The organism is Nocardia sp. NPDC058499 (assembly GCF_042719915.1).
Classification (GTDB): Bacteria; Actinomycetota; Actinomycetes; order Mycobacteriales; family Mycobacteriaceae; genus Nocardia.
Genome location: NZ_JBHXMZ010000002.1, coordinates 937,711 through 992,733, shown reverse-complemented (window position 1 = coordinate 992,733; position 55,023 = coordinate 937,711). Strand labels below are relative to the sequence as shown.

Here is a 55,023-nt window from a genome sequence, read left to right as displayed (position 1 = left end):
ACACGACGAGGCCGCGGCACTGCCGGTGCTGCGCGATCTTCCGGTGCTGGTACTCGGCGGTATCCGCGATCTGGTGATCCCGTTCCGCAATTCCCGTGCGCTGGCCCGGGAATTGGCCGATTGCGAACTCGTCCGGCTGCCGGAGTGCGCGCATATGCCGCAGCTGCAGTATCCGGACGAGACGAACGCCGCCCTGGACCGGCTGCTGTTACGCGCCGGGGTGGTCGGCGAGGACGATCTGAGCGAGGCCGCCGGTGGCTGATCACAGCGAGCGGCAGCCCACCGCATCCGCGCAGCGCTGCGAACGCGAACTGCCGACCGTCGCCGATACCGAGGCGCTCGGCCGCGAACTCGCGCGCGGACTGCGCGCGGGTGATCTGGTGGTGCTCGACGGTCCGCTCGGGGCCGGTAAGACCGCGCTCACCCGCGGTATCGCCGCCGGTCTGGGAGTCGGAGGCCGGGTCAGTTCACCGACCTTCGTGATCGCCCGCCGCCACCCCGCGGGCCCGCGCGCGGACGGTCCGCCGGTGCCGCTGGTTCATGTCGACGCGTATCGGCTCGGCGGCAGCCTGGACGAACTCGATGCCCTCGATCTCGATACCGAACTCGACGATGCGGTCGTCGTGGTGGAGTGGGGCAGCGGTGTGGTGGAACGGCTGACAGGCCGCCATCTGCTGGTGCGGATGGCCCGCGAACCGGAATCCGAAGTGCGGACGGCTACTTGGGAGTGGGTGGCCATCGGCCCCGGCGAGTAGCCGTGCGCCACCACCGTGTGCGGTCGGTCACCCGGTATCGTGGACCAAATCATGCTTGCACTTGCTGTCGACACCGCGACGCCTGCCGTCACGGCGGGACTGGTCGAGCTGGAGCAGGCGGCGGCCGGTGCGAACAGCCCGGACACCGCCCGCCCGCGGACCCTCGCCGTCCGGACGCTCGTCGATGCCCGCGCCCACGCCGAAGCACTCACCCCGCAGATTTTGGAATGCATCTCCGAAGCGGGTATCGCCCGCACGGATATCGCGGCAGTAGTGGCCGGTATCGGTCCCGGACCGTTCACTGGGCTGCGCGTCGGGATGGCCACCGCCGCCGCGTTCGGTGATGCGCTGGGTATTCCGGTGCACGGAGTGTGCAGCCTGGATGCCCTCGCCGCCGACTGTGCCGGTGAACTCGGACCGGACGACGAACTGCTCGTCGTCACCGACGCCCGCCGCCGCGAGGTGTACTCCGCGCGCTACCGCGGCCGCCGCATCGCCGGCCCCGAGGTCGGCAAACCCGCCGACCTGGATATCGCGGGCGCCACCAAGGTCGCCGGGTCCGCGGCACATACCGCATTGTTCGACCTGCCCGTGCTGTCCGCGCAGACCCCGTCGCCCGCCGGTCTGGTGCGGGTGGCGGCGCCCGCGTTGCTTTCGGGCGTGACCCCGGAGCCGCTGGTTCCGATGTACCTGCGGCGACCCGACGCGGTCGAAAAAAGCTACCGCACCCTCGACCGGATGGGAGCGTGACGATGGGGATCCGGATAGAACCCATGGCACCGGCCGATATCGCCGGCTGCGTGGAATTGGAGCAGCTGCTGTTCCCGGAGGACGATCCGTGGCAGGCCGTATCGTTCCACTCGGAGCTTTCGGCCCGCTACAACCGCTACATCACCGCGCGTGACGAGTCCGGGAGAATGGTCGGCTACGCGGGGATCGCGCTGCTCGGTGATGCCGAGCATCCGGAAGCCGAGGTGCACACCATCGGGGTCGATCCGGCCTGCCATCGCGCCGGTATCGGCACGATTCTGCTCGAGGCGCTGCTGGCCGAGGCCGGGCGCCGCGGCGGGCCGGTGTTCCTGGAGGTGCGCACCGATAACGCGCCGGCGATCGCGCTGTACGCCAAACACGGTTTCCACATCATCGGCCTGCGTAAGAACTACTACCACCCCAGTGGCGCCGACGCGTACACGATGCGCCGCCCCGCGCTGGAAGATGTTCCGGCGGGTGTCGTCCCGCGTACTCCGGACGGGGTGCTGTCGTGATCGTCATGGGGATCGAGAGTTCCTGTGACGAGACCGGCGTCGGAATCGTACGGCGCCATCCCGACGGCAGCTGCGAACTTCTCGCCGACGAGGTGGCCTCGAGCGTCGCCGAACATGCCCGCTTCGGTGGGGTGGTTCCCGAGATCGCGTCGCGCGCCCATCTCGAGGCGATCGTGCCGGCCATGCGCCGTGCCCTGTCCACCGCCGGGATCGTCGCCCCCGACGCCCTCGCGGTAACCATCGGACCCGGTCTCGCGGGTGCGCTGCTGGTGGGGGTGGCGGCCGCCAAAGCCTATGCCGCGGCCTGGGATATCCCGTTCTACGCGTTGAACCATCTCGGCGGTCACGTCGCCGTGGATACGCTCGAGCACGGCCCGATGCCGCCGTGTGTGGCGCTGCTGGTTTCCGGTGGGCATACGCATCTGCTGCATGTCGAGGATCTGTCGCGGCCACTGATCGAATTGGGTAGCACGGTCGACGACGCCGCCGGCGAGGCATTCGACAAGGTGGCCCGCCTGCTCGGCCTCGGATACCCCGGCGGCCCCGCGCTCGACGCGGCCGCGGTCACCGGCGACCCGACGGCGATCGCCTTCCCCCGCGGAATGACCGGTCCGCGCGACGCCCGCCACGACTTTTCCTTCTCCGGGCTGAAAACCGCAGTCGCCCGGTACGTGGAGGCACAGCACCGCCAGGGTATCGACGAGTTGCCGATACCCGATATCGCGGCGTCGTTCCAGGAAGCGGTCGCGGATGTGCTGACCATGAAGGCGGTCCGCGCGGCCCAGGATGTGGGCGTGGACACGCTGGTGCTCGGCGGTGGCGCCACCGCGAACACCCGTATCCGTTCCATGGCCGAAGAACGATGCGCCGCAGCAGGTTTGACGTTGCGGATACCGAAACCGCGGCTGTGCACCGATAACGGCGTGATGATCGCCGCGCTGGGAGCACACGTGATCGGCGGCGGCGCCGAACCCTCGCCGCTGTCGGTGGCCAGCGATCCGGGCCTGCCGGTATCGGTCAGCCAGGTGAGCTGAGGTGGTGGGGTGCGGAGCCGTTCGCTCAGCCCCCGGACAGCGGTAGCCGTCCGGCGGAACCGCTCATCAGCGCGAACAGCTTGGAGTCCGCATGTCATTGCCACCTGCACATCTCGTCGTGCGCCCCGCGCTCCGTGCGGACATTACGGCCCTGCAAGAGATTGCACGCCGCACGATCGACGCGAGCTATCGCTCGTTCCTGGGCGATGAGGGGGTTGATCGTTTCATCGACTCAGGCGCATCGGATGAGCACGTCGAGAGCCACGTCCGGCAGGGGCACGTTTACTGCCTGGATGTGCACGGAGACCCCGCGGGTTTGATGATTCTCGACGGGCCGACCGTCGACCTGATGATGATCGACATCCGTAATCATCGGCGCGGGCTGGGCAAACTGTTGCTCTCACGAGCTGAGGAGATCCTGTTCGCCCGGTACAGCGAAATCCGTCTCGAAACCTTTGCGGGTAACGCGGCGGCGATCGCGTTCTATCGAGCGTGCGGCTGGTCGGCGGTAGATCGCCCCGATTCGGATACCGAATCGGCCGTGACGAAGATCGAGTTCGTGAAGTCGGGTGGCCGCCTGTCCCACTAACCCGCGGAACCGGTGCCGGGAAGCCTGGGTACCGGTGGTGGAGGCGTGACCTGGAACGTTGTTTCGGTGCTCTGGGTGCCGTTCTCGGACGGGGTATCCGAGGTGGACGGCGAGTCCGGAGCCGGTTGTTCCTCGGCGGGTGGTGGTGGGGCGAGAGCGCCCGGACCGAGGCCTTCCGGGAACGGGATCGGCGGCAGGTTCGGGTCCGGGCGCAGGGTCGGCTGCGAGGACGGCGGGGCGGGCGACGTGGGCGAAGTGGTGCCCGTGATCGTCGTCGGCGGCTCGGTGGGCGAGGTCGGTTCGGCGCTGGTGGAGGGTGCTGTGCCGGTATCCGGTTCGGTCGTCACCGGCGGTTCGTATGTGGGCTCGTAGGTCGGTATGTAAGGGGTGCCGGTTTCGGCGGGTTCCTCGATCGGCTGCGGTGCCGCCTCGGTGGTGGTGGGGGCAACAGAGGTGGTGGGGGCAGCCGTGGTGGTGGGCGGGACCTGCGCGCTGCTGGTCGTTCCCGCGGGGGAGACCTCGTCGTCGGAAGACGGTGTGCCGGTGTTCACTCCGTACCCGACGATCAGCCCGACCACCACGATCGCGCCGGCGACCGTACCGAACGCCTTGAGCAGGGTGTTCCCGGACTTGTCGGGAGTGAGCGCGCCGATCGGCGTGGCGGAGCTGGCGGTATCGGCCAGCAGCGCGGCGCCCTTGGCGATCACGGCGTCCGGGTCCGGCACCGTCACGACGGGCAGATCCAGTTCGCTGCGCAGGGTTCCCAGTACGGCCGGGATATTCGCCCCGCCGCCGATCACCACCACCGCTTCCGGTGTCCGGTCGGCCAGCCCGAAGGTCATCGAGGTGAACCGCGCCAGTTCTCGCAGCAGGCGGGCGGCGAGGAGTTCGAAATCGGTACGGGTGAGTTTGAGCGGCCGGCCGGCGATATGGTCGATGGTGACGGCCTGGGTGACCGACAGATGCTCTTTGGCGGTGCGCGCCCGGTTGATCAGCACACTCCGGTTGGGCCGGGTGCCGCGCCGGGCATAGTGCTGATCGACCAGATGCCGGTACAGCAGATCATCGATCGCGCGCCCGCTGACCGTCGTGGTGCGGGCGGTGTGCAGGACCGTACCGTCGGCCGGGTCGGCCACCGAGACCGTGCAGCCGGAAGCGCCGAGGTCGATCACCGCGACCGTGCCGTATCGATCCAGCAGGCCGGTATCGCGCAGGAAGGTGAGCGCCGCGGTGGTTTCCGGAACCAGTTGCGGTTCGCGGTGTTTGCCGGTGGCCATCCGGATCGCCTGGGCCTGTTCCTTACCGCGGTAGGCCACGGCGACGCCCGTGGGCGGGCGTTCGGCGACGACGTCGAGACCGGAGGTCCGGGGGGCGGGAACATGCGGTCCGAAAACGGCTTCGTGCTGATGGCTCCCGGGCAGCTGGGTGGTCATCAGCTCGATCGAGGACGCGACGAGATCGCCGAGGTCGGAATGTTCCTCCGCCGAGACGACCCGGTAGTCGAACTTCCGCGCACCGTTGGCCGCGGTGGTGACCAGTGCGGAGCACACCACCTCGTTCCCGGCGGAGATGCCGAGCGACGTACGCATATTCTCTTCACCTCCTTTCGAGCGGAACCTCGTCGTTCGCGCCGGCCTGTCCGGACATGGGGCGAGGCTGTTCACGAGACCACCGCCGTCTGCGGGAAGCGGTGGGCTCGCGAACAACCATCACCCATGGTGCCACGATCTGTTATCCGAACGTTACAGAGTCGGAGAATCATTGGGAAGCCCTGTTTCTCTGGGTTACCCGCCGTAGTCCGCCCCAACCCGGCGACCAGCGGCCGCGTTCTGTGGCGTGTTGGTGACAGCAAGATCATTTCGCCGGGAATACCGCCGATCGGCGGGTTGGCACCGCCTGCCCTTGAGCGCTGGCACTCTCATGTATAGAGTGCTAGCTGGCACCGATTGTTGCCCGGTGCCAGGCTTGACTACTGAGCAGGCGGTCCCGGCACCCGCGACGACGGGGCTATGCGCAGGGTCAGCATCGTGACCGAATCGATGGTCCGGGACAACAGTTCCGGACGACCGTTATCCCCTGAAAGTGGAGGGCTCAACGTGGCGAGCGTGAACATCAAGCCGCTCGAGGACAAGATCCTCGTCCAGGCCAACGAGGCCGAGACGACGACCGCCTCCGGCCTGGTCATCCCTGATACGGCCAAGGAGAAGCCGCAGGAAGGCACCGTTGTCGCCGTCGGCCCCGGCCGGTGGGACGACGAAGGTGAAAAGCGCATCCCGCTGGATGTCGCAGAGGGCGACACCGTCATCTACAGCAAGTACGGCGGTACCGAGATCAAGTACCAGGGTGAGGAATACCTGATCCTGTCCGCGCGCGACGTGCTGGCTGTCGTCGGCAAGTAATCCGACTGCCGCGCATGCATTCCGCCCCGGTGTCGAACGCTGACCCGGGGCGGAGTGCGTTGTGCCACACAACTCGAAGCGCACCAGATACAGGAGCGAAGACATATGGCAAAGCAGATCCAGTTCGACGAGCACGCTCGGCGGGCCCTGGAGCGCGGTGTCGACAAGCTCGCCGATGCGGTCAAGGTCACTCTCGGCCCGCGCGGCCGGCACGTGGTGCTGGCCAAATCGTTCGGCGGCCCCACCGTCACCAACGACGGTGTCACCATCGCGCGTGATATCGATCTCGAGGATCCGTTCGAGAACCTCGGCGCCCAGCTGGTCAAGAGCGTCGCCACCAAGACCAACGACGTGGCAGGTGACGGCACCACCACCGCCACCGTGCTCGCCCAGGCGATGGTGCGCGGCGGTCTGAAGAACATCGCGGCCGGTGCCAACCCGATCGCCATCGGCGCGGGCCTGGCCCAGGCCGCCGACGCGGTTTCCGAGGCCCTGCTGGCCGCGGCCACCCCGGTCAGCGGCGAACAGGCCATCGCCCAGGTCGCCACCGTCTCCTCGCGGGACGCGGAGATCGGCGAGATGGTCGGCAAGGCGCTGACCACGGTCGGCAAGGACGGTGTGGTCACCGTCGAGGAGTCCTCCACCCTGCAGACCGAACTGGTGGTCACCGAGGGTGTCCAGTTCGACAAGGGCTACCTCTCGCCGTACTTCATCACCGACGGCGACAGCCAGGAAGCCGTGCTGGAGGATGCGCAGATCCTCCTGCACCGCGAGAAGATCAGCTCCCTGCCGGACTTGCTGCCGTTGCTGGAGAAGATCGCCGAATCCGGTAAGCCGGTCCTGATCATCGCCGAGGACGTCGAGGGCGAGGCGCTGTCCACCCTGGTGGTCAACTCCATCCGCAAAACCCTCAAGGCCGTCGCGGTCAAGGCGCCGTTCTTCGGTGACCGCCGCAAGGCGTTCCTCGACGATCTGGCCGTCGTCACCGCCGGTACCGTGGTCAACCCCGACCTGGGTATCAACCTGCGCGAGTCGGGCCTCGAGGTACTCGGTTCGGCGCGCCGCGTAGTGGTCACCAAGGACACCACCACGATCGTCGACGGCGCCGGCACCCAGGACGATATCGCCGCCCGCAGCGCGCAGCTGCGCCGCGAGATCGAGGCCACCGATTCCGATTGGGACCGGGAGAAGCTCGAGGAGCGGCTGGCCAAACTGGCCGGCGGTGTCGCGGTGATCCGGGTCGGCGCGGCCACCGAGACCGCGCTCAAGGAGCGTAAGTACCGGGTCGAGGATGCGGTCAGCGCGGCCAAGGCGGCCGTCGAGGAGGGCATCGTGCCCGGCGGCGGTACCGCGCTCGTACAGGCCGGTACCAAGCTCGACAGCCTGATCGCCGGCCTGTCCGGTGACGAGGCCGTCGGCGCCGAGGTGCTGCGCGGCGCGCTGCGGGCGCCGCTGTACTGGATCGCCAGCAACGCCGGCCTCGACGGTGCCGTTGTCGTGAGCAAGGTCGGTGAGGGCAAGGAGGGCTTCAATGCCGCCACCCTGACCTACGGTGATCTGCTCACCGACGGTGTCGTGGACCCGGTCAAGGTGACCCGCTCGGCCGTGATCAACGCCGCCTCGGTGGCACGGATGGTGCTCACCACCGAAAGTGCCGTGGTGGACAAGCCCGCCGAAGAAGAAGACGACCACGGGCACGGTCACGCCCACTGATCCGACCTCCCGGCCGCCCGCCGGCCGGGACCGGTAGGGACACAGAGAACGGGCCGTTCACACTCTGCGCGGAATGTGAACGGCCCGTTCTCGTATCGGCCGCCGCTCGCCGTTGGGCGGGGCGGCCGCCATACTCTTCTTCAATCTGAGCAGCCCGTCTCTGATCCGGGATTTGACGGTCGGCAGGCCGATATCGAGCTGCCGGGCGACCTCCGCGTACGTCCGGCCGTCGTAATAGGCCAGCGAAATCGCCTCGCGCTGGTTCTCGGTGAGGCTACGCAGGCCGAGCACCACGGCCTGATGGTCGAGTTTGCGCTCGACCTCCTCGATGACCTCGTCGTAGTCGTGCCCGAGTACCCGGGCGCCGTAGGCGATCTCCCGCTGCGTATGCGCCTGTTCGGCACGTACACGGTCGACCGCACGGCGATGGGCCAGTGTCATCAGCCAGGTCACCGCCGAACCGCGGGCCGGGTCGAAACTCGCCGCGGTACGCCAGGTCTGCAGGTAGACCTCCTGTGTGGTCTCCTCGGCGAACCCCGAATCCTGTAGGACACGCAACACCAGACCGAAGACCCGCGTGCGGGTCCGATCGTAGAGTTCGGCGAAAGCTTCGGCGTCCGAATGGCCACAGCGCTGCAGCAGCGCTGAGAGCTCGATACTCTCGTGTGTCATCGGTCATAACAATAACCCCACGCTATGACCGAGACCGTATGTGGCCCCGCGGAAGAGGCGGTGTCGCGCCGGTTGCGCAGAGCGCTGCCGGTTGCCGTGCCGCGGCAAAACTGCCCCTGCCACGGTCGATGCGCCCGAAGCCGGGTTATACCGCCATCCGGCGCCGGTTGCGGCGCGCGTGCATTTCGCGTTCGGTTTCCGACATCCCGCCCCAGATTCCGTAGGGCTCACTGACCTTCAGCGCATGTGACCGGCACTGCATGAGGACCGGGCAGGTCCGGCAGATTTCCTTGGCGCGCAGCTCGCGAGCCGCCCGGGCCCGGCCGCGCTCCCCGTCGGGATGGAAGAACACCGCCGAGTCCACACCCCGGCAGGAACCGCGCATCTGCCAGTCCCAGACATCGGCGTTCGGTCCGGGAAGGTGGGTGGGCATGGGCATGGGTTGAACTCCTCGTAGACGTGAGCTCGTCGGCATTGTCGAGCGAGTGATGGGTCAACTTCTCGGGTGGTGCCCGGCGCCCGTGTGAACGCGCGGACCGTAGGCATTCCGGGCGATTTTTCGCCCGGCGCCGTTCGTGGCGATGAGCTACGTTAGGGGTAACGGGGAAATTCCGTCAACAGTTCGGCGCGCTGATTTGTCGAATATTTTGCGGCTTGAATTTAACCCACCTGGCTGTTTACTTCCGCTAATCTTCCGGCGATACTGTGTGGTTACCCCGATACCTGCTCGTCGATCCGTCGGCCCTGGTCGACGTTTTCGCAGGTAGCGATCTACGAGTGGGGTGAGGGGAACGGTCCGGACCGAAATGTGTACACGACCCGGGCATGGATCGGGGCCGGAATCGCTGATCTCGGTACGATTACAGATGGCGGCCGGGCGGCTTCCAGGTTAATTAAGCGAAACGTTGTGGAATTCGATGCGTATCCGCTCATGGATTGATGGGCGGAGTTTAACCTGACCGAAACACCGGCGATTCGATTAATGCTGAAAGATTGCTGAACCACTTGCTCCTGGTTCCGCCCGGCCGATTCGCCGGCCGCTGATCCGGCCGGGCCTCGGTACAGTGCACCGGTGTCCGCCCCGCTTCTCCCCGTCGAAACCCGTGCTCCCCGGCTCGCCGACTTCGCTTTCGGCCCGCGCCGGCATCGGTCCGCTGCCGAGTTGCCGGAGCCGGGCAGCAGCGTCGAAATATGGTGGCGAGCCGTGGCGTTGGGTGGTACGGGCCACTATGCGGCCGCCCGTACCGCATTGCGCCGGCTGCGGGCGAGCACGAACGATCCGGTGCTGCTTTCGCTGGCCGCATCCACCGAGGGGTCGTTACGGCGTCAACTCGGCTGGCATGCGCGCGCCGCGCACGACGACGGTCACGCCGCCGCATTGGTGCTGTCGCGACTGCCAGGGGTCTCGGCTTCTGGGTATCGGCATCCGGAGTCCATCGATCCGCACGCTCCGGTTCACCATCCCCTGTCGGGCCGGCTCGACGCCGCGGCCGTTGCGGTCGGTGAGCGTGCTGTGGATGGCGCGGTCGGCGCGGGCGCGGTGGGTTACTACCGCGTGCCCGACCTGGTCGATGCCGCTGCCGACGCCCTGATCGGCCTCGCCGCCGATGCGCTGGGTACCGGTCGGCTCGCGCTGGCCGCCGGGTTGCTGGACCGCTGTGGCGCGTTGCTGGACGCCGAGCGTCGGGCGGGCTCGAGTGGCTTCGCCACCACGCAGGGGCAGGCCGGTTGGGCGGTGGTCGATCGTTCCCGTGCGTTCGTGCGGCTGCACTGGGTACGTGCCGAAACCGCGCTGGCGGGCGGCCGGGCGGATGAGGCCCTGGCCGCAGCGGAGATCGCGCTGGCCCGGGCCGAGCGCGGCCCCTCGATTCGCCACCGGGTGAAATCGCGGCTGCTGGTCGCCGCGGCAGCCGGGGTGACCGGCGATACCGGGCGGGCCGGCGAACTCGCCGCCCTGGTCGAGGAACAGTGCCGGGAATCGGATCTGGTGCCGCTGCGCTGGGCCTGCGCCATGTTGCGAACCGGTCTCCCGGCGCCCGGCACGGACCCGGCCGCCGAACATGCCTCCGCGACGGCCGGTGCAGAGGCGTGTCGTGCGCTCATCTCCAGGCGTGGCGGGCGATTTCGCGATATCTGACGGTGACCCGGATTCCACCGTCTCGACCCGTCCGGGTGGCCGTGTCCTATTGTTGATCCCGTTCCGCCGCACTGGCGGAAGCACAGGTCGTCACCGGCCGTGCCACTTTGTAACGCCAGGAAATCCGCTGACGATGACGCACACGGGCGAAGAGTTGGATCGCGCCGTCGCCGCTGCTGCGCAGGGCGACAGGTCCGCTCTAGCTCAGGTACTGGAGATGGTCCGTCCGCTGGTGATGCGATATTGCCGCGCACGGATCGGTGCCGCGGAGCGTGGACAACTCTCCGCGGACGACGTCGCGCAGGAGGTCTGTCTAGCGGTCATGACCGCCCTACCCAGGTATCAGGACCAGGGTCGGCCGTTCATGGCTTTCGTATACGGAATCGCTTCGCACAAGGTCGCCGACGCCCATCGCAACGCCTCCCGTAACAAGGCGGAGGCGATGGCCGAAGTACCAGATGTCATATCCACCGACCACGGACCGGAGCAGCGAGCTCTCGAATCGGAAACGAGCCGGCAGATGAACACTCTGCTGGCCACGTTGCCGGAGAAACATCGGGAGATCCTGATCCTGCGACTGGTGATGGGTTTGTCAGCGGAGGAAACCGCGACCGCCGTGGGCAGTACGGCGGGAGCGATACGGGTCGCCCAGCACAGGGCGCTCGCAAAACTGAAGGTACAAGTGGCGAGGGCAGGTGAAATATATGGCTAGGGATGGCGGGCGCGGTCGGGGCGACAAGCGGGCGCGGCGCGTATCGCGGAACACCGATCCCTACGCCGAGGGCTCCGGTGCCGGGTCCGAACCGGTCGATATCAGCGCGGTCCGTCGTGATGACGAACTGATCGACGCTATCGCGCGGGGCGGGCCCATACCCACCGAGAGCACCGAGGAACTCCAGCTGGCGACATTGCTGGCGGATTGGCGGGCCGAGATCGTGGCTCCGCCGCTACCGGACGCACCAGATCTCGATACCGTCGTCGCGGCGGTCAATCAGGAGATCGGTGCCCGGCAGGCGCGGATCAGTGCGCAATCCGGCGGGCGGCTGCGGCTGCTCCGCCCGATAGCCACCACGGCGGCCGCGCTGGCTCTGGTGTTCGGTGGGTTGTCGGTGTTCTCGTATCAGGCCGAACCCGGTGATGCGCTGTGGCGCGTCAAAGAGGTGGTGTTCAGCGAACAGGCTCAGAGCACCGTCGTGCAATACGCCGACGACAATCTGGCTGCCGCGCAGGAGCTGCTCGACGAAGGTAAGCCGGAACAGGCCAAGGCCCGGCTGGAACAGGCCTCGGCCAATGCCACCCAGGTGGACGATCCGGCGAAGCGTAACGAGCTGGCCGCTCGCTGGCGTGACCTGGTCGGGCAGGTCGGCAAGGTCGCACCGGATATCGCGGCCCAGCTCGAGGAGAAGGCTCCCGCCCCGGTTCCGGGGGTACCGGTGCAGCCGGCCACGCCCGGGGATACTTCCGGGCGCCCCGGTCCTACGGTGACCACCACGAACCGACCGGGTCAGCAGCTTCCGATGGAGGCTCCGGGTCCCGGCGGCGATCGGCCGACCGCGCCGGATGTCACCGCCCCGGTCCTGCCGTCACCGGACCGGCCGTCGCCCGGTACGGATAATCCGGATACTTCGGCGCCGGATACCCAGGCGCCGGATATCGCACCGGACGACACCACCCCGGACACCCCTGACCCGACCACCTCGGACGGGCCGGGGGTCGACTCGGTGGAGCCGACCTCTCAGGTGCCGCCGTCCACGATCAGCTCTCCCGGTCCGGCCGAACCGTCGGTACCGCAGGTGCCGGAGACCGGGGCGCCGTCCGTTCCGACGACCATCGTCCCCGGCGGGCCCACCAACTGAACGCGGCACAGTAATCCTGAGCCCGCGCGTTCGCGAATATCTGTCGCTGTGTGGCCGTCCACCCCGGGTGGGCGGCCACACAGCGCCGTACGGGTGAGGTGAGTGGTGCGTTACGAACTGGTGCGGATATGCCAAAACGATCGGCCGTCGTATGGCGGTCGATCATGCCGGATCAGTCCGGCGGCTCCGACTCGGTTGTCGAAGGACTCAGCTGTCGAAAGCGTCGAACCCGTCGCCGTGGAACGCCTCGTTCATCGAGGCATCGGCGTAGCCGCGACAGTAATCCCAGGTGACGTAGGCTTCCGGAGTCGGATCATAGGCGGGCTCATGCGGCCGGACCGTGCCGTCGACCAGGAGCTGTAACAAATTGGCGCGCAGCATATCCCAGTCGTGATAGTGATCCTGCCGACAATCCTCGCAGCTCACCACCAACCCGCGGATACCGCGGTGGGCCAGTAGCGCCTCGTAGACTGCGAGATCGGCGAGATCCTCTTCGACCGCAAGGCGCTCATGAGGATCCAGCGGTTCCCCCGGCTCGATGGCATCGAGCGCGGCGGACGGGTCGGCGGGGTCTCCGGCGAACGGATCCGGCGGCAAGCCAGGTGGTAGATGGTCACGCACATCCCCACGGTACGCAGAACAGGGCGGTCTGCGCCAGCCGTCCGCGCCGCCAGTTTCGCCGCCGCCGCTCGATCGATCGCAGCGGGCCTCAGTTGATCCGTGGTCCAACCGGACCGATACCATGGTGTCAAGCGCTGACGAGCAGTAGTTCACCCGGCACCGCCGCCGGAATAAACGATCCGGCGCCGCACGTTTGTTCCCAGTTACAGTTTGCTATCGGGCCGCTATATCTCGATAGCTCAGCCGACGTCCAGGAGGGCTCGATCCGAATGAGTAATCCCGTACCGGGCGAGCGCACGATTGTCCGCCCTCCTACGGGTGGTGACGATCCGAACAAGATCGCCATGCTCGGCCTCACCTTCGACGATGTGCTGCTGCTGCCCGCCGCATCGGATCTCATCCCCAGCTCGGTCGAAACATCCAGTCAGCTGACCAGAGAGGTCCGGTTGCGGACGCCGCTGGTGAGTTCCGCGATGGATACCGTCACCGAAGCCCGGATGGCGATCGCCATGGCCCGCGCGGGCGGCATGGGGGTTTTGCACCGCAATCTGTCGGTGGCCGATCAGGCGAGCCAGGTGGAGACGGTCAAACGGTCCGAGGCCGGGATGGTCACCGATCCGGTGACCTGCCGCCCCACCGATACCCTCGCCGAGGTCGACGCCATGTGCGCCCGGTTCCGGATCTCCGGCCTGCCGGTGGTCGACGAAACCGGCGCGCTGGTCGGCATCATCACCAATCGCGATATGCGGTTCGAGGTCGATCAGAACCGCCGCGTGGCCGATGTGATGACCCCGGCGCCGCTGATCACCGCCCAGGAGGGCGTCACCGCGGAGGCCGCCCTCGGGCTGCTGCGCCGCCACAAGGTGGAAAAGCTCCCCATCGTCGACGGTGAGGGCCGGCTGCGCGGCCTGATCACCGTCAAAGACTTCGTGAAAACCGATCAGTACCCCGACGCCACCAAGGACCGGGACGGCCGGCTACTGGTCGGGGCCGCGGTGGGCGTCGGCGACGATGCCTGGTCGCGGGCCATGACCCTGGCCGACGCCGGTGCCGATGTTCTCATCGTCGATACCGCGCATGGGCATCAGCGCCAAGTTCTCAGCATGGTCAGCAAGGTCAAGGCCGAGGTGGGGGATCGTATCCAGGTCATCGGCGGCAATATCGCCACCCGAGCCGGTGCCGCGGCGCTGGTCGAGGCCGGTGCCGATGCGGTGAAGGTGGGCGTCGGGCCGGGCTCCATCTGCACCACCCGGGTGGTCGCCGGTGTCGGTGCCCCGCAGATCACTGCGATCCTGGAATCCGTCGCGGTCTGCGCGCCCGCGGGAGTGCCCGTGATCGCCGACGGCGGAATCCAGTTCTCCGGCGATATCGCGAAGGCCATCGCCGCCGGCGCATCCACCGTGATGCTGGGCTCGGTGCTGGCCGGTACCGCGGAATCGCCCGGTGAGCTGATCCTGGTGGGCGGTAAACAGTTCAAGAGTTACCGCGGCATGGGATCGCTGGGCGCCATGCAGGGTCGTGGCCAGGTGAAATCCTTCTCCAAGGACCGCTACTTCCAGGACGATGTGCTGGCCGAGGACAAACTCGTCCCCGAAGGTATCGAGGGCCGGGTGCCGTTCCGGGGCCCGGTGAACCAGGTGATCCACCAGCTCGTCGGCGGCCTCCGCGCGGCCATGGGCTACACCGGCGCACAGAACATCACCGGTCTGCAGGAAGCCCAGTTCGTCCAGATCACCGCGGCGGGCCTCAAGGAGAGCCATCCGCACGACATCACGATGACAGTGGAGGCCCCGAACTACACCGGGCGGTAACTTTGGCGCGCCTCCGGCGCGCGGGCTTTCGGCCCCTGCTGGCCGAAACCTTTCAGGGCCTCGCTGAACTCGGCACTACGGCTGGGCGGGTTCAGCAGTGATCCCAGGTTTGGTGCTCAGACCACCAACCGTCCGAGCCGCGGCTGACCGGGGGTGTGTAAGGTTTAGTCGCAATATGCGAGTTCACCAGGTGAAACGCACAGACTTCGGTGCCGAGTCTTACGAGGCCCTTGGAGGTTTCGGCCCGCGTTGCCTTTCAGTCCTCGAAGCGAGGCGGCGGAGCCGCGAGTCTCGAGGGCTGAAAGGCAACGCCAAGGGGGCCGAAACCCCGCGCGCGCCAGCGCGCCGAAAAATACAGGAGCTATTTGTGCGCGATATGGTCGAGATCGGGATGGGTAGGACGGCTCGCCGGACCTACGAGCTGGACGATGTCGATATCGTTCCCTCGCGCCGGACCCGTTCGGCGAGCCAGGTGTCGCTGGCGTGGCAACTGGACGCCTACCGGTTCGATATCCCTTTCCTCACCCATCCGACCGATGCGCTGGTCTCCCCGGAATTCGCCATCGAGATCGGGCGCCGGGGTGGGCTGGGCGTGATCAACGGTGAGGGGTTGTGGGCCCGCCACGCGGATGTCTCCGCCAAGATCGACCAACTGCTCGAGCTCGCCGACAAGGGCAGCTATCAGCGGGCGATCGCCTTCCTGCAGGAACTACACGCCGCGCCCATGCAGCCCGATCTGCTGGCCGCGGCGGTCGGCCAGGTGCGGGCCGGTGGGGTCACCGTCGCGGTGCGGGTGAGCCCCCAGAATGCGCGGGCGCTCACCCCTGGCCTGCTGCAGGCCGGGATCGATCTACTGGTGGTGCAGGGCACCATCATTTCGGCCGAGCATGTGGGCGACGGCGAACCGCTGAACCTCAAGACTTTCATCGCCGAACTGGACGTGCCGGTCGTCGCCGGCGGCGTCAGCGATCACCGCACCGCACTGCACCTGATGCGGACCGGTGCCGCCGGAGTGATCGTGGGTTACGGTTCGCAGCCGGGGGCGACCACCACCGGCGAAGTTCTCGGTATCGGCATTCCGATGGCGACCGCGATCGCCGACGCCGCCGCGGCCCGCCGCGACTACCTCGACGAAACGGGCGGCCGCTACGTACATGTGATCGCCGACGGCGATATCAACAGCTCGGGGCAGCTCGCCAAGGCCATCGCCTGTGGCGCGGATGCGGCCATGCTGGGTGCGCCGCTCGCGATCGCCGCCGAAGCGCCCGGCCGCGGCTGGTACTGGCCCTCGGCCGCCGCCCACCCCTCCGTGCCGCGGGGTTCGCTGCTTTCGCTGGACGAGCCGTGGGATCTCGCCGAAGAATTGCTCGGGCAGGCACCTCCGGCCCCGGTGCGGCCCAGCCTGGAACAGCTGCTGACGGGCCCCTCCGACGATCCGTTCGGATCCCTGAACCTCGTCGGCGGCCTGCGCCGCTCGATGGCCAAGGCCGGATACTCCGACCTCAAGGAATTCCAGAAGGTCGGCCTCAGCGTTCGCGCCTGAGCCCGAGGGTATGGGCCTGCGAGTCGCTGATCGGCGCTCATTAGACTCATGCGGGTGACACATTCGCAGAGGCCCGTTCTTGTCGTCGACTTCGGTGCGCAGTACGCGCAGTTGATTGCCCGCCGGGTTCGGGAGGCGAGTGTCTACTCGGAGGTGGTCTCGCATACGGCCACTGTGGCGGAGATCGCCGAGAAGCAACCGCTGGCGGTGATCCTGTCCGGTGGTCCGGCCAGTGTGTACACCGAAGGCGCGCCCGCCCTCGATCCGCGGCTGTTCGACCTGGATATCCCGGTTTTCGGTATCTGCTACGGCTTCCAGGCGATGGCGCAGGCGCTGGGCGGCACCGTGACCAATACCGGTACCCGCGAATACGGCCGCACCGAACTCGATATCGACGGTGGGCTGCTGCATGAGGGGCTGCCGGAGTTGCAGCCGGTGTGGATGAGCCACGGGGACGCCGTCACCGACGCCCCGGAAGGTTTCGAGGTCACCGGGACGACGGTGGGTGCGCCGGTCGCGGCGTTCGAGAACCGGGCCCGCCGGCTGGCCGGTGTGCAGTACCACCCCGAGGTGCTGCATTCGCCGCACGGTCAGCAGGTGCTGAGCCGGTTCCTGCACGAAATGGCGGGGCTCGAGCCGGACTGGACGCCGGCCAATATCGCCGATGCGATGATCGAGCGGGTGCGCGAGCAGATCGGGGACGCGCACGCGATCTGCGCCCTGTCCGGCGGCGTGGACAGTGCAGTGGCGGGCGCACTGGTGCAGCGAGCCATCGGTGACAAGCTGACCTGTGTTTTCGTCGATCACGGGCTGCTGCGGGCCGGTGAGCGCGAACAGGTACAGCGGGATTTCGTGGCCGCCACCGGAGCCCGGTTGGTCACCGTGGATGCGGTCGAGAAGTTCCTCGGCGAACTGAAGGGTGTCACCGACCCCGAGGAGAAGCGCAAGATCATCGGACGGGAATTCATCCGGTCCTTCGAGGATGCCGTCGGCGAGGTCGTCGGCGAGCAGACCGCGGGACAGGATGTTCCCCCGGTCGAATACCTGGTGCAGGGCACGCTGTACCCGGACGTGGTGGAATCCGGCGGCGGTAGCGGAACCGCGAACATCAAATCGCATCACAACGTGGGCGGCCTGCCCGACGATCTGGAATTCGAACTGGTCGAACCGTTGCGGCTGCTGTTCAAAGACGAGGTCCGGGCGGTCGGCCGGGAGCTCGGATTGCCCGAGGAGATCGTGGCCCGGCAGCCCTTCCCGGGCCCCGGCCTGGCGATCCGGATCATCGGTGAGGTCACCGAGGACCGGTTGCGGACACTGCGGCAGGCCGATGCCATCGCCCGCGAGGAACTCACCGCGGCCGGTCTGGACGGGCAGATCTGGCAGTGCCCGGTCGTGCTGCTCGCGGATGTGCGCAGTGTCGGCGTCCAGGGTGACGGCCGTACCTACGGGCATCCGATCGTGCTGCGCCCGGTGTCCAGTGAGGACGCGATGACCGCGGACTGGACCCGGTTGCCCTACGAGGTGCTGGAACGGATATCGACCCGGATCACCAACGAGGTGGGCGAGGTCAACCGCGTGGTTCTGGATGTGACGAGCAAACCGCCGGGCACCATCGAGTGGGAGTGAGCCGACAGCAGAACGCCCGGACCCTCGGATGAGGGGCCGGGCGTTCTGCTCGGTACGGCGCCGTTCGACGAGAACCGGCGTCGGCGCTCGGGCTACCGGCGCTTTCTCGGCGAGATGACCAGTACCACGCCCATCACGATCGCGGCCGCGACGACGATCCAGCCGACCGGGATCATGGAGGTGATATTCCACCGGTCCGGCGCGGCCAGGGCCCAAATGCTCACCAGCAGCGCGAGTAGACCGGTGACGAACAGTCCGGGGGAGAAGCCCCCGCGGTGAGCACGCTCCGCCGATCCACCGTCATTCGATGCTTCCACGTGCGGTTTCGTTTCCCGATCAGCCACGACGCACCTCCGCTTCACCCATCCGGACCTGCACGTTCAAATCCAGCACCGGCGCGTCCCCGCCGGGACCGGTGAGCCCGTCCGGGCATCTCGCCTCACCCATCCGGACAGTGCAATCGGTGCGCACATTCATGTTGTCGGGTACCAGGACCACCGCCTGACCCATCTGCACGGAAAGGTCGACTGTTCGATCACCGGTGAGTTCGATACCGCGCAGGTCCAGCGTGCCGGACCCCATCGTCACCGCGTATTCCGGCCGCACATCGGCGGCCGAGACGGGGGTCCAGGTGCGTTCACCCATGGTGGTGCTCTGGAAATCGACCGGCCCGACCGCGGCGGCGAGGATGACGAACGCCGCCAGCGGCGCGGTGACCAGCAACAGTCCGTGACCCCGGCGCCGGAAAGCACCGAGCATCAGTCCCAGCCCGATCACCGCGAGCGCGATCGCGGCGATCCGTCCCGCTGTCATCCATTCGGCTCCCGCCACCGCCGTCGCGCCGGCACCCGCCGCGGCGAGGATCGCCAGGCCGAGCACGACCGCGGTGAAACGCGACCGGGGACGCTTCTCGGTGAGCACCGCCACCGGCTGCGCCGGGGTGGGGTCGGGCAGGTCCCAGGCGAGCGGCGCGACCCCCAGCGGGTCCCAGGCGGGCGGAGTGCGGTCCGTGAGGCCGGTGGACTTGCTCATTCCGATGGTGGGGCGTGGAGGTACGGGCCGGTCCCGGCCGGTGTCCCGGGGCGCGTCCGGCTCAGGAGGGGTGGCCGCGACCGGGTTATCGGTAGCGGTGGAGTCGGGTGTGCCCGGGCCCGGATCGCCGGCCGGTACGGCCGCGGTGGCCGGTGGGGACGAAGGTTCGGAGGCGGGGGTCTTGGTGAGGCTCGGACCGGTGGTATCCGTCGTTTCGGAGGTAGCGGTACCGGAAGCGTTCTCGTCGCCCTGCACGGGGTTCGCGCCGGAGTTGTCCGGGACGTACTGGTCCGGCAACTTAGTATAGGGGGTATATATTCCGGTGTATTGGGAGGTATACGGGTCCGCGCTCCCCTGAGGGAACGTGGCTCCCGGGTACCCGGTCGTCCCCGGGCCCGCAAGCGAATCCGGAGCCGCCGCCCCCGCGGGCAGCGGCGGCGGCTGCGGGGCACGCAGGTACAGCATCCACCAACCGGCCAGCATGAGCGCCAGCGAGATCACCCCCGACCCGCCGAGCCCCACACCCACCGGGCCCATGGTGCTCACCGCGATCGCCAGCGCCACGATCAGCACGATCGTCTTGGTCTGGCTCTGCGAATCCTGCCGTTTACGGGTCAGCGATTCCGCCATCGACGCGCCTTCCCCGGCCTCGGGGAACATCAGCCACCCGAACAGGTAGAGCACGATTCCCGCCCCGCCGAAGAGGGCGGACACCACGAACGCCACCCGCACCAACACAGGGTCGATGCCGTAGCGGTGCCCGACCCCGGCCGCGACCCCGGCGATCGGCCCGCGCCAGGGTAGGCGGGCCGGCCGGGTCTGCCACATCTGCTGGAGCTGATCACCGAAGCTGGTTCTCGTCATGAAACCCATGCTCCGCTTCCTGCGTGCTTTCTCACATCGGGGTGAACCCTGAAGTTGCTCCCGAAAAACTCCTGACCACCACCCGACCGGCCCCGATGTTCGCCCCGGTCGGTTAGCCCCGCATCCGCCACCGAGGTCCTGCCATTCGAAACGCCCGCCCCCGTGGTTCGGGGCCCGTCTCGTTCTGGAGCGACGGAGCGGAGGAGCGAAGCGGAGGAGCGGAGGAGTGAAGAACGAGACCTAAGGGGCCCCGAACCCGCGCTGCCGGAGGCGGCGCCATGACACAGCGGAGGAGCGGAGGAGTGAAGAACGAGACCTATAGGGCCCCGAACCCGCGCCGCCGAAGGCGGCGCCATGAACACAGATCAGGGTGTTTCCCCATGGCCGGGTGGGTTGCGGACGTGCCAGTATCGAGGGTATGTGCCCGTTCGGACCTGCCTTCTACGCCCCGGGTGCCGACCGTCCCGTGGTCGCCCCGGGTATCGCGGGCGGGCGGTTGGTGCGCCGGTCCGGTGGCCGGATCGTGGGCGGGGTTGCCGGTGGTGTCGCCGACCATCTCGGCGTCGACGTGCTCAAGGTGCGGATGGCGTTCGTCCTGCTGTCGGCGCTGGCCGGGGCCGGGATAATCGCCTACGGCCTGTTGTGGATCTTCACGCCCGGCGGTGGCGACGACGCCCGGCCCTCCGGCACGGAACGCCGCCAGGCGATCGGGCTGGCGCTGCTCGGCCTGGGGCTGTCGGTGGCGGTGTCGTGGGCGTTCAGCGGCACGGTGGCCCGGGTGATCGCACCGCTGCTGGTGATCGCGGTGGGCGCGGCGCTGGTGTGGCGGGAATACGATGCCGACGGCCCGCGGTCGCTGGTCGGGATACCGGCGAAACCGTCGGTGGTCACCTGGTCGCGGATCATCGCCGGAGTGACCCTGGTGGTCGTGGGGCTGGCGGTGGTGGTGCTGTCGCAGGTCGACTGGGGGTCGCTGGGGTCGGCGCTGCTGGCGGTGGCGGCGACCTTGATCGGGGTCGGACTGTTGACCGTCCCACTCGGCCTGCGGATGATGCATTCGCTCAACGCCGAACGCGCGGCCCGCATCCGCAACGAGGAGCGCGAGGAAATCGCTTCCCATCTGCATGATTCGGTGTTGCAGACGCTGGCATTGATCCAGCGGCAGGCCGGCGATCAGCAGGAGGTGCTGCGCCTGGCCCGCAGTCAGGAACGCGAACTGCGGCGCTGGCTGTTCGCCGACACCGGCCCCGCCGAGTCCAGTCTCGCCGTCGCCCTGCGCACCATCGCCGGTGAGGTCGAGGATCAGCACGGTGTGAAGGTCACCCCGGTGACCGTCGGGGATGTGGCGATGGACGGCGAGGACAGCGGGTCCGGCCTGCCGAAGGAACATTTCACCGCCGTCCTGGGCGCCACCCGGGAAGCGCTGGTGAATGCCGCCAAACACGCCGGTGTTGCCGATATCGACCTGTTCGCCGAGACCGAGCCACATCAGGTCAGCGTGTTCGTCCGCGACCGCGGTACCGGTTTCGATCCCGATTCGATCCCCGAGGACAGGCACGGGCTCGCGCGTTCCATTCGCGCCCGCGTCGAGCGGCGGGGCGGGACAGTGGAGATCGTTTCGGAGCCGGGGCGCGGCACCGAGGTGCGGATCTTCCTGCCCCGCACCGATTCCGGTACCGGCGACGAAGACGCCGGTACCGACCGGCCCCGGACTCCGGAGACTGCTCCTACTGAGGGCACGTCCGAGCCTCCGCGGCCCGAGCACCCCACGGCCGTGCACAGGTCCGGGCCCTCTCAGGTCACCGTCGAGCAGGACCGTAGCGCGGGTATACGCCGCGAGGAGGTGCGTTGACCGCCGGTATCGCCGCTCTGGTGGAGGCATACCGGAGTGGATGGGCACACCGCGATGCAGCAACGATCGGCTCGATCTGGGATCCCGAGTACGAAGTCGTGTACTGCCCTTCCGAACTGGACCGGCCGATCCTGGGCGCGGCCTCGATCGGCCGGTACTACGAACGGGTGTTCCACGATATCGGTGCGGTGCACGTCATGACCGTCGGCGATATGCGGATCGACATCATCGGCGATATGGCGTACGCGTTCTTCTCCTTTCATCTCGAGGGGGAAACCGCTGTGGCGCCCGAGTCGTTCGTCGTCGACGGCCGCAACACGCTGATCGCGCATCGAACCGATGACGGGTGGAAAGGGATCCACTACCACGAATCACTGCGGGGTCCGCTTGCCGAACAACCGTGAGGTGGAACGAAACCGGGTGCGGCGCCGTACGTTACGGGCCGACTGCAGGCCCGGCCCGCCGTGCATGGGTAGTCTCCGAGGGAGGCCCGAGACGGCGCCATGAATGAAGAGAGGCTGGTTGTGCGGGTTTTTCTCGTCGACGATCATGCGGTGTTCCGGTCCGGAGTGCGGGCCGAGTTGAGCCGGGAAACCGATATGGAGGTGGTCGGGGAGGCCGGGGGTGTGGCCGAGGCGGTGACGGGAATCAATGCCGCCAAACCCGATGTGGTGCTGCTCGATGTGCATATGCCTGCCGGGGGCGGGGTGGCGGTGCTGAACGGGATCGACAGCGGGCCGGTATGCCTGGCGTTGAGTGTTTCCGACGCCGCCGAGGATGTGATAGCGGTGATCCGGGCCGGCGCCCGCGGTTATGTGACCAAGACGATTTCCGGCGCCGAACTGGCCGACGGAATCCGCCGGGTAGCCGGCGGGGATGCCGTTTTCAGTCCGCGGCTGGCCGGTTTCGTCCTGGATTCGTTCACCGGGAAATCCCCGGTACCCGAGCCACCCCTGGACCCCGAACTCGATTCGCTGACACCCCGTGAACTGGAGGTGCTGCGCCTGCTGGCCCGTGGTTACACCTATCGGGAGATTGCCGAAAAACTGTTCATCTCGGTGAAAACCGTGGAAACCCACGCCTCGAACGTGCTCCGGAAAACCCAGCAGTCCAACCGCAACGCCCTCACCCGCTGGGCCCACCGCCGCCGAATCGACTGAGATTTTGGAGGCGCTCCGCGTCTCGAGGGCGGGGCCCTTATGGGCCCGGTTCTTCACTCCCGCCGGTCGGTCGCTGCGCTCCCTCCCTCTGGTCGCTCCAGAACCGGGCGGGCCCCGCCCATGCAACGCGATCAAACAGGGACGGCCCCATGTAACCCCCGCACCGAACGCGTGACCGTGAACTTCCGGTTGCGCCCCACCACCTCGGTGCGCCCGACCATGCGTTCGACCACCGTGCGGTGGTTGAGGTGATTGTTGTACACCGTCCACAGCTCGCCACCCGGCCGCAGGACCTTGCCGGTCCGGGCGAACATCTTGATCGCCGACCCGGTGTGCACGGCGGCGCCCACATGGAAGGGGGGATTGCACACCACGAGGTCGGCGCTGTTGTCGGCGGCGGCCGACATGGCGTCGTCCCGCACCACGGTGACCTGCCCGGTGACCGCGTTGGCCGCGGCGGTCGCGGTCGCGGAGGCCACCGCCGCGGCAGATTGGTCGGTGCCCACCACCGCGATTCCCGGGCGGGACCGGGCGAGCGCGACGGCCAGTATCCCGGTTCCGCAACCGAGGTCGATGGCGTCGCGGGCATCGGGTTTCATGGCGCGCAGATGTTCCAGCAGGAACCGGGTGCCGATATCCAGGCGGGGCCCGGAGAAGGCGGCCCCGTGCGCGACCACATCGATGTCGAATTCGCCGATGTGTTCACGCAGCGGAAACCGTGGATCGCCCATCGGTTTCGGCCCGCGCACCAGCAGGGTGCGCGATTTCTGGCGGCCGCGGCTGGCGCGTACTTCGGTGAAGGATTCCCCCAGTACGTCGTTCATCGCCTTGGTGAGGTACTTGTCCCGGCCGCCGGCGAACACCTGGACCTCGGGGTGGGCGTAACGGGCGATGGCGTCGGCGATTTCGGCGAGCCCGGCCAGTACCCGCGGTAGTCGCAGCAGGACGACGGTGGCGTCGCGCAGCAGGTTTTCGTCGAGGGCGTGCGCGGTGTAGCGGTCGCCGAGCCCGTGCGCGCGGGCATTGGCGGCGAGCGCGAGTTCACCGGTCAGCAGGTCCTGGTGGACCCGGATCCCGTGCAGGTCGTGGGTGGCGGCGGCGCCGAGGGTGAGGGCGCCGTAGTTGTCGCCGATCACCACCACTTTGCCGGTCTCGGCGGTGGTGAGTGTCTCCGCGGCCACGTCGAGAATGAGGCGGTCCGCGGCATCGACGGCGTACAGGTTGGCGGCCTCCACATCCGGATAGCGGCGCAACCGTCCCAATAGGTCCTCCACGTCTCGCACGTGACAAGTGTGCTAGATCGTTGCCGTGCGCTGGCGCGCGCCCCGGTGGAAGCGCTTCGCACGGCATGATCGCGGGGCCGTGCGCGGCCGGCGGCCGGTGCTCGGGCCACACCGTGAGAGCAGGCGTTACCGCAGGACAGTGGCCGCTGCGGTTAGCATCGGCCATATGCGTACCGGGCGTTTACTGGTGGTGGCGGCGATGCTGGCGGCTCTCGCCGGATGTGCCGATTCGGGGTCGACACCGCCGGTTAGCTCTTCGCCGATGAGCCCGGCGGTCCCCAGTTCGGAAGTAGGCACCCCGGGGCTGCCCGTACCGCCGATCCCGCTGCCCGGCGAGCCGGTACCCGCGCCCGACGATACGGTGCCGAAGCAGGCGGAGGCCTCCCCGGACGCCATGCTCACCGTGACCGATGTCCGGCTGAGTCACCACGCGGGTTTCGACCGGGTCGAGTACTACCTCGGCGGACCGGGCACCCCCGGGTGGAGTGTGTGGTACACCGGCCGGGCCGTACAGGACGGGAGCGGCCGGGAGCTCGAAGTGGCGGGCGATTCGGTACTCGAGGTCCGGATCACCGGTTCGGCCTATCCGTTCGACAGCGGGGTGGCGCCCTACGCCGGCCCGGATCCGGCCACCGATCCGGCGGTGCCAGGTATCGCCGGGGTATACCGGACGACGGTGTTCGAGGGGATCACCCAGTCGTTCATCGGAGTCGCCGGCGATGAGCCGGGCTTCACCGTTTCGGCGGCCACCATGCCGAACCGCCTGGTCGTCGACATCGCCACGGGTTAGTGTCTCCGGGCACGGGTATCGGTTGATCGACAATACGGGCCTGGGCAGCCGGGAATCGTCTCGACACAGTACGGTTGTCAGCACCGGTGGCTCAGATGTCCGGCGCGCCGGGGCGAGAGTACGGGGTCGTGGGCATCCGAGGGGAGTTTCAGACCGATGCGACGATTCGAACGAGCCGGCCTCGCCGCCGCACTGACCGCGCTGATCGCCGGTGGATCTCTCGCTGCCTGCTCCACGACGGTGACCGGTACCGCCGAAGTGAACCAGAGCGAGTTGCAGCTGTACACATCGGAGATCAAATCCTCCTCGGCCGCGGCGTCGTCGTCGCGGGCGGCCGCCGCCGAGGCAGCCGCGACCGATGTCTGTGAAGCGCTGCGCGACCACAACAACCCGGCGGTCGACGCGTTCAACGCCTATATCGACGCCAGCGACAACAAGGCGCCGGATGAGGGGCCCAAGAAGGATGCCGCGATCACCGCGCTGCGCGATACCGCCGGCAAGATCGACGAGGAACTCAGCCCCGATGTTCCCAACGACGTCTCGGCGCCGATGCGCACCTACCGCGACAACCTGAAGACCCTGGCCGACCTGCTGGAGCGCAACGCTTCGGTGGACGAGATCAACGGTCAGATCGATTCGTTCAACGGGGACAAGGACGCCGCCTTCGACGCCTGCGAACCGTACTGAGCCGGCGCCGGTCAATCGTAGAGTCCTTCGACGCACCAGTGATCGTCCCGGGCGAGTAGCAGCAGGCTGTGCGGTCCCGGTAGTTCCACCTGGGCGCGGGCGGTCGGGGCCGCGCCGGGCGCCCACCAGAGCTCGTCGAGCAGCCAGGGTCCGGCCCACGCGGTGAGCCGCCAGCTCGACCGGCCCCAGCGCAACCGTGCGGGCGGGCCGCTGAACAGGCCGCGTGCGGTGATCCGGACGGGAGTTCCGTCGGCTGCCTCGAGTGCGATGCGCGGGCGGTCGCGCATGATGACGGCGGGGGCCGGTTCCGGTATCCGGCCCGGCCAGGGCGGCGCCGGATCGGTATCCGGCGCCGGTTCGTCGCCGAAGGTGACCATGGTGACCCGTTCCGCGGGCCCGCGTCCGCCGCTGAGCACCCCCACCCGCACCGCGTCCCCGCCGAGCAGGCCTTGGACGCGGACCAGTGCGCGCAGGGCGCGTTCGTCCCCGGACCCCGTATCGCCCCACAGCCCGAGCTGCAGGGCGGCGGCCGGTGTCACCTCCACGGGTCTCAAATGCAGCACGGTGATCGCAGCGGTGGGCCGATCGCGGGGCGGCCGGGTGAGCCAGCCGTCCAGTTGCCAGCGCACGCGGTCGGCCACGCCGTCGGCGGTCAGCGGTTCGGCACAGCGCCAGACCCGCGAGAGTTCTTCTCCGGCCTCGGTTTCCGCGCGAATCTCCAGCCGGGTACAGGCCACCGAAGCCGCCGACAGGTTCGCGGTGAGCCGGGTGGCGAGCAGCCGGCCGGCGAAGGCCGCGGCGTCGACCCGGTCGATCGGTGGCTCGCACGGTAGCCGGACCGACATCTCCGGGGGCAGGCTCCGGGGCGCCGGCGGGCGATCCGGTAGTGCCCGGGCGAGCCGGTGGGCCACGATCGCGTCCGCGCCGAATCGTGAGGTGACCTGCGCGGTCGACAGGGCAGCGAAATCCCCGATGCGACGCAGGCCCAGCCGGTGCAGCAGATCCAGCAGCGCGGCGCGTTCCCGCTCCGCGGGGCCGGGTTCGGCCGCCAGTTCGGTGATCGGCAGCGGCGCCAGGAACCGGGCATCCCGGCCGGGCGGTACGAGGGTGCTGTGCCGGGCGGCGACGAGGGCGGTCGGGAGTTCGTCGGCGATCCCGATCCGGGCCTCCACCCCGGCTGTCGCCACCGCGGCGAGCAATTGCCGCACGGCCGCCTCAGCCTGTCCGAAATACCGGATCACGCCCCGGGCGGGCAGGACGAGCAAACCGGGGCGCAGTACCTCGACACCGGAGGCGAGGCTGTCGACGGCCGCGGCGACCGGTTCGAACAGCCGCGCGTCACGGTCCGGATCGGGTTGTGCGATATGGAGTTCCGGGCAGCGGCTCTGCGCCTCGCGTTTCCGCATACCGCGGCGCACCCCCGCCTCGCGGGCGGTGGCCGAGCAGACGACCACCCGGTTCGCATGCAATATCGCCACCGGCTGTTCCGTGGACAGTCCGGCCCCCGCCGCCGCCGCGACCGCGGGCCAGTCGGGGCACCAGACCGCCAGTACCCGCGCCTCCGGCCGCGGGCTCATCGGAGCCTGTCACCGGACGAAGGGAAGGACCGGCAGTGGGTCCGGCGGAGGCTATGGGGTGCGATCGGGTCAGGAAGCAACCGAATCCTCCTGACCTGATATTTCCGGCTGAGCCGGGGTGTGCGCGGTGACGGTCTCGTCGAGGGCGATCCATTCCACGCGACCACCGAGTGGACGCGCGGCAAGCCGGCCACGGCGCGGGGCCCCGGCCCTGGCGCGGACTTCGATATCGAGGCTTATGGAACGGATCCGCCCGCTGCCCGTACCGAGCCCGGTGTAGCCGGCCACGCGGCTTTCCAGGCTCAGGTCCGGCGCGGGCCAGTTACCGCCGGTGACGAGCAATGTGGCCCCTTTCCCGCGGGCTTTCGCGGCGAGCACCCGGGCGCGGGCAGGCGGGATCACGGCGGTGCCGAGGCCGAGTACCACCAGATCCATCCCGTCCAGCAGGACCGCCGCCACCTCCATCGGGTCCTGGCCGGCATCGGGGATCACCGCGAGCCGGTCCAGCCGGGCGCCCATTTCCGCGGCGGCGAGCAGACCGAGCCGGGGCAGGCCGACTGCGGCCGCGTGCCCGCCCGGCCCGGTGACCGCGGCGAGCAAACCGGCCAGCAGCGTTCCGGCGCCGCTGTAGGACACCACCGATCCTTTGACGAGTCCGCGGTCGGGCAGCAGCGGAGCGAGTGCGGGTGGTACGGGAAGTACCTCGCGACCGACTGTGGAGGCCGGGGCGACCGGTGCCCGGGTACCGGCAGTGCTACGGGGTACAGCACCGGATCCGTGGGCGCATCCGCTGCTCGCCCGCGCCCGGCGCAGTTCGGCCAGTTCACGCAGCCGCGCCCCGCTCGCCTTCGGTGCTCGTGCGGTGTTTACTTGCGCCGCCTCCGGCGTCGCCGGTTCGGGGCCCCTTTGGTCTCGGTTCTTCACTCCTCCGCTCCTCCGCTTCGCTCCTCCGCTCCGTCGCTCCAGAACCGAGACGGGCCCCGAACCACCGGGGTGAACCCGCCTCCACTGTCGAACATACATTCGATAGCTTACCGTCGGGAGGGGAGCCCTGGAAGTTCGGCCGAACAACTACGACCCGCTGTAGTGAATGCCGTCACGTGTCACCGGCCGCCGCCCCCGAAACCGGCCAGCTACCACCGAATTCGACTAGTCTCACAGCATGATCGATCGCCCCCGTCCCATCGTCGGCCCCGATTATCTGGTGGCCGGCCGGTACCGCCTGCAGTCGAAACTGGGCGGTGGCGGTATGGGTGCGGTATGGCTGGCACACGATCGGCTGCTGGACCGGGACGTCGCTATCAAACAGGTGCTGTCCACGGCGGGCCTGGACGAGGCAGAAGCCCGCACGATCCGCGATCGGATCGTGCATGAGGGGCGGGTCGCGGCCAAGCTCTCCCATGAGCACGCCATCGCCGTCTACGACGTGGTGCTGGAGGCCGGTGAACCCTGGCTGGTGATGGAGCATCTACCCTCGCGCAGCGTCGCCCGGGCGCTGGGGCTGGTGAACGCGCTGCCGGTGATCGAGGTCGCCCAGATCGGTGCGCAGGTCGCCGACGCGCTCGCCGCCGCGCATACGGTCGGGATCGTGCACCGCGATATCAAACCGGGCAATATCCTCGTCGCCGATCGGGGCCCGGGGGTCGGGATGGCGAAACTCAGCGATTTCGGTATCTCCCGCAATATCACCGAGGCCTCCGACGAACCCGACGGCATGATCACCGGAACCCCCGCCTATCTGCCGCCGGAGGTGGCCCGCGGCGCCCAGCCCACCGCCGCCAGCGATGTGTTCTCGCTCGGCGCCACCCTCTACACCGCCATCGAAGGTCAGCCGCCGTTCGGTATGGACGACGACAGTGATGCCATCGTGGAACGCGCAGCCATGGCGCAGATCAACCCGCCGACGCGCAGCGGCGTACTCACTCGCGTGCTGCTGCACATGATGGAACCGGCCCCGCAACGCCGCCCCAGCATGGCGCAGGCGCGGGAGGAGATCCTGGCCGCCGCGTTCGGTCCCGGCGCCGCCGACAACATCCTCGGCGCCCCGGTGCGCACCGAAGACGGCACCATCCCCGCCTGGGCGGCCCGTAACTCCGCCGCCGGGCTGCGCAGCCCCCGTTCCGGCCCGCTGCCCCGCCGCGCCCAGCCGCAGCCCGCGAACCCGGCGCCGGCGCCGGCCCAGAAGATCGGCCGCGGGGGTTCGGTACAGTCGCCCAGCCCCACCGTCGCCGTCACCATCGGCCTGCTGATCGGGTTGGTCATCATCATCGCGATCCTCATTATGGTGATGTGACGTTGCCGCGGTGATAGGCAGTGGTCTCGCATTATCGGATTCGCCACGGTGCGCACAGCCGATATTCCGGGTCCGCCGAGGTCGGGCGCGGACAATCGGATCCGTTTCGCGGACCGGTCCGTGACCCACGGTGGCCCGTCCGGCGGTAAGGTCCGGTTTGTCTGTCTTTTCGGCGCGCCCCGGGAACTCCGCCAGGGGTGGTGATCGTTGGATGGACAGTTGGATATCGAGTAACAGCTCGAGCCGACGGTCGTGCTCCGGTATGGCCAACGAACTCCGAGAAAGGGATTTGCGGTGCGCGCCACAAGCAATCCGGTATTCAAGAATCTGCCGAAGCAGGAAACCGGCCACGCGAGCTTCGGCTCGGCTGCTGCCGGCGCGGGACAGCTGGGTTACCAGTACGGCAACCAGCAGTACCCCCCGCAGTACCAGCAGCAGCCCTACCCGCCGCAGGCGCCGACCCGGTCGCTGACCATCGACGATGTGGTCACCAAAACCGGGATCACGCTGGGTGTGCTCGCGCTGTCCGCGCTGGTCACCTACATTCTGACCAGCGCCAACACCGCGCTCGCCCCGATGTTCGTCATCGGCGGCGGCATCATCGGCCTGGTCCTGGTCCTGGTCGCCACCTTCGGCCGCAAGATGGACAACCCCGCCATCGTGCTCGCCTACGCGGTCGCCGAGGGTGTGTTCGTCGGCGCCCTGTCGTTCATGTTCACCGATATCACCTTCGGTGGCGCGGGCGGCGCGGGCATGATCGGGCAGGCCGTCCTGGGCACCTTCGGTGTGTTCGCCGGCATGCTCGTCGTCTACAAGACCGGCGCCATCCGGGTCACCCCGCGGTTCACCCGTATGCTCATCGGCGCCATGATCGGCATCCTGGTACTGATCGTCGGCAACCTGGTCGCGAGCTTCTTCACCGACGGCGGTTTCGGTCTGCGTGACGGCGGCCCGGTCGCGATCATCTTCAGCCTGGTGGTCATCGCCATCGCCGCGTTCAGCTTCCTGCTCGACTTCGACGCCGCCGACCAGCTCATCCGCGCCCAGGCCCCGCCCAAGGCCGCCTGGGGTGTGGCGCTCGGCCTCACGGTCACCCTGGTCTGGCTCTACGTCGAGATCCTGCGCCTGCTGAGCTACTTCCAGAGCGACTAGTAAACCCGGCCGCTTCAGCCGGTCAGGACATCACAGAAGGCGGTCCCTCGCGGGGCCGCCTTCTTTTGTGGCTTCTCGCTGTCCGTGAAATGGTCGCGCCGCGTTGAGCAGCGCCATCATAGTCTTGACGGCCCTCGTCACGGATCTGGCGGCCGGTGCCGGATTCGGGGCACCGGCGGCCTGGGCGGGTAACCGCTCGTCTCGGTCAGGGGCCTGGACGGGAACGGTTGCCCGGGTCGGTTCAGGGAAGGACCTGGGGAACGACGTCGGGATTCACCGCACCGACCAGCGCGCCGATCAGCCCACCGAGAATCGGCCCACCGGAACCGGTGGCCGATCCGACCGCCGAGCCGATCCCGGCTCCCAGCGCAGCGCCGTTCAACACTGGATCGGGGTACTGGGCGCCCGGGTTGGTTGTGACGTCCTGCGGCTCCTCCAACGGAAGACCGGCGACCGGCGTAGCCCGCGTTTCGGCCATCGGCCCGGCGTCAGCGGAGGCGGCTCCGGCGACGACGGTGGTGGCAATCAGCGGCAGCGCCGAGACGACGACGGTTCTGACGACTCTCTTCGAGATCATTGTTCGCCTTTCGAACGAGTTGCGAAGCAGCCGAAGAGTATCCGTCAACACAGACAATCGCCACTGCTGGCAAGGGTCGGGCTCGGTACCGCGTATAGATGCGATCCAGACCAAAGGCGGCAACCTCGTCCGAAGACTGCCCCTGTAATCCGCTCACCGTGGCGCACGCGTGCACGACGCCCGCTTCGCGCGCAGGGCGACTGGGGCGGCTGGATCAGGTTCTTCGCCGAGGGAGTCGCGGCGGCGGCAAACATCACCGCCGCTCAGCTCACAGATCTGGTCTGGGTCCACACGACTTGAAGTGCCGAGTGCGCGCAGCCGGTTTCCGGGCGGAGAACGCCATGCGGTTGATCGATTACGGACTCGAGCAGCCGATTTTCACCGTCCGCAACGTGCAACGGCATCTCGGCGTGACCTACAACAGAGCCAACAGGCTTGTCGGGCAGCTCGCCGACATGGGCATCCTGCTCCAGCACGGCGAAACCTCCTACGGCCGGCGTTTCACTGCACCCGAAGTGCTCGCCGTCCTGCTGCGCTGAAGCTCCGTAGAGCAGCCCGAACTCGGGCAGCGGGCCGACACGTCCGTACGGGGCGATAACGCGGCGCTGCGCACTGGCGACACTTCCGGTATGGAATTCATCTTGGTAGCACTCGCAGCGGGCTATATCGCTATCACCCAGTTCCTCGGCGGAGTTGCCCAGGCCTTGGGCTCGGCCGGCCTGTAGCTGTCCGGCATCGGTATGGGCGGTACGAAGGCGATGACGACTGATCCCGCCATCGCAAGGGTCCTGCAAGGGTTCGACAAGAGAGTCGCGATTTCCTTTCGGTCATCGGGTGCTGCCAGCGGGTCGCACAACGCGTCGGAAGGGAACACCATGTTCGAGTGGTACGTCGGAATGCTCGCGTTCAGTGGCATCGTCATGATTGCGATGGCCGTCGTCAAAGGTGGGCAGAGCGAGACAGTCCAGTGGTTCAACGCCGTCTTCGGCGCCGGGTACCTCGGCTACGCGGGGTATTTGGTGTTCGTATTCGAGGGTGGCAGCTATCTGATCTTCTTCCAGGCGTTCATCCTGCCGGTGCTGATGGTGGTGAACTTCGTCCGCTCGACCGATTGGGCGGCCCTCACCACGAAGCCGACCCCGACCCAGCAGGCGTGGCGCGCATACCAGAAGGAGCAGGACCGCCTCGCGAAGCTCTGACGCACTGTGGTGTCGCGCCACCCGTGGGCGTCGCCGACTGCCGGTGAGTTGCGCCGGATTCCGGGCCAACTGCCGCGGTCGACCCCGGAGACCCGGATGGTCAGGCAGCCGGGAGAAGTCCGGTCCGGTCACACAGCTCGGCGACCTCGTTGCGCATTCCCGACGGTGGTTTCTCCCGCAGCGAATGCAGCATCTGCCGGGCATACCCGTTGTAGCGGATCGGCACATGGCCGGCTTCGCCCGGCGGAAAGCGATACGACGGTGAGTGGTTGCGCCGTTCCGGCCGCCTATGCTCTTCCGATCCCACACCACGCAGCGAACCCACGCAGTGTCTCCGTCGACCGTGCTTCCTGGCGGGCCAATGCGCGCACGGTTTCGTGCACCATCGGGTGATACCGGGTTTGGGTCGGTGCGATTCGTCGCGCTGTCTGCAATGACGAGAGCGCGCCCGTCCGATCTCCGTGCAACAGAAACGCTCGTGCCAAATCGATGTAGTGATGGCCGGCGCGTTCACGCGGGGTACCCGACGGCAATTGCACCTTCGCCGACCGCTTCACGGCCTCGGTGCCGTCCAGCATTTCTACGGCGAGGCCCACGGACCAGATCCGCACATTCGTCGGGCCGAAGCACAGCCGGTAATCGTCACGGTCCACCCCGAGCCGGGCGGCCGTTTCGGTTGCCTCGGCAAGATGTGCATCCGCGGTGTCTCTGCGCCCGGCCCGAGCGGCGGCGAGGCCAGACTTGAGATGCAGGTTTCCCCACATAGCCAAGGTCGCCGGGTTGCCTTTACCGAGTTCGGGCTCGATCGCTTTCCGGCTTCCTTCCAGGAAGCGCTCTGCTCCTGCCCAGTCGGCCACACCAATCATTTCACCGGCTCGCTGATAGTCGCCCACCAGGACGGCCAGCTCGTCCCCGGACTGCTCCGCCGCCCATTCGTAGCGGTCGACGGCCAGCGATGCCAGGTCGATATAGCCGAGCTTGTACACGACCTGGGATGTCGCCGCGTAAGTCTCGGCGAGCAGACCGAAGATCCGCTCCCGATCATGGCCTTCGCTGGAATGCCATGCGACTCGCAGATCGTGTAGCAGCGTGGGAAGGAGTCTGCCCAGCTCGCCGAGGTTCACCATATGGCGCATCTTCGATGCGCGGCCGACGTCCACGGCCAACTCGCTCAGCTCCCGGGGCGGAATATCGTCCGGAGGAATTCGGTAGACCGCGAGTTCCCGTCGGATATCGGGTATTCCGGCGTGGACCATCTGCTCGCTGCGGGTCTCCCGCGGATAGGGCTGTTCCAGTAGCGCGGTGACGCCGACCTTCAAAGCCCGCGCGCAGGCCGAGATGAAAGAGGGCGAGGCGGGTGCACGCCCCTGCTCTACGGCCTTCACCAGGGACGCCGAAACATTCGCCTCGGCGGCCAGCCGGGCTTGAGTCCAGCCGATGAGCTTACGTTCTTCGGCTACTCGAGCCCCCACGCCGTCGGGTTTTTGCTCGGTGCTCATAACTCACATCCTGCTTTGGCCTCTGTTGCCATGGTGCCAAAGTTTTTGGCCTTTCGGCGTATTGAGCGCTACGAGCCTTGCATCGAATCCAGCTACCGACAACGACATCGAGGTGCCCTTATGTGTCAGGAGATACCGGCCCTGCCTGTTCGGGCCCCGAACAACCTCGCCATGGCTGCGGCAGTGCGGCTCTGGCAATCGGGTCGGAAATGGGTTGCCGACGACCCGGCGGTGCTGCGCAGGCTCGCGGACGGATTACGGGCGCTACCCATCGACCACCCCACTCCACACTGCCTGTCGCGGGAGCCGATTCGCGGGTACGCGCACGCCCATCAGGTGATGGATGTGCATGGAGCGCACCGCTGCCCGCGTTACGCGGTGGCAGCGGCGTATGCGTCCGGGGCGCGCCGGTGACCACCCTGCGGCGGGCGATCGTGGTCTGTCGCAGCGGCGTCGACAGCGAGGAGATCGAACGGCTGGTGCGGGTGCACTCTCTCCGTGTGTTGTACACGGTCTACACGGATACGGGGCCGGAACTCGCAGCGCGGATCGCCGTCCAGCACGCGCTCGATTTCGCCGCCGACGTGGTGCTGATCCCGCATATCGATGGGCCGGAGGTTCAGGACACGCGGGCGTGGCAGGCAATCACCTGGGTCGCGGATCTGGTGACCGCGACCGGCACATTCGACGGCGGGCCGTGAAGAAGGCTCTTCACGGCCCGCCGGGAGAACGATCGGCTATGTCACCTATCAGTCGGTATCACCCGTCGCTGCCGTCGGCCGATGCGTTCGCCCGGATGCCCTCACCGCCGACGATGGCCTGTAATGCCGCGATATGGCCGTCGAAGGCGTCGCGGCCGGTACTGGTCAACCGGGCCCGTACTTTCCGGCGGCCGCCGTCGAGGCGGCGTTCGGTGGTGACGTAGCCGGCCTCTTCGAGAGTCGTGAGCTGTTTGGACAATGCCGAGTCCGAAAGTTCCAGCCGGTCTTTGAGAAACGCGAACTCCGCCCAGTCCGCCGCGGCCAGCGTCGCTACCAGCGAGAGCCGGGTGCTGGGGTGGATCAGCTCGTCGAAGCGTGCCTGTTTCATGCTCGCGTCCAGCGCCGTAGGAGTCGCAGGATCTCCGGCCCGCCGAACCCGACAACAGCCGCGACCAGCGCTGCCGCCCATATGCCCGGGTGCTCGGCACCGTCGGCGGCCAGCGCGAACGCCGCCCCCACGGTGATCACAACGAGCCCGAGCAGCATGCCGATGACGAGCAGCGGTATCCGCCTACCGGCGACGGCTGCGCTGACCTGCAGTCTGTTCGTGCGCCGCTGCCCGTTCAGCAGGCGGGCCGCCAGTAGCGCATGCCCGGCCCCGAAGGCCAGGGTGGCGATCGCGGCCGGCCACCACGGCCCCAGGGCGCCGATCACACCCAGTACCAGCCAGCCGGCCGCCATTGCCCACCAGTAGCCCCGGGGCAACCCGATTTCCTCGGCCACCTGCCGATGTGCCCGGTCGACCGTATCGAGTGCTGCTCGAGCTTGTTCCGCAGCGATGTCGTCCATGACCAAACCCCACTTTCCTGTCTGGAAAGTAACAATCTCACTTTCCTACTGGGAAAGTCAAGGTGGATGTGAGCCGGCGGCACCTTCTTCGCCGTCGGCCGGGTGTCCGGACAGTGTCGGGGTAGCGAAAAACGTTTGTCCGCATCGGCCGATTTGGCCAGGGTGTACGCCATGGACTTGGACTGGAACGCCGAGATACGAGGTCAGCTGGAAACGCATTGGTCCAGACAACTGCGTATCCGGCTCGATGGGCTCACAGACGAGGAATACTTCTGGGAACCTGTGCCCGGTATGTGGTCGGTTCGCCCGGCGGACGGTGGATTCGTCTGCGACTTCGCGATACCGCCGCCCGAGCCGGCTCCCGTGACCACCATCGCGTGGCGGCTCGGGCATGTGATCGTCCTGCTGGAGGCGGGTCTGGAACGATTCGGCCATCCGCCCGTCGATTTCGCCTCGTTCCGCTACGCCGGGACAGCGTCGGTGGCGCTCGAGCAGCTCGACACCGCCTACAAAGCGTGGATCGACGGTGTCGCAGGTTTGGGTGTTACCGGCCTGGCCGAACCTGCGGGACCGCCGGGCACCATGCTTGCCGACTGGTCGACCGCAGGGATTGTGCTGCACACGCAGCGGGAGCTACTGCACCACGGTGCGGAGATTGCGCTGCTCCGGGATCTCTATCGAGCCGGTCTCCGCTGACAATCGGTTACCGGGTTCCCTGCACCGCCGATCGGCGGTGACAGTTCTCCGCTTACTGGTGCCCGGCCTGTGTTGGGGTGCATGAGTAAGGCCCGGTACGAAATCGGGTTCCGTATCGGGCCTTACTCATGGATACATATTTCGGCGCAACCGACAGCGCGACACCAGGGACTTCCCTCCGGCCGGTTCATCTCCGTGTCGGGTCCCGCCCCGGCCCGCGCCGCCGGAAGCGGCGCAATCAGCTCAGGCGTTCGATGATCATCGCCATACCCTGACCGCCGCCGACGCACATGGTCTCCAGACCGAACTGCTTATCGTGGGTCTGCAGGTTGTTGATCAGCGTGGCGGTGATGCGGGCGCCGGTCATACCGAACGGGTGGCCGAGGGCGATGGCGCCGCCGGAGACGTTCAGTTTGTCCTCGTCCATGCCCAGTTCGCGGGCCGAACCGAGGACCTGCACGGCGAAGGCCTCGTTGATCTCGTAGAGGTCGATATCGCCGATGGTCTTACCGGCCAGCTTCAGCGCCTTGCGCACCGCTTCGATCGGGCCCAGGCCCATGATCTCCGGCGACAGGCCGGAGACGCCGGTGGAGACGATGCGGGCCAGCGGGGTCAGGCCCAGTTCCTTGGCCTTGGTATCGCTCATGACCACCAGCGCGGCGGCGCCGTCGTTGAGCGGACAGGCGTTACCGGCGGTCACCGTGCCGTCGGGGCGGAACACCGGCTTGAGCTGCGAGATCTTCTCGTAGCTGGTGCCGGGGCGGGGACCGTCGTCGGTGGAGACGACGGTGCCGTCGGGCAGGGTCACCGGGGTGATCTCGCGTTCGAAGAAACCGGATTTGATGGCTTCTTCGGCGCGGTTCTGCGACCGCACGCCCCAGTGGTCCTGGTCCTCACGGGAGATACCGGTGAACGAGGCGACGTTCTCCGCCGTCTGGCCCATGGCGATGTAGATATCGGGCAGGTCGCCGTTTTCCCGCGGGTCCTGCCAGCCGGCGCCGCCCTGCGCCCGGGTGGTGGTGCGCTCCTCGGCGGCGGCGTAGAGCGGGTTGTGGCTATCGGGCCAGCCGTCGGCGGTGCCCTTCGGGAATCGCGACACGGTTTCCACACCGGCGGAGATGAACGCGTGTCCCTCACCGGCCTTGATCGCGTGGAACGCCATCCGGGTGGTCTGCAGCGACGAGGAACAGTACCGGTTCACGGTGGTGCCGGGCATGTAGTCGTAGCCCAGCTGGGTGGCGACGGTCTTGGCGATATTGAAGCCCGCCTCACCGGCCGGCTGCCCGCAGCCGAGCATCAGGTCGTCGATATCGGCGGGTGACAGGGCGGGAACCTTGTCCAGTGCGGCGCGCACCATCTGTGTGGCGAGGTCGTCGGGCCGCATGCTCACCAGCGACCCCTTGTTGGCGCGTCCGATGGGAGAGCGAGCAACGGAAACGATGACGGCCTCTGGCATGAGGACTCCTTAGTCGAGGAGTGTGCGCGATCCGAAACTGCCCGATCACGCACACTCGCGGGGTACGATCCCTTCGAATCTACGTCGCGGGGGCCCGTGGGGAAATATCCGCCGTGGCCATATCCCGCTGACCGAGCGCAACCAGCAGTTCCGGTAGCAGATGGTCGGCGGCGAGCGCGTAGCCCGCGGCCGAGGGGTGGAAGCCGTCGGCTGAGAACAATTGTTCGGGCGCGGCCCGGAAATCTTTGCTCAACAGATCGCCCGTCGCCACGATGCGCCCGCCGGCCGCCCGGGTGGCTGTCGCCTGCGCGCGGGCCAGTTGCACACTCCAGCGTTGCACCACGGTGCGCAGCGGTTCCGGGATGGCGGTGACACTGCCCAGGTCCGGGCAGGTGCCGACCACCACGATGCTGCCCGCGCCGTGTAACCGGCTCACCGCCGCGCCGAGCCGTTGCGCGGAGCGGCCGATGGAGTGTTTCTTTGTGACGTCGTTGGCGCCGACCAGGATCACCGCGGCATCCGGCGGCGGCCCGGCCACGAACATTGCGTCCACCTGCCCGGCCAGTCCTTTGGAGGTGGCGCCGGATATCGCCTTGGTGCTCAGCCGGATCCGCTGCCCGGTCGCCTCGGACAGGCCGTGTGCCAGCCGCACCCCAGGGACTTCGGCGGCGGTCCGGCAGCCCAGGCCGGCGGCGGTGGAGTCGCCGAAGATCATCAGGTGCAGGTCGGCGTACTTGCCGGTGCGCCAGGGCTCGTGCCCGTCCGGTGAGTAGATCCCGTCGGCTTCGGGCGGCTTGGACGTATCGCGGCCGATCATGCCCCGCGCGGCACCTGCCTGGGTGGTGAGCAGCCGATAGGCCGCCCAGGACGCGGTCCCCGCGCCGGAACCGAGCGCCACCGTCGCGGCCCCGGCGACCGCGGCCGTCCGCCATCCGATCCGAGTCTCGCCCATGTGCGGCGATTATATTCGCGCAACCGTCCGCGTGCGGGTGAGCGAACTGCTGCACTATCCGCCCACCCGCATCCGTACGTGGACTGTGGTCCGGCTGTCACTGGCGCCGTAAAAACGGTCGGCCGGCAGTTGGGAGATGTCATCGACCCGGCCGCCGCCGAGTTCGCCATGGACTCACGTGCCGAGAAGGTGAGGGTCCGGGCGCCCGAAATTTCTCAGCGGGCGGGGACCGGCGCTACGCAGGTACGACGAAGCTGCCGTGGGCGGGGATGCTCGCGTGGTTGGTGGTCACCGTGACCTCGACCCGGCCCGGCCCGGTGTCTTGGAACAGGGAGTACTGGATGCTGCCGTAGATACCGGTCACCACATTGTTGACGTAGCTGCCGGTGGCGCCGGTGTCGAGATTGCGCCAGGACACCGTGGTCATCACTTCGCACAGTGGGGCGAAGGGGTGGATGCCGGAGCCCACGCCGACGACGGGATTGGCGCGGACGTTGATCACCGCCCGGCCCGGCCATTGCGGGCCGGTGTCGGCCCAGGTGCGGATGCTGGTTCCGCACAGCCCGCCGTAGGCCAGGGTGGGGACATCGGGGAAGGAGTGGGTCGCGGCGCCGGCCGGTGCTGCGGCCGCGATCAGCGCTATCGCCGATCCGGCCAGAAACACGGTGGCGCGCGCGAGCTTCGGCAGCCTCATAGGTACCGGATCCTAGATGCTCGGGCGTGGTACCGCCGGATTTGCGGGCGGTGCAGCGGTGGGAGTGGCGGACCACGCCGAGGCCCCCGGCAACGCCTCTGCAACGATGGGGGGTATGCGCATCGCGGATCATGTCGTGGACCTCATCGGCAACACCCCGCTGGTCCGATTGAACTCGGTGGCTCCCGCGGGGGCCGGGCTGGTGGCCGCCAAGATCGAGTATCTGAACCCCGGCGGTAGCTCCAAGGACCGTATCGCGGTGAAGATGATCGAGGCGGCCGAGAAGTCGGGCGACCTGCAGCCCGGCGGGACCATCGTCGAGCCCACCTCGGGTAACACCGGTGTCGGGCTGGCGCTGGTGGCGCAGCAGCGCGGTTACCACTGCGTATTCGTGTGCCCGGACAAGGTCAGCGAGGACAAGCGCAATGTGCTGCGGGCCTACGGCGCCGAAGTGGTGGTGTGCCCGACGGCGGTGCCGCCGGAGCACCCGGACAGCTACTACAGCGTCTCCGACCGGCTGACCCGCGAGATCGAGGGCGCCTGGAAACCGGATCAGTACTCCAACCCGAACGGCCCGGACAGCCACTACGAGACCACCGGCCCGGAGATCTGGCGCGATACCGAGGGCACGGTGACCCATTTCGTCGCCGGCGTCGGCACCGGGGGCACCATCACCGGCGCCGGCCGCTACCTCAAAGAGGTGTCGGGCGGGAAGGTGAAGGTCATCGGTGCCGACCCGGAGGGTTCGGTGTATTCCGGCGGTACCGGCCGGCCGTATCTGGTGGAGGGTGTCGGCGAGGATTTCTGGCCGTCGGCCTACGATCCGGCGATTCCGGACGAGATCATCGCGGTCTCCGACGCGGACTCGTTCGATATGACCCGCCGCCTCGCCCGGGAAGAGGGCCTGCTCGTCGGCGGTTCGTGCGGGATGGCCGTGGTGGCGGCGCTCGAGGTCGCCCGGCGCGATCCGGACGCCGTCGTGGTGGTGCTGCTGCCCGACGGTGGGCGCGGCTATATGTCGAAGATCTTCAACGACCGGTGGATGAGCTCCTACGGGTTCCTGCGCACCCCGCTCGACGGGTCCACCGCCGAAACCCTGGTCGGCGATGTCCTGCGCGGTAAGTCCGGCGAACTGCCCGATCTGGTGCACACCCATCCCTCGGAGACGCTGCGCGACGCCATCGAGATCCTGCGCGAGTACGGGGTATCGCAGATGCCGGTCGTCGGCGCCGAACCGCCGGTGATGGCGGGTGAGGTGGCCGGCAGCGTATCCGAGCGGGATCTGCTCTCGGCCGTGTTCTCCGGTCGCGCGCAGCTCACCGATTCGGTGGATCGGCATATGAGCCCGTCGTTCCCGTTGATCGGGTCCGGCGAGCCGATTTCGGCGGCCACCAAGGCGCTGTCGGATACCGATGCGCTCATGGTCGTCGAGGACGGTAAACCGGTCGGTGTGATCACTCGTCACGATCTGCTGGGCTTTGTCAGCACCGGGCGCAGCGCGCACTAGCAATTATTCCGCAATCCAAGGTTCGAGCAGCTCTCCCGGGGTATAACCAGTCCGGTACCGAACGTGGCAAATGCCACGTTCGTTCGGAGAGCGAAGGGAAGGGCTTGTGCGAACCTCGAGTTTGGCAATCGATTTCCAGCAGGGTTTCTCTGACGCGTGGAGTTCGATCGCGACCTTCGTACCCAAGCTCGCCGGCTTCCTGGTCATCCTGCTGATCGGCTGGATCATCGCCAAAGCTGTCGCGACGATCGTCGACAAGGTGCTGGAGCGGGTTGGTTTCGATCGTCTGGTCGAGCGCGGTGGGATCGAGCGGATGCTTTCGCGCAGCAAATACGACGCCTCGGATCTGCTGGCGAAAGTGGTGTACTACGCGATCCTGCTGATCGCCCTGCAAATCGGCTTCGGCGTGTTCGGGCCGAATCCGGTGAGCGATGTGATCGACGGAATCGTGAGTTGGCTGCCCAGGCTGTTCGTCGCGATCCTGATCGTCTGCATCGCGGGTGCCATCGCGCATGCGGTGAGCGATCTGGTGAGCAATGCACTGGGCGGTCTCAGTTACGGTCCGATGATCGGGCGGATCGCGTCGGTGTTCATCTGGGGTATCGGCATCATTGCCGCGCTGAACCAGATCGGGGTCGCCACCGCGGTCACCACACCCATCCTGATCGCGGTTCTGGCGACGCTCGGCGGAATCCTGGTGGTGGGTGTCGGCGGCGGTCTGGTGCGGCCGATGCAGCAGCGCTGGGAAAATTGGCTGGGCGGGCTGGAAGAGGAGATGCCCGCGGTGCGCGGTCATGCGGAGGCGTATCAGCGTGGCCGCGAGGATGCGTCCCGGCAGCGGGCCGGTGCTCAGCAGGCGCCCGGGCCCCGCAACCCGGAGCAGTGGGATCAGCCGCAGCCCGCACAGGGCGGATACCGCGGTGAGCCCGGTGAGTTCGGGCAGCAGATGCCGGGTAGCGACTACCGGCAGCAGTACGGCAATCAGTACGGCGGTCAGCCGCCGTATGGTGGTCAGCCACCCTACGGTGGTGGGGAACCGCGCCACCTGCGGTAGCCCACGTCGTCTCAGTGATTCTTCCGCCGTGTGCCGGTTTCCGGCGCACGGCGGAAGACTGTGTTCAGCGCGCCGCTCGGCTGTCCGGCCGCCGCGCACCGGTGAGGGCGGCGACACCGAGGATCAAGCAGAGTGGCCGGTAGTACCGGGTGTCGAGCATACGAAAACGCACTCCGGGTGGCGGCAGCCGAAGCATCTGGCCGGCGACGACACCTCCGGTCAATCCCCGCGCGACCAGGGCGGTACCGGCGGCCCGTCGCATCCACACTGCGGCCGGTCGCTCCCCGAGTACACCTCCGGCCACCAGCCCCGCCCCGGTGGCTGCCACCGCGACGATTCCGGAGGCCGCGGCAGGCGGCATCTCCACTGATCCGGTGACAGCTTCGGCCAGCTCGCGTTCTCCAGCCGCGGGCCAATGCCCACCACCTGCCCAGACTGCGTGTAGTACGCCGACTGCGCCGAGCCCGACTGCCGCCACAACTCGCGAAGCCGCGGTTATCCCACTCCTGGACGCCATCCGTCCAGGTTATGCGTGACAACCGGCCGGATCGCCGACAGCGCTGCCTCGGAGTCAATCGAGCGCGGCGCCGGAGGTGCCGTGCAGGCAGGCGCCGGCCAGGCGCAGGTGCAGCCATCCGGCAGTGGCCCATTCGGCGGGTTCGGTGATCGGGTCGGTCAGCTCGGCGAGTAGGCCGCGGATATATCCGGCCAGGAGGACGGTGGCGGGGATCCGCTCGACCGAGTCCACACCGAGATCGAGGATGTCGCGCACCGCGGCGGCGTGCTGGTCCAGTTCCGCCGACAGGCCCGGAAGTGCCGCGGCGGCGGCGAGTGCCGGGGTCCCGTGAGTTCGGTAGATCCCCTCCAGGAAACGTCGGGCGGAGATTTCGAACAAACGGGGGCCCAGGGCGAACATTGCTCGATCGTAAAACACGCCGCCATTTATCTGATTGTGATATTCAGCGCAATTCCGCAGGTCGCATACGGTGGAAAGGTCAACTACGGCGCCGCACCTGTTCGGCCCCGGTGACCAGATCGGTCCACTCGTCGGCGAGCAGGGCCAACCGGTACCACGCCGCGTGCACCCGATCGTCGGAGACGCGTTCGCAGTGGTGCAGCAGATGGTTCGCGTGCACGTGTGCCGCAGCCATCCGGTCGATCGTCGTCCCGAGTGAATCGGCCCGCAGCCGACGGGTCCGGGCCGCGGTGGCCGCAGCGCCGACCCAGCGGTCGATCGACTCGACCACCTCCGCCCGGCGGCAATCTATCCCGGCCGTCGACAGTGGATCGCCGTGCCGGCGCCGGTGCAGATGCGCCAAGGTGTTCGCCCAGGTGAGCAACGGCTGTCCGGCCGGTTCGCATTCGGCGGCGGTGAACGCGGCGACGAGCTCGCGCTGATCCGGTAATCGCAGGTCGGCCGGGTGAGTACGCGAATCCCGCGCGACCCTCGAATTCAGGGCGGCTGCGGTGGCCGGCCGCCGTTTGCCCGGTCCGGGCGACTGCGAATTCATAACGCACCTCCGTGTACTTCACCCGCAGCGCTTCCCGACCCGCTTCGGATGCGCTATCAGCGTGCGCTGCCTGCCGGGCAAACGGGTGACACGAAGATGGCCCGAGGGTGACGGTTGGTAACAATGTGCTCCGCTCGGGCGGGACGCGTTGTGAGGCAGTGCATTCGCCGCGAATGTGGCTGGCGTGCGCCGAAAGGGTGAGTAGCGCCGGCGTGCTCGGCGTATCGCGGTGTCGGCGGGCCGCGGTGTGGATTGCGGCGGACCGGAATCGGCGCCGGTCGGCTCCAGGATTTCACCGGCCCGGTGCGGTGGCACTGTCAGGGCCCCGAGCTGCGGGTTCCGTCCACCGTCCCCGTGGCAGACGCAAGATCCGACCGGCGTGCAAGGAGCCGGAACCCGACGTTTAGGGTGGGGTCATGAGCGAACTGGGATTCACCACCAGGGCTGTACACGCCGGTTACGATCCCGATCCGCGCACCGGCGCGGTGAATGTGCCCGTGTACGCCAGCTCCACCTTCGCCCAGGACGGTGTGGGCGGGCTGCGTGACGGGTACGAATACGCCCGCACCGGCAACCCCACCCGCACGGTGCTGGAGGCCAACCTGGCCGCCCTCGAATCGGGCCGGTACGGCCGGGCGTACGCCTCCGGTATGGCCGCCACCGACTGTGCGCTGCGGGCGATGCTGCGGCCCGGCGACCATATCGTCATCCCGGACGACGCCTACGGCGGCACCTTCCGGTTGATCGACAAGGTCTTCACCGGCTGGGGGATCAGCTATACGGCGGCCGCCGTCGCCGATATCGATGCGATGCGCGCCGCCATCCGGCCGGAAACGAAGCTGATCTGGGTGGAAACGCCCACCAACCCGCTGCTCAATATCGGTGATATCCCGGCGCTGGCCGATATCGCGCACACCTCCGGCGCCAAACTGGTGGTCGACAACACGTTCGCGACCCCGTACCTGCAGCAGCCGCTGCTGCTCGGCGCCGATGTGGTGGTGCATTCGACCACCAAGTACCTCGGTGGCCATTCCGATGTGATCGGCGGCGCGCTGATCACCGACGATGCCGAACTCGACGCCGCCTTCGCCTTCCTGCAGAACGGTGCGGGCGCGGTCCCGAGCCCGTTCGACGCCTTCCTCACGCTGCGCGGCACCAAAACGCTCTCGCTGCGGATGGACCGGCACTGCGACAACGCCGAAACCCTCGCCGAGTTCCTGTCCCGGAATCCGGCCATCAGCAAGGTCATCTACCCCGGTATGCCGGAACATCCCGGCCATGCGGTCGCCGATAAGCAGATGCGGCGGTTCGGCGGGATGATCTCGGTGCGGCTGGCCGGTGGCCTCGAGGCTGCCCGGAAGCTGTGCTCACAAACCGAGGTGTTCACCCTCGCCGAATCGCTCGGCGGAGTGGAATCGCTGATCGAACATCCCGCCGCCATGACCCACGCCTCCACAGAAGGCTCGGACCTGGAGGTTCCGGCCGATCTGGTCCGCCTCTCGGTGGGGATCGAGGACATCAGCGATCTGCTGTCCGATCTCGAGCAGGCGCTGAGCCGATAGGCCGGCAGGGAGACGAAGATGAACGAGCGGCCGTATCCGGGAAGTCGGATGCGGCCGCTCGTCTCGTTGTCCGGCTCCGCGGCGCACAACGCCGCGGCCGTCACATCAGCTGTGGTAGGGCTCGGCGCTGACCAGCGTCACCTTCATGGTGTTGCCGTTGGGCAGGGTGTATTCGCGGGTTTCGCCGACCTTCGCGTCGATCAACGCGCCGCCCAGTGGGGAGCTGGGGGAGTAGGTCTCCAGGTCGCCATCGCCCAGACCTTCCTCTCGGGTCGCGATGAGGAAGGTCTCGGTATCGTCTTCGTCACCGTCGTAGTAGACCTTCACGACAGACCCCGGCAGCGCGACACCGGACTTGGTGGGCGCCACCCCGACCTTGGCATTGTTCAGCAGTTCCTGCAGCTGCCGGATCCGGGCTTCCTGCTGGCCCTGTTCCTCGCGCGCCGCATGGTAGCCGCCGTTCTCCTTGAGATCGCCTTCTTCGCGGCGCTCGTTGATCTCGGCGGCGATGACCGGACGGTTGGCGATGAGCGCGTCGAGTTCGCTCTTGAGCCTGTCGTGCGACTCCGGGGTAAGCCAGGTCACTTGGGTCTCAGTCATCTCGATCACTCCCTAGTAGTTGTCCCCGGCAGGCCGGGATTCCTGATCACTGCCGCACGACCCACCCGCAGGCAGGCATGCTTCAGCCGACGGCTATCGCGATCTGCGGGAAGTTCGAATACCCCGACAGCCTGATGCCGGACCCTTTCGCCTACCCGGCATCGACCGCGTCGGCCGCCAATGCAGCAAACACGGCTCCGTGCCCCGGAACCGTGTGTGAAGCCATTTTAGCATGAATCACAAAGATGCAGGTCGGAGAGTTTTTACTGGAGGGTCTGCAGTGTGAGAGCCGTATTCACTCGGTTTCGAGGTACCCGGGCACGCTGTCGGTGCAGGTGTAGATCGCGGCCGAGGCCGGCGGTTCGCTTGTCTCGATAACGGTGCTCACCTGAACTGTCTGCTCCGCACCCGACGGGGCGATCACGACCTCGCGGCGGCCGACCTCGGTGAGGTCTCGGGACATGGCCCGGACCACGCAGACCACCGGTACCGACGGGTCGGACCGGGTGAGCCGGATCCGCAGTTCCACCGAGGAATCGTCGAGCACCGAATAGCCGAGCTGTTCGGATTCGATGTCCTTCGGGCCGAATTTCGTCCAGCCCACATAGGCGACCCCGATACCGGCCAGGACGACTACGCCGGTGAGCAGCGCGCCCATCCGGCGCCATCGTCTCGGGCGCGGCGCGCGGCCGTAGCGATCGGTGTAGTGGTCGTCACTGCCCGCGCCGGTCGCCCCGCGGGAGGCGCCGGCGGGGCCCGCCGCGTCGGTGCGCCCGGGGTCGGACGTGGGCTCGGTCATTATCAGGTGCTCCCGGGGGGTAGGTCGGAACAGAATGGGTCCGGATGGAACTATAGGTAATGAAGTCCGAACACCCGCGACCGAGAGCGACGGTGAACGAGAAGTGAGTGGCCTTCGCCTCATGGCGGTGCACGCCCACCCCGACGACGAATCCAGCAAAGGCGGTGCGACCACCGCCCGCTATGCCGACGAGGGCAATGACGTCCTCGTCGTCACGCTGACCGGCGGTGAACGCGGCAGCATCCTCAACCCGGCCATGGACACCCCCGGGGTGCTGGAACGGATGAACGAGATCCGGCGCGAGGAGATGGCGGCCGCGGCCGCCGCCCTGGGTGTGCGGCAGACCTGGCTGGGTTTCGTCGACTCGGGGCTGCCCGAGGGCGATCCGATGCCGCCGCTGCCCGAGGATTCCTTCGCCCTGGTACCCCTCGAGGTGTCCACCGAGGCGCTGGTCCGGGTGGTCCGCGAATTCAAACCCCATGTGATCACCACCTACGACGAGATGGGTGGCTACCCGCACCCCGACCACATCCGCTGCCATGAGGTGTCGGTGGCGGCGTACGAGGCCGCGGGCGATCCGGAGAAGTTCCCGGACGCCGGAGAACCGTGGACACCGTTGAAGCTGTACTACGACCACGGGTTCTCGATCCGGCGGATGGAGATTTTTGCCGAGGAGTACGCGAAGATCGGTGAACCGTTTCCGATGCAGGAGTGGCTGGACCGCTCCCGCAAGTACGCGGTCGAACGGGGTGACATCATGGCCAGGGTGACCACCCAGGTGGAATGCGGTAAATACTTTCCGCGCCGCGACGACGCCCTGCGCGCGCACGCCACCCAGATCGATCCCAACGGTGCCTTCTTCGCCATCCCGATAGAGATGCAGCAGCGGTTGTGGCCGACCGAGGAGTTCGAATTGGCCCGCACCCGGGTGCGCACTGATATCCCGGAGACCGACCTGTTCGCCGGCGTCACCGATGAGTACCGCTGATGATCATGACGCAACTCACCGTATTCGCCTCCGGGGTGCTGGCGCAGACCCCCGGCACGCCGACCGGCCCGGAGTTCGGTAAGGCCTCCCCGCTGGGCCTGGCGGTGGTGCTGATCCTGCTCGCCGGGACGTTCCTGCTGGTCCGGTCGATGAACAAACATCTGAAGAACCTGCCGGAAACCTTCGAACCCGAACATCCCGAACCGGATCAGGCGGCCGACGAGGGTACCGACCCCGGGACGGTTCGCCGTGCGGAGAAATCTTCGAGCGGCACTGCCGACGATCCCGAGCGGTCTTCGTAGCCGACGGGCCGGTCGGTTGTGCGCCGATCGGCCCGGCGCGTCCGTGTCGTCGGTTCGGTGAGGTTGCCGCCGGATCACCAGTCGATCAGGCCGAGCCGGTGCAGATGCTCGAAAACCAGGAGGGACCCCGGGGCGACCTCCGGCATGGCGGCATACTCCGCGCCGGTGAAGTACCGGAATTCGGCGATTTCGCTCGTCGGAGCCGGCTCGGCGGTGACCTCGGCCAGGAAACAGGTCATGTGTAGCCTGGTGCCGGCCGTGTGACCGTATGCCTCGGCCTCGAAGACACCCAGCCGGCTGATTCCGGTGACTCCGACACCCAGCTCCTCCCGGACTTCCCGGTGCAGTGCCTGCAGCGCAGTCTCCCCGGTATCGATCTTCCCGCCCGCCATGTAGAAGACGGACTTTCCGACCGAACGGGTCTGGATCAGTCGACGGTCACGAAGATGGGCAAGCGCGGCGGTTCTGATCACAGGTGCACAGTAGAAGATCACACAGGTGTCACCCGGTTACGGGTCGGGCTGCTGCCCGGGGTCAGCACTCGTTCGGCGCGGGGTCGCCACGGAGGCGGGCGTCGATCCAGCCGCTGAGTTCGGGATAGCCGCTGACATAACCGAGCAAGTGTTCGCCGCCGACAACCCGGAAGACGCCGGGAACACCGCGGTCGCACTGCTGGCGATACATGCGCTCGGCGTCGGCGAGCGGGATCCACGGATCGTGCAACCCGTGGTAGATGAACAGCGGTACGGGTGATGTCCGGTCTGTCAGGTCCAGTTGTTCGAATATCTTCGCGGCGAACGGGGTGTCGAGGGCATTCGCGGTATTCGCCGCGACATCGATCGGGATGCCGACCACACCGAGGGGTCCGGAGGTGTCGCCGCAGATATCACGCAGCGGTGAGGACGCGACCCATTGCCCGAGATGGTTCATATGCCGCAGGATTTCGGGACGTTCCCGCGAGACGGCCAGCGCCACTGTCAAGAGGATCCCGGACGAGATATTGCCGTTGAACTGGTGGGCGACGTTCGCATTGTCGGTCACCAGACCACCTGCCGCCGCGCCCACCAGCGAATCCGCCAGTTCCGGTGCGTACTCGTCGAGCAGCATCGCCGTCGCGTAGGCGGCGATCGCGCCACCGGAATAGCCCACGGCCACATAGCGGCTGTCACCGAATTCCGCCGGTTCGTGGGCACGGACAGCGCGAATCGAATCGAGCATCACGTGTCCGGCGATATTGGGTTCGGCGTAGGCCATCAACGGGCCCTCGTGGTCCGGCATGAGGACCGCGTATCCCTTGTTCAACGCCCACCACACCGACGGCAGGAAGACCGGGAAATCGCCGTTGGGCCGATCCAGGAGGTCGTGCGACAACTGGAAGCCGGGGGTGCAATGCGTGCCGAGCGAATTGATCGGCATCGCGTTCACCTCCACCGGGCGCGGCCCGGGGCCGGTCCATTCGGCCGCCGGCACGATCAATGTCGCGGTTCCGAAGGAGGGGCCACCCGTGGCGGAGGTGGACCGGAACTTCAACAATGTGGCTCGCGCGATGGGGGTGGCCATGCGCAGGGCGGCAGTTGCCGTGATGTCGCGCGTTTCGATGATCCGGCCGGGCGGCAGCTCGGCGAGGTCGGCGGGCCAGGTGTCGAAGATCGGGTCGTCGACCGCCGACGGCAGTACCCCGCGCCACAGCGCTTCGTCGGGTTCGCTACCCGCGAATTGTGGTGGAGCCGGGATCGTGTTGTCGATCCACTCCTGCATAGGAGACGGGTTCGGCCCCACCGGCTCGGTCGATGGATCCGCGTGGGCGTGCCCGCCCAGTGACACACAACCGACAAGCACCGTAACCATGATCGCCAGAAGCGACTTCACGCGTACCTCACCCTCTGTTCACCACACTCGCACCAGTATCGGCAGCCGCCTCCGATGAGCCGCAAACCGAGGCACGAGATCGGTGCGATCTCACAGTGAATCATCCATGGAGCCTGTGGTTTTCGCCACGGTGCCGACCGGATCAAGATCAGTAGAATGGCTGCGCTACTCGAAACGCATATGCGTCACAGCGTTCGGCGACGAGTCGGCATCGATCAACAAGGCAGCCCGGAATGCCTGTTGTCGCGGACCTGTTCACCGATCGCTGAAGGATGTGCAATGAACAATCGACATGCGCGGCTCTTTCGCGGGCGGTCGTTACGCATGCTGATGATCACGAGCACGATCGGTTGTCTACTGCTGACCGGACAGCATTTTGCCGCTGCCGAGCCGGCGGCACCGTCCGAGCTGCAGGAGCAGATCGATGCCGTGATACCCGCACCGCCCATACCGCCGGCCGCCGCGCCGCCGCACGCCGATATGTCCCCCGAACTCGCGGCGTTGTGGCGCGCGGTGCAGTCCGCGCCGACCGGCGATTCGATCTTCGATACCTGGCCGGAGGGCCTGGCTGATTCGAGTCCCGGCGATATCCTCGAGCAGCGCGATGTGACCGCCACGGCAGGCGAGGTGATCGGCGCGCCCGTCGGCCGCGCTCAGTTGCTGAAATACCGTTCGACCTCGGCGACCGGCGAACCCTCCTACGGCACGGCAACCCTGGTGACCCCACCCACCGCATGGACCGGGCCCGGCACCCGGCCCGTTCTGGTCGACGCCCGGCCGATCAACTCTCTGGGCAAGCGTTGCACACCCGGTTACGTGCTGGCGCACGGCATGCTCAGCGGCGGTAACGTGACTGGCAGCAGCGCCACCGATGCGTTTCCGCCGACCGCCGCCACGGCCCTGAGCCGGGGCTACGCGGTCCTGATCCCCGATCACGAAGGGCCGTGGATGGCCTATGCGGAACCCAATGTCGCCGGACAGGTCATCCTCGACGGGATTCGCGCCGTCCGTTCGCTACCGGGGGGTGAATTCGCCGACAGCCGTGTCGCCGTCGGCGGATACTCCGGCGGCGGTATCGCCTCATATGCCACGGCCATGCTGCTCGACGAATACGCGCCGGACCTGACCGACGTCGTCGTCGGTGTGAGCACCGGCGGGCTCGTCACCGACAACCGCGATATCGCCGACCGATTCAACGGCAATTTCGCTTCCGGGGTCCTCCTGGTCGTCGTGCTCGCGATGGCCCGTGAACACCCCGAAATCCTCGGGCATCTGAATAATCTGGCGCAGTGGGCGGCGACCTCTCCTATCAAGAACGCCTGCGGGGAAGTCGCGGGCCCGATGGGCGTGATCGGCATTCCGGTCGACGTCACCGCGAATATCGCCGATCCGCTCGACAGCGATGTCGCCGAGCGAGTATTCGCGCGCACAGACCTGAGCGGCCGCACTTCCGGGGCGCCGCTGTACATCTACCATGCGGCCCACGACCTGTGGATCCCCATCGAAGGAGCCCGGGAACTCTACCGGCAGCAGTGCGCACGCGGGGTCACCTCGATGTTCCGCAGTGAACCCGGTGAGCACGTGACCGGGCTCGCCACCGGCTTCCCCGGTTCCTTCGCCTGGCTCGACGCCCGGCTGCGCGGTGAACCCGCGCCCGACGAATGCGCCTGACCCGCAGTGCCGAGCAGGACCGCCGGTCAGCGCCTACTGCGGTGGACCGGCCGGCCGGGGGGCGCTGTCCAGCCCGGCATAGCACCCACCCCGGAAAACAGTAGTGGCCGTCTGATCGCGGGTTCACGGTAGAAGGCCGCGAGGCTGCGCCCCGGCTCACTGAACGATTCCGGCGGCAACCCCACAGGCGAAATATGTGAGGTGTATCACACCGTAAGGTGTCACGTTCGGCGGCGCTGGGCTGTCCTATAGCCGACCCCAACGACACCAACCCACATGGAGCAAGCAATGAGCACCACCACCGCCCACGCAATCGTCGTCCTCGGCGCCGGCTACTCCGGTCTGATCGCCACCGCCCGGCTGGCCCGCTACACCCGCAAGCTGAACACTCATATCACGCTGGTGAACCCCTCACCCCGCTTCGTCGAGCGGCTGCGCATGCACCAGGTCGCCGCCGGTCAGGAACTGGTCGATTACCGGATTCCGGAGCTGCTGGCCGGCACCGGCGTGGAATTTCACCAGGCCGCCGCCACCGCCATCGACACCCAGGCCCGCGCCGTCACCCTCGACGACGGCGCGGTCCTGCGTTACGACACCCTGGTCTACGCCCTCGGGAGCACCACCGACACCAGCATCGTCCCCGGCGCGGCGGAACACGCCTGGACGCTCAACGATCCCCGCCTGGCACATCACTTCTCGCAGCGCTTGCCCGAGCTCGCCGCCGCGGGCGGCACGGTTACCGTATGCGGCGGCGGACTGACCGGCATCGAGGCCGCCGCCGAGATCGCCGAGGCATATCCGGGGCTCACGGTAGACCTGATCAGCGCCGCCCGGCCCGGCTCCATGATGGGTGAGCAGGCCCGCCGCCACCTCGACCGCGCCCTGGACCGGCTGGGCGTCGTGCGCACGGTCGGCGTGAAGGTCACCAAGGTGCTGCCCGACGCTGTGCGGCTGGACAGCGGCGAAGTCGTGGCCTCGGACCTGACTCTGTGGACCACGGGTGTGCACGTGTCCCCGCTGGCTGCCCAGGCCGGAATCGCCACCGACCCGCAGGGGCGCATCATCACCGATCCCACCCTGCGGTCGGTATCGCACCCGGAGATCCACGCCATCGGCGACGCCGCCCTGGTGCGCCAGGCGTGGGGGCAATTGCACGGAACCTGCCAGAGCGGCGTGGTGACCGCGGACTACACCGCCACCGTCATCGCCCGCCTGCTGCGCGCAAAGCGGGTGAAGCCCTTGCGCTTCGGCTACTTCCATCAGCCGGTGAGCCTGGGTCGTAAGGACGCAGTCATCCAGTTCACCGGTGCCGACGACACACCCAACCGGTGGTACCTCGGCGGCCGGCTCGCGGTCATCTACAAAGAGCAGGTCAGCAGCACTCCACCGGTGGCTGCCAAGATGAGCCGCTATGTGAAGCTGCCGGTGCAGCTGTCCAAGGGCGGCCGCACCACTCGCAAGACAGCATGATGCTCGTGTCCGGGGCGCGAGTTTACGGCTCCGGGCAGACACCCGACCCGCAGGCTGGGAGCATGACCCCCATGCAGGACCGCAGTATCGATCACCCGACTGCCGCACCCGAGCAGCGCGACGCCACCGTCGACCCGTTCGTCGAACACCGCCGCCTGCTGTTCGGCACGGCATATCACCTCCTGGGCAGTGTGGCCGACGCGGAGGACATCCTGCAGGACGCCTGGCTGAAATGGGATGCGGTGGACCGTAGTTCGGTGAAACATCCCAAGTCCTACCTGGTGCGCACCGTGACCAACCTCGCCCTCAACCGCCTCACCTCTGCCCGGGCCACCCGCGAAACCTATATCGGCCCGTGGCTGCCCGAGCCGTTGATCACCGCACCGAACGCCGCCGAGGAGACGGAAATGGCCGATACCGTGTCGACAGCCATGCTGGTTGTGCTCGAAACCCTGGATCCCACCGAGCGAGCCGTTTTCGTCCTGCGCGAGGTCTTCGGTTTCTCCTACGCCGAAATCGGTGGATTTCTCGACCGGCCCGAGGCCACCGTCCGCCAGATCTCGCGCCGTGCCCGCGCCCATGTGCAAGCCCGCCGCCCCCGCTTCGACGCCGACGACGGCACACGCAAGGAGATCACCGAGAAGTTCGTAGCGGCCTGTCACGGCGGCGACCTCAACGCTCTGATGGAGCTGCTCGCGCCCGAAGTGACTCTGTGGAACGACGGCGGCGGCGTCGTCACTGCCGCCCGCCGCCCACTCCACGGCCCCGACCATGTGGCCCGCTGGCTGCTGGGTGTCGTCGCCAAACCATCCTCCACGGGACTGGTCCTCGACCCGGTGACCGTCAACGGCGAACTGAGCATTGTCGGCACGATCGGGGGCTACCGCATCGGGGCACTCACCTACGATATTCACGACGGCCGTATCGAGAACATCCGCTTCCAGGTCAACCCGGGAAAGCTGGGCGGTATCCAGGCTGCCGGCGCTGCCGCGTCCTGAAAACCGACACCTTGGCCATGGCACACTTCGCCGCGCGGTGCCGGGGGTATCGCCGTCCGAAGTGATCCGGTCGGCCGGATCCTGCGGGACCGAGCCGTCGAACTGTTCGGATCGGTCCGGTACCTGCGAATGAGCGGCCCCGATCCGTCCGGCGGCCTCACAATCCGGACGGCTGTGTCGTCACAAGAGGTAGTACGTTCAGTCGAGCAGCAGGAGATTTCCGATATGGCCGTATCCGACAACTCCAGGTCCCGTGACCGAATCCAGGCGGATGACGCCGAGCTCCGCCGCCGGATCGACAACGCCATCGAAGCGCTGCGAGCCAAGGATCTCGTAGCCCTGAGGCAGCTGTACACCACCGACGTCGTATCCTTCGACATCGAGCCGCCACTCCAGCATGCCGGAATATCGGCAAAACTCGAGAACTGGGCGAAAGTTTTTCAGGTATTCGAGACCGTGACCTATGAGGTTCGCGACCTGTCCTTCAGCATCGGCGACGATGTGGCGTTCGGGCACGCTTTCGCGCGCCTACACGGCACATTGGCCGACGGGACCGCGACGACCGGGATCTGGGTGCGGGTTACCTATGGCATGCGGAAGATCGACGGCACCTGGTTGATCGCGCACGACCAGGTCTCGGTGCCACTCGATATGCCGAGCGGCAAAGGTGTAGTCGACCTCGAACCGTGACAGGATTGCCGTCCGCCGACGAATCCACCGAAAACCTCCGAGCCCGACGCCGCGAAAACCGAAGTACCTGCGATATCTGACATTTCACCGCGTCATGTCGTCATGGTGGTGAGGCGGTCCGGACCCGATGATCCGGCGACTGCCGAATCGTAGGTAACCGGGACGTCGCGACGCCGCGCAGATCAGGCATATCGGAGTCCCCGAGCAGGAGGAGAAGATCATGTCTCACGCGAAGACGTCGATCGGGACGAAGGCGGTGGCTGTGGCCGGCGTTCTGCTCATCGGTGCTGTGCTCGCCGCATGCGGCGCGGACGACGACGGTGCGGGCGCTCCCACCCCGCGTGTCGAGATCATCGAAGCGGCCGCGCTGACCGATCAGCTCGCGTCTCCGGATCTCGGCGAGCCGGGGCCCAGTCTCGGTGATATGGCCGTCTACTCGGGCAGTATCCAACAGGATGGTCGTCGGATCGGGGACGGTGGTGGTTCATGCCAGACCATCCATATCGAGGGCGCCGAGATCACCATGCAGTGTGTGCTCACGGCGCAGCTCGAGCGGGGGTCGTTGACCATGCAGGCGGTATGGGTGCAGGGGGCGAGTCCGCTCGATCTGGCGATTACCGGCGGTACCGGCGCCTATCGGAACGCGACCGGTACCGCGCGATTCTGGG

60 protein-coding genes (2 of these 60 cut by a window edge) are annotated in these 55,023 nt (G+C 67.6%); 36 read left to right on the top strand and 24 right to left on the bottom strand.

Features of this window, described 5'->3' with window-relative positions; translation table 11 throughout:
* From ACFWPH_RS09705 to ACFWPH_RS09680, 6 genes are all read left to right on the top strand, one after another.
* On the top strand, positions 1-262 hold the 3' end of the coding sequence (locus ACFWPH_RS09705; RefSeq protein WP_378749497.1) for an alpha/beta fold hydrolase. 758 nt of this gene lie to the left of the window's left edge; only the last 262 of its 1,020 coding nucleotides appear in the window; the start codon falls outside the window, past its left edge; its stop codon occupies positions 260-262.
* On the top strand, positions 255-755 hold the full coding sequence (gene tsaE / locus ACFWPH_RS09700) for a tRNA (adenosine(37)-N6)-threonylcarbamoyltransferase complex ATPase subunit type 1 TsaE (RefSeq protein WP_378749246.1): 501 nt from the start codon (positions 255-257) through the stop codon (positions 753-755). The genes ACFWPH_RS09705 and tsaE overlap by 8 nt, the downstream gene beginning before the upstream one ends.
* A 51-nt stretch (positions 756-806) precedes the next feature.
* Positions 807-1,505, top strand: a complete 699-nt coding sequence (gene tsaB, locus ACFWPH_RS09695; protein WP_378749244.1) for a tRNA (adenosine(37)-N6)-threonylcarbamoyltransferase complex dimerization subunit type 1 TsaB — start codon at positions 807-809, stop codon at positions 1,503-1,505.
* A gap of 2 nt (positions 1,506-1,507) precedes the next feature.
* Positions 1,508-2,020, top strand: a complete 513-nt coding sequence (rimI, locus tag ACFWPH_RS09690) for a ribosomal protein S18-alanine N-acetyltransferase (protein WP_378749242.1) — start codon at positions 1,508-1,510, stop codon at positions 2,018-2,020.
* Positions 2,017-3,054 carry a tRNA (adenosine(37)-N6)-threonylcarbamoyltransferase complex transferase subunit TsaD gene (gene tsaD, locus ACFWPH_RS09685; RefSeq protein WP_378749240.1) on the top strand — a complete coding sequence of 346 codons (1,038 nt, stop codon included), beginning with the start codon at positions 2,017-2,019 and terminating at the stop codon, positions 3,052-3,054. Before rimI ends, tsaD begins: the two co-directional genes overlap by 4 nt.
* 91 nt (positions 3,055-3,145) lie before the next feature.
* Complete coding sequence (locus ACFWPH_RS09680; protein ID WP_378749238.1) at positions 3,146-3,643, top strand: GNAT family N-acetyltransferase; 498 nt, start codon at positions 3,146-3,148, stop codon at positions 3,641-3,643.
* On the opposite strand, the gene ACFWPH_RS09675 is transcribed toward ACFWPH_RS09680, so the two are convergent.
* Positions 3,640-5,232 (bottom strand): Hsp70 family protein, encoded by a 1,593-nt coding sequence (locus ACFWPH_RS09675; protein WP_378749236.1) that lies wholly within the window; start codon positions 5,230-5,232, stop codon positions 3,640-3,642. The genes ACFWPH_RS09680 and ACFWPH_RS09675 overlap by 4 nt on opposite strands.
* A gap of 507 nt (positions 5,233-5,739) precedes the next feature.
* Between ACFWPH_RS09675 and groES the strand changes: the two genes are divergently transcribed.
* Entirely contained in the window at positions 5,740-6,042 is a 303-nt protein-coding gene (groES, locus tag ACFWPH_RS09670) for a co-chaperone GroES (RefSeq protein WP_033243423.1), read from the top strand.
* 105 nt (positions 6,043-6,147) lie between these two features.
* Positions 6,148-7,755 carry a chaperonin GroEL gene (groL, locus tag ACFWPH_RS09665; RefSeq protein ID WP_378749234.1) on the top strand — a complete coding sequence of 536 codons (1,608 nt, stop codon included), beginning with the start codon at positions 6,148-6,150 and terminating at the stop codon, positions 7,753-7,755.
* 57 nt (positions 7,756-7,812) lie between these two features.
* Here the strand turns inward: groL and sigK are convergent, their stop codons facing one another.
* On the bottom strand, positions 7,813-8,427 hold the full coding sequence (gene sigK / locus ACFWPH_RS09660; RefSeq protein ID WP_378749232.1) for an ECF RNA polymerase sigma factor SigK: 615 nt from the start codon (positions 8,425-8,427) through the stop codon (positions 7,813-7,815).
* Positions 8,428-8,572: 145 nt separating this feature from the next.
* Positions 8,573-8,866: a WhiB family transcriptional regulator gene (locus ACFWPH_RS09655; RefSeq protein WP_062973464.1), complete on the bottom strand. Its 294-nt coding sequence runs from the start codon at positions 8,864-8,866 to the stop codon at positions 8,573-8,575.
* A gap of 633 nt (positions 8,867-9,499) precedes the next feature.
* Here ACFWPH_RS09655 and ACFWPH_RS09650 point away from each other — a divergent pair.
* The 3 genes from ACFWPH_RS09650 to ACFWPH_RS09640 all read left to right on the top strand — a co-directional run bounded on the left by ACFWPH_RS09650 (position 9,500) and on the right by ACFWPH_RS09640 (position 12,420).
* The gene (locus tag ACFWPH_RS09650; protein WP_378749230.1) at positions 9,500-10,564 is read left to right on the top strand and encodes a hypothetical protein; all 1,065 of its coding nucleotides are present in this window, start codon (positions 9,500-9,502) and stop codon (positions 10,562-10,564) included.
* 133 nt (positions 10,565-10,697) lie between these two features.
* Positions 10,698-11,276 (top strand): sigma-70 family RNA polymerase sigma factor, encoded by a 579-nt coding sequence (locus ACFWPH_RS09645; RefSeq protein ID WP_280413694.1) that lies wholly within the window; start codon positions 10,698-10,700, stop codon positions 11,274-11,276.
* Complete coding sequence (locus ACFWPH_RS09640) at positions 11,269-12,420, top strand: anti-sigma-D factor RsdA (protein WP_378749228.1); 1,152 nt, start codon at positions 11,269-11,271, stop codon at positions 12,418-12,420. The genes ACFWPH_RS09645 and ACFWPH_RS09640 overlap by 8 nt, the downstream gene beginning before the upstream one ends.
* A 207-nt stretch (positions 12,421-12,627) precedes the next feature.
* Here ACFWPH_RS09640 and ACFWPH_RS09635 read toward each other — a convergent pair whose 3' ends face one another.
* Positions 12,628-13,041, bottom strand: coding sequence for a DUF5319 domain-containing protein (locus ACFWPH_RS09635; protein ID WP_030522220.1), 414 nt, complete (start codon positions 13,039-13,041; stop codon positions 12,628-12,630).
* 269 nt (positions 13,042-13,310) lie between these two features.
* Between ACFWPH_RS09635 and guaB the strand changes: the two genes are divergently transcribed.
* The 3 genes from guaB to guaA all read left to right on the top strand — a co-directional run bounded on the left by guaB (position 13,311) and on the right by guaA (position 18,021).
* Positions 13,311-14,852, top strand: a complete 1,542-nt coding sequence (gene guaB / locus ACFWPH_RS09630; RefSeq protein WP_378749225.1) for an IMP dehydrogenase — start codon at positions 13,311-13,313, stop codon at positions 14,850-14,852.
* Positions 14,853-15,219: 367 nt separating this feature from the next.
* Positions 15,220-16,395 (top strand): GuaB3 family IMP dehydrogenase-related protein, encoded by a 1,176-nt coding sequence (locus ACFWPH_RS09625; protein ID WP_280416979.1) that lies wholly within the window; start codon positions 15,220-15,222, stop codon positions 16,393-16,395.
* Between the two features lie 48 nt (positions 16,396-16,443).
* Positions 16,444-18,021 (top strand): glutamine-hydrolyzing GMP synthase, encoded by a 1,578-nt coding sequence (gene guaA / locus ACFWPH_RS09620; RefSeq protein WP_378749223.1) that lies wholly within the window; start codon positions 16,444-16,446, stop codon positions 18,019-18,021.
* Between the two features lie 92 nt (positions 18,022-18,113).
* Here the strand turns inward: guaA and ACFWPH_RS09615 are convergent, their stop codons facing one another.
* Both ACFWPH_RS09615 and ACFWPH_RS09610 read right to left on the bottom strand, forming a co-directional pair.
* A complete protein-coding gene (locus ACFWPH_RS09615) occupies positions 18,114-18,365 on the bottom strand; it encodes a hypothetical protein (RefSeq protein ID WP_378749221.1) in 252 nt (83 codons plus the stop codon).
* Entirely contained in the window at positions 18,358-19,917 is a 1,560-nt protein-coding gene (locus ACFWPH_RS09610; RefSeq protein ID WP_378749219.1) for a PspC domain-containing protein, read from the bottom strand. Before ACFWPH_RS09610 ends, ACFWPH_RS09615 begins: the two co-directional genes overlap by 8 nt.
* A gap of 418 nt (positions 19,918-20,335) precedes the next feature.
* Between ACFWPH_RS09610 and ACFWPH_RS09605 the strand changes: the two genes are divergently transcribed.
* From ACFWPH_RS09605 to ACFWPH_RS09595, 3 genes are all read left to right on the top strand, one after another.
* Positions 20,336-21,769 (top strand): PspC domain-containing protein, encoded by a 1,434-nt coding sequence (locus tag ACFWPH_RS09605; RefSeq protein WP_378749217.1) that lies wholly within the window; start codon positions 20,336-20,338, stop codon positions 21,767-21,769.
* Positions 21,766-22,173 carry a YybH family protein gene (locus ACFWPH_RS09600; protein ID WP_378749215.1) on the top strand — a complete coding sequence of 136 codons (408 nt, stop codon included), beginning with the start codon at positions 21,766-21,768 and terminating at the stop codon, positions 22,171-22,173. Before ACFWPH_RS09605 ends, ACFWPH_RS09600 begins: the two co-directional genes overlap by 4 nt.
* A 99-nt stretch (positions 22,174-22,272) precedes the next feature.
* Positions 22,273-22,929, top strand: a complete 657-nt coding sequence (locus tag ACFWPH_RS09595) for a response regulator transcription factor (protein ID WP_280413851.1) — start codon at positions 22,273-22,275, stop codon at positions 22,927-22,929.
* A 131-nt stretch (positions 22,930-23,060) separates the two neighbouring features.
* Here the strand turns inward: ACFWPH_RS09595 and ACFWPH_RS09590 are convergent, their stop codons facing one another.
* A complete protein-coding gene (locus ACFWPH_RS09590) occupies positions 23,061-24,212 on the bottom strand; it encodes a class I SAM-dependent methyltransferase (protein ID WP_378749212.1) in 1,152 nt (383 codons plus the stop codon).
* A gap of 166 nt (positions 24,213-24,378) precedes the next feature.
* Between ACFWPH_RS09590 and ACFWPH_RS09585 the strand changes: the two genes are divergently transcribed.
* Both ACFWPH_RS09585 and ACFWPH_RS09580 read left to right on the top strand, forming a co-directional pair.
* The gene (locus ACFWPH_RS09585; RefSeq protein WP_378749211.1) at positions 24,379-25,002 is read left to right on the top strand and encodes a hypothetical protein; all 624 of its coding nucleotides are present in this window, start codon (positions 24,379-24,381) and stop codon (positions 25,000-25,002) included.
* Positions 25,003-25,158: 156 nt separating this feature from the next.
* On the top strand, positions 25,159-25,689 hold the full coding sequence (locus ACFWPH_RS09580; RefSeq protein ID WP_378749209.1) for a hypothetical protein: 531 nt from the start codon (positions 25,159-25,161) through the stop codon (positions 25,687-25,689).
* An 11-nt stretch (positions 25,690-25,700) separates the two neighbouring features.
* Here ACFWPH_RS09580 and ACFWPH_RS09575 read toward each other — a convergent pair whose 3' ends face one another.
* Together ACFWPH_RS09575 and ACFWPH_RS09570 are read right to left on the bottom strand one after the other, a co-directional pair.
* Positions 25,701-27,266 (bottom strand): DNA polymerase Y family protein, encoded by a 1,566-nt coding sequence (locus ACFWPH_RS09575; protein ID WP_378749207.1) that lies wholly within the window; start codon positions 27,264-27,266, stop codon positions 25,701-25,703.
* A 69-nt stretch (positions 27,267-27,335) separates the two neighbouring features.
* Positions 27,336-28,190 (bottom strand): hypothetical protein, encoded by an 855-nt coding sequence (locus tag ACFWPH_RS09570; protein ID WP_378749205.1) that lies wholly within the window; start codon positions 28,188-28,190, stop codon positions 27,336-27,338.
* Positions 28,191-28,428: 238 nt separating this feature from the next.
* Between ACFWPH_RS09570 and ACFWPH_RS09565 the strand changes: the two genes are divergently transcribed.
* The gene (locus ACFWPH_RS09565; protein WP_378749203.1) at positions 28,429-29,559 is read left to right on the top strand and encodes a serine/threonine-protein kinase; all 1,131 of its coding nucleotides are present in this window, start codon (positions 28,429-28,431) and stop codon (positions 29,557-29,559) included.
* 294 nt (positions 29,560-29,853) lie between these two features.
* Entirely contained in the window at positions 29,854-30,711 is an 858-nt protein-coding gene (locus ACFWPH_RS09560) for a Bax inhibitor-1/YccA family protein (RefSeq protein ID WP_378749201.1), read from the top strand.
* A 241-nt stretch (positions 30,712-30,952) separates the two neighbouring features.
* On the opposite strand, the gene ACFWPH_RS09555 is transcribed toward ACFWPH_RS09560, so the two are convergent.
* Positions 30,953-31,288, bottom strand: coding sequence for a hypothetical protein (locus ACFWPH_RS09555; protein WP_378749199.1), 336 nt, complete (start codon positions 31,286-31,288; stop codon positions 30,953-30,955).
* Positions 31,289-31,629: 341 nt separating this feature from the next.
* On the opposite strand from ACFWPH_RS09555, the gene ACFWPH_RS09550 reads away from it, so the two are divergent.
* Positions 31,630-31,827: a hypothetical protein gene (locus ACFWPH_RS09550; protein WP_378749197.1), complete on the top strand. Its 198-nt coding sequence runs from the start codon at positions 31,630-31,632 to the stop codon at positions 31,825-31,827.
* Positions 31,828-32,163: 336 nt separating this feature from the next.
* Positions 32,164-32,487 (top strand): hypothetical protein, encoded by a 324-nt coding sequence (locus ACFWPH_RS09545; RefSeq protein ID WP_378749195.1) that lies wholly within the window; start codon positions 32,164-32,166, stop codon positions 32,485-32,487.
* Positions 32,488-32,587: 100 nt separating this feature from the next.
* Here ACFWPH_RS09545 and ACFWPH_RS09540 read toward each other — a convergent pair whose 3' ends face one another.
* Together ACFWPH_RS09540 and ACFWPH_RS09535 are read right to left on the bottom strand one after the other, a co-directional pair.
* The gene (locus tag ACFWPH_RS09540; protein ID WP_378749193.1) at positions 32,588-32,794 is read right to left on the bottom strand and encodes a hypothetical protein; all 207 of its coding nucleotides are present in this window, start codon (positions 32,792-32,794) and stop codon (positions 32,588-32,590) included.
* Positions 32,775-33,986 (bottom strand): multiprotein-bridging factor 1 family protein, encoded by a 1,212-nt coding sequence (locus ACFWPH_RS09535; protein ID WP_378749191.1) that lies wholly within the window; start codon positions 33,984-33,986, stop codon positions 32,775-32,777. The genes ACFWPH_RS09540 and ACFWPH_RS09535 overlap by 20 nt, the downstream gene beginning before the upstream one ends.
* A gap of 171 nt (positions 33,987-34,157) precedes the next feature.
* Between ACFWPH_RS09535 and ACFWPH_RS09530 the strand changes: the two genes are divergently transcribed.
* Both ACFWPH_RS09530 and ACFWPH_RS09525 read left to right on the top strand, forming a co-directional pair.
* Complete coding sequence (locus ACFWPH_RS09530) at positions 34,158-34,400, top strand: hypothetical protein (protein WP_378749189.1); 243 nt, start codon at positions 34,158-34,160, stop codon at positions 34,398-34,400.
* Entirely contained in the window at positions 34,397-34,687 is a 291-nt protein-coding gene (locus ACFWPH_RS09525; protein ID WP_378749187.1) for a hypothetical protein, read from the top strand. Before ACFWPH_RS09530 ends, ACFWPH_RS09525 begins: the two co-directional genes overlap by 4 nt.
* 58 nt (positions 34,688-34,745) lie before the next feature.
* On the opposite strand, the gene ACFWPH_RS09520 is transcribed toward ACFWPH_RS09525, so the two are convergent.
* On the bottom strand, positions 34,746-35,075 hold the full coding sequence (locus ACFWPH_RS09520) for a winged helix-turn-helix domain-containing protein (RefSeq protein WP_378749185.1): 330 nt from the start codon (positions 35,073-35,075) through the stop codon (positions 34,746-34,748).
* Positions 35,072-35,536 (bottom strand): hypothetical protein, encoded by a 465-nt coding sequence (locus tag ACFWPH_RS09515; protein WP_378749183.1) that lies wholly within the window; start codon positions 35,534-35,536, stop codon positions 35,072-35,074. The genes ACFWPH_RS09520 and ACFWPH_RS09515 overlap by 4 nt, the downstream gene beginning before the upstream one ends.
* A gap of 171 nt (positions 35,537-35,707) precedes the next feature.
* Between ACFWPH_RS09515 and ACFWPH_RS09510 the strand changes: the two genes are divergently transcribed.
* Complete coding sequence (locus ACFWPH_RS09510) at positions 35,708-36,232, top strand: DinB family protein (protein ID WP_378749181.1); 525 nt, start codon at positions 35,708-35,710, stop codon at positions 36,230-36,232.
* Positions 36,233-36,470: 238 nt separating this feature from the next.
* Here the strand turns inward: ACFWPH_RS09510 and ACFWPH_RS09505 are convergent, their stop codons facing one another.
* The 3 genes from ACFWPH_RS09505 to ACFWPH_RS09495 form a co-directional block, all read right to left on the bottom strand.
* Positions 36,471-37,688 carry an acetyl-CoA C-acetyltransferase gene (locus ACFWPH_RS09505; protein WP_378749179.1) on the bottom strand — a complete coding sequence of 406 codons (1,218 nt, stop codon included), beginning with the start codon at positions 37,686-37,688 and terminating at the stop codon, positions 36,471-36,473.
* Between the two features lie 79 nt (positions 37,689-37,767).
* Positions 37,768-38,640: an SGNH/GDSL hydrolase family protein gene (locus ACFWPH_RS09500; protein WP_378749177.1), complete on the bottom strand. Its 873-nt coding sequence runs from the start codon at positions 38,638-38,640 to the stop codon at positions 37,768-37,770.
* A gap of 235 nt (positions 38,641-38,875) precedes the next feature.
* Positions 38,876-39,334 carry a hypothetical protein gene (locus ACFWPH_RS09495; protein ID WP_280416069.1) on the bottom strand — a complete coding sequence of 153 codons (459 nt, stop codon included), beginning with the start codon at positions 39,332-39,334 and terminating at the stop codon, positions 38,876-38,878.
* 115 nt (positions 39,335-39,449) lie between these two features.
* On the opposite strand from ACFWPH_RS09495, the gene ACFWPH_RS09490 reads away from it, so the two are divergent.
* Both ACFWPH_RS09490 and ACFWPH_RS09485 read left to right on the top strand, forming a co-directional pair.
* Positions 39,450-40,841 (top strand): cystathionine beta-synthase, encoded by a 1,392-nt coding sequence (locus ACFWPH_RS09490; RefSeq protein ID WP_378749175.1) that lies wholly within the window; start codon positions 39,450-39,452, stop codon positions 40,839-40,841.
* A 106-nt stretch (positions 40,842-40,947) separates the two neighbouring features.
* Complete coding sequence (locus ACFWPH_RS09485; RefSeq protein WP_378749173.1) at positions 40,948-41,895, top strand: hypothetical protein; 948 nt, start codon at positions 40,948-40,950, stop codon at positions 41,893-41,895.
* Positions 41,896-41,959: 64 nt separating this feature from the next.
* Here ACFWPH_RS09485 and ACFWPH_RS09480 read toward each other — a convergent pair whose 3' ends face one another.
* The 3 genes from ACFWPH_RS09480 to ACFWPH_RS09470 all read right to left on the bottom strand — a co-directional run bounded on the left by ACFWPH_RS09480 (position 41,960) and on the right by ACFWPH_RS09470 (position 43,406).
* Positions 41,960-42,412: a DUF3995 domain-containing protein gene (locus tag ACFWPH_RS09480; RefSeq protein WP_378749171.1), complete on the bottom strand. Its 453-nt coding sequence runs from the start codon at positions 42,410-42,412 to the stop codon at positions 41,960-41,962.
* Positions 42,413-42,466: 54 nt separating this feature from the next.
* Entirely contained in the window at positions 42,467-42,811 is a 345-nt protein-coding gene (locus ACFWPH_RS09475) for a DUF6401 family natural product biosynthesis protein (protein ID WP_378749169.1), read from the bottom strand.
* 79 nt (positions 42,812-42,890) lie between these two features.
* A complete protein-coding gene (locus ACFWPH_RS09470) occupies positions 42,891-43,406 on the bottom strand; it encodes a DUF4254 domain-containing protein (RefSeq protein WP_378749167.1) in 516 nt (171 codons plus the stop codon).
* Between the two features lie 416 nt (positions 43,407-43,822).
* Here ACFWPH_RS09470 and ACFWPH_RS09465 point away from each other — a divergent pair, with 416 nt between their 5' ends.
* Positions 43,823-44,968 (top strand): cystathionine gamma-synthase, encoded by a 1,146-nt coding sequence (locus ACFWPH_RS09465; RefSeq protein ID WP_378749165.1) that lies wholly within the window; start codon positions 43,823-43,825, stop codon positions 44,966-44,968.
* A 105-nt stretch (positions 44,969-45,073) separates the two neighbouring features.
* Here the strand turns inward: ACFWPH_RS09465 and greA are convergent, their stop codons facing one another.
* Together greA and ACFWPH_RS09455 are read right to left on the bottom strand one after the other, a co-directional pair.
* Positions 45,074-45,568 (bottom strand): transcription elongation factor GreA, encoded by a 495-nt coding sequence (gene greA / locus ACFWPH_RS09460; RefSeq protein WP_062973789.1) that lies wholly within the window; start codon positions 45,566-45,568, stop codon positions 45,074-45,076.
* Positions 45,569-45,863: 295 nt separating this feature from the next.
* The gene (locus ACFWPH_RS09455; protein WP_378749495.1) at positions 45,864-46,226 is read right to left on the bottom strand and encodes a DUF4307 domain-containing protein; all 363 of its coding nucleotides are present in this window, start codon (positions 46,224-46,226) and stop codon (positions 45,864-45,866) included.
* 262 nt (positions 46,227-46,488) lie between these two features.
* Here ACFWPH_RS09455 and mca point away from each other — a divergent pair, with 262 nt between their 5' ends.
* The gene (gene mca / locus ACFWPH_RS09450; RefSeq protein ID WP_378749493.1) at positions 46,489-47,355 is read left to right on the top strand and encodes a mycothiol conjugate amidase Mca; all 867 of its coding nucleotides are present in this window, start codon (positions 46,489-46,491) and stop codon (positions 47,353-47,355) included.
* On the top strand, positions 47,355-47,657 hold the full coding sequence (locus tag ACFWPH_RS09445; protein WP_378749162.1) for a hypothetical protein: 303 nt from the start codon (positions 47,355-47,357) through the stop codon (positions 47,655-47,657). Before mca ends, ACFWPH_RS09445 begins: the two co-directional genes overlap by 1 nt.
* Positions 47,658-47,731: 74 nt before the next feature.
* On the opposite strand, the gene ACFWPH_RS09440 is transcribed toward ACFWPH_RS09445, so the two are convergent.
* Together ACFWPH_RS09440 and ACFWPH_RS09435 are read right to left on the bottom strand one after the other, a co-directional pair.
* Positions 47,732-48,130, bottom strand: a complete 399-nt coding sequence (locus ACFWPH_RS09440) for an NUDIX domain-containing protein (protein WP_378749160.1) — start codon at positions 48,128-48,130, stop codon at positions 47,732-47,734.
* A gap of 61 nt (positions 48,131-48,191) precedes the next feature.
* Positions 48,192-49,526: a lipase family protein gene (locus ACFWPH_RS09435; protein WP_378749158.1), complete on the bottom strand. Its 1,335-nt coding sequence runs from the start codon at positions 49,524-49,526 to the stop codon at positions 48,192-48,194.
* Positions 49,527-49,805: 279 nt separating this feature from the next.
* Between ACFWPH_RS09435 and ACFWPH_RS09430 the strand changes: the two genes are divergently transcribed.
* The 5 genes from ACFWPH_RS09430 to ACFWPH_RS09410 all read left to right on the top strand — a co-directional run.
* Entirely contained in the window at positions 49,806-51,197 is a 1,392-nt protein-coding gene (locus ACFWPH_RS09430; protein WP_378749157.1) for a lipase family protein, read from the top strand.
* Positions 51,198-51,485: 288 nt separating this feature from the next.
* Complete coding sequence (locus tag ACFWPH_RS09425) at positions 51,486-52,667, top strand: NAD(P)/FAD-dependent oxidoreductase (protein WP_378749155.1); 1,182 nt, start codon at positions 51,486-51,488, stop codon at positions 52,665-52,667.
* Between the two features lie 71 nt (positions 52,668-52,738).
* The gene (locus ACFWPH_RS09420) at positions 52,739-53,665 is read left to right on the top strand and encodes an RNA polymerase sigma-70 factor (RefSeq protein WP_378749491.1); all 927 of its coding nucleotides are present in this window, start codon (positions 52,739-52,741) and stop codon (positions 53,663-53,665) included.
* Positions 53,666-53,890: 225 nt separating this feature from the next.
* Positions 53,891-54,355: a YybH family protein gene (locus tag ACFWPH_RS09415; protein WP_378749153.1), complete on the top strand. Its 465-nt coding sequence runs from the start codon at positions 53,891-53,893 to the stop codon at positions 54,353-54,355.
* 220 nt (positions 54,356-54,575) lie between these two features.
* On the top strand, positions 54,576-55,023 hold the 5' portion of the coding sequence (locus tag ACFWPH_RS09410; RefSeq protein WP_378749151.1) for a hypothetical protein. It continues 56 nt past the right edge of the window; only the first 448 of its 504 coding nucleotides appear in the window; the start codon lies at positions 54,576-54,578; the stop codon falls past the right edge of the window.

Coding starts and splice junctions, on each gene's coding strand:
- tsaB (WP_378749244.1), top strand. CDS start 807: ATGCTTGCACTTGCTGTCGACACCGCGACGCCTGCCGTCACGGCGGGA.
- rimI (WP_378749242.1), top strand. CDS start 1,508: ATGGGGATCCGGATAGAACCCATGGCACCGGCCGATATCGCCGGCTGC.
- ACFWPH_RS09680 (WP_378749238.1), top strand. CDS start 3,146: ATGTCATTGCCACCTGCACATCTCGTCGTGCGCCCCGCGCTCCGTGCG.
- ACFWPH_RS09675 (WP_378749236.1), bottom strand. CDS start 5,232: ATGCGTACGTCGCTCGGCATCTCCGCCGGGAACGAGGTGGTGTGCTCC.
- groL (WP_378749234.1), top strand. CDS start 6,148: ATGGCAAAGCAGATCCAGTTCGACGAGCACGCTCGGCGGGCCCTGGAG.
- sigK (WP_378749232.1), bottom strand. CDS start 8,427: ATGACACACGAGAGTATCGAGCTCTCAGCGCTGCTGCAGCGCTGTGGC.
- ACFWPH_RS09655 (WP_062973464.1), bottom strand. CDS start 8,866: ATGCCCATGCCCACCCACCTTCCCGGACCGAACGCCGATGTCTGGGAC.
- ACFWPH_RS09645 (WP_280413694.1), top strand. CDS start 10,698: ATGACGCACACGGGCGAAGAGTTGGATCGCGCCGTCGCCGCTGCTGCG.
- ACFWPH_RS09640 (WP_378749228.1), top strand. CDS start 11,269: ATGGCTAGGGATGGCGGGCGCGGTCGGGGCGACAAGCGGGCGCGGCGC.
- guaB (WP_378749225.1), top strand. CDS start 13,311: ATGAGTAATCCCGTACCGGGCGAGCGCACGATTGTCCGCCCTCCTACG.
- guaA (WP_378749223.1), top strand. CDS start 16,444: ATGCGGGTGACACATTCGCAGAGGCCCGTTCTTGTCGTCGACTTCGGT.
- ACFWPH_RS09610 (WP_378749219.1), bottom strand. CDS start 19,917: ATGACGAGAACCAGCTTCGGTGATCAGCTCCAGCAGATGTGGCAGACC.
- ACFWPH_RS09605 (WP_378749217.1), top strand. CDS start 20,336: ATGTGCCCGTTCGGACCTGCCTTCTACGCCCCGGGTGCCGACCGTCCC.
- ACFWPH_RS09595 (WP_280413851.1), top strand. CDS start 22,273: ATGAATGAAGAGAGGCTGGTTGTGCGGGTTTTTCTCGTCGACGATCAT.
- ACFWPH_RS09585 (WP_378749211.1), top strand. CDS start 24,379: ATGCGTACCGGGCGTTTACTGGTGGTGGCGGCGATGCTGGCGGCTCTC.
- ACFWPH_RS09580 (WP_378749209.1), top strand. CDS start 25,159: ATGCGACGATTCGAACGAGCCGGCCTCGCCGCCGCACTGACCGCGCTG.
- ACFWPH_RS09575 (WP_378749207.1), bottom strand. CDS start 27,266: ATGAGCCCGCGGCCGGAGGCGCGGGTACTGGCGGTCTGGTGCCCCGAC.
- ACFWPH_RS09565 (WP_378749203.1), top strand. CDS start 28,429: ATGATCGATCGCCCCCGTCCCATCGTCGGCCCCGATTATCTGGTGGCC.
- ACFWPH_RS09555 (WP_378749199.1), bottom strand. CDS start 31,288: ATGATCTCGAAGAGAGTCGTCAGAACCGTCGTCGTCTCGGCGCTGCCG.
- ACFWPH_RS09550 (WP_378749197.1), top strand. CDS start 31,630: ATGCGGTTGATCGATTACGGACTCGAGCAGCCGATTTTCACCGTCCGC.
- ACFWPH_RS09545 (WP_378749195.1), top strand. CDS start 32,164: ATGTTCGAGTGGTACGTCGGAATGCTCGCGTTCAGTGGCATCGTCATG.
- ACFWPH_RS09535 (WP_378749191.1), bottom strand. CDS start 33,986: ATGAGCACCGAGCAAAAACCCGACGGCGTGGGGGCTCGAGTAGCCGAA.
- ACFWPH_RS09530 (WP_378749189.1), top strand. CDS start 34,158: ATGGCTGCGGCAGTGCGGCTCTGGCAATCGGGTCGGAAATGGGTTGCC.
- ACFWPH_RS09520 (WP_378749185.1), bottom strand. CDS start 35,075: ATGAAACAGGCACGCTTCGACGAGCTGATCCACCCCAGCACCCGGCTC.
- ACFWPH_RS09515 (WP_378749183.1), bottom strand. CDS start 35,536: ATGGACGACATCGCTGCGGAACAAGCTCGAGCAGCACTCGATACGGTC.
- ACFWPH_RS09510 (WP_378749181.1), top strand. CDS start 35,708: ATGGACTTGGACTGGAACGCCGAGATACGAGGTCAGCTGGAAACGCAT.
- ACFWPH_RS09505 (WP_378749179.1), bottom strand. CDS start 37,688: ATGCCAGAGGCCGTCATCGTTTCCGTTGCTCGCTCTCCCATCGGACGC.
- ACFWPH_RS09500 (WP_378749177.1), bottom strand. CDS start 38,640: ATGGGCGAGACTCGGATCGGATGGCGGACGGCCGCGGTCGCCGGGGCC.
- ACFWPH_RS09495 (WP_280416069.1), bottom strand. CDS start 39,334: ATGAGGCTGCCGAAGCTCGCGCGCGCCACCGTGTTTCTGGCCGGATCG.
- ACFWPH_RS09490 (WP_378749175.1), top strand. CDS start 39,450: ATGCGCATCGCGGATCATGTCGTGGACCTCATCGGCAACACCCCGCTG.
- ACFWPH_RS09480 (WP_378749171.1), bottom strand. CDS start 42,412: ATGGCGTCCAGGAGTGGGATAACCGCGGCTTCGCGAGTTGTGGCGGCA.
- ACFWPH_RS09475 (WP_378749169.1), bottom strand. CDS start 42,811: ATGTTCGCCCTGGGCCCCCGTTTGTTCGAAATCTCCGCCCGACGTTTC.
- ACFWPH_RS09470 (WP_378749167.1), bottom strand. CDS start 43,406: ATGAATTCGCAGTCGCCCGGACCGGGCAAACGGCGGCCGGCCACCGCA.
- ACFWPH_RS09465 (WP_378749165.1), top strand. CDS start 43,823: ATGAGCGAACTGGGATTCACCACCAGGGCTGTACACGCCGGTTACGAT.
- greA (WP_062973789.1), bottom strand. CDS start 45,568: ATGACTGAGACCCAAGTGACCTGGCTTACCCCGGAGTCGCACGACAGG.
- ACFWPH_RS09455 (WP_378749495.1), bottom strand. CDS start 46,226: ATGGGCGCGCTGCTCACCGGCGTAGTCGTCCTGGCCGGTATCGGGGTC.
- mca (WP_378749493.1), top strand. CDS start 46,489: ATGGCGGTGCACGCCCACCCCGACGACGAATCCAGCAAAGGCGGTGCG.
- ACFWPH_RS09445 (WP_378749162.1), top strand. CDS start 47,355: ATGATCATGACGCAACTCACCGTATTCGCCTCCGGGGTGCTGGCGCAG.
- ACFWPH_RS09430 (WP_378749157.1), top strand. CDS start 49,806: ATGAACAATCGACATGCGCGGCTCTTTCGCGGGCGGTCGTTACGCATG.
- ACFWPH_RS09425 (WP_378749155.1), top strand. CDS start 51,486: ATGAGCACCACCACCGCCCACGCAATCGTCGTCCTCGGCGCCGGCTAC.
- ACFWPH_RS09420 (WP_378749491.1), top strand. CDS start 52,739: ATGCAGGACCGCAGTATCGATCACCCGACTGCCGCACCCGAGCAGCGC.
- ACFWPH_RS09415 (WP_378749153.1), top strand. CDS start 53,891: ATGGCCGTATCCGACAACTCCAGGTCCCGTGACCGAATCCAGGCGGAT.